Origin of the sequence: Tessaracoccus lacteus (assembly GCF_029917005.1) — a bacterium.
GTDB lineage: Bacteria > Actinomycetota > Actinomycetes > Propionibacteriales > Propionibacteriaceae > Arachnia > Arachnia lactea.
The window spans coordinates 2,001,444-2,059,114 of the sequence record NZ_CP123967.1; the positions used below are offsets into that span (position 1 = coordinate 2,001,444).

45 protein-coding genes and 3 tRNA genes (2 of these 48 cut by a window edge) are annotated in these 57,671 nt (G+C 70.0%); 20 read left to right on the top strand and 28 right to left on the bottom strand.

Going from position 1 to position 57,671, the window contains the following annotated elements:
• Positions 1–450: the 5' end (the start) of a LacI family DNA-binding transcriptional regulator gene (locus tag QH948_RS09270; RefSeq protein ID WP_281144144.1), read on the bottom strand. The gene continues 579 nt to the left of window position 1, outside the view; the window shows 450 of its 1,029 coding nt (coding positions 1–450); it begins with the start codon at positions 448–450; its stop codon lies off the left edge, out of view.
• Positions 451–644: 194 nt separating this feature from the next.
• Between QH948_RS09270 and QH948_RS09275 the strand changes: the two genes are divergently transcribed.
• Both QH948_RS09275 and QH948_RS09280 read left to right on the top strand, forming a co-directional pair.
• A tRNA-Gly gene (locus tag QH948_RS09275) sits at positions 645–715 on the top strand.
• Positions 716–757: 42 nt separating this feature from the next.
• Positions 758–830 (top strand) — tRNA-Pro (locus QH948_RS09280).
• A 29-nt stretch (positions 831–859) separates the two neighbouring features.
• Here the strand turns inward: QH948_RS09280 and QH948_RS09285 are convergent.
• Together QH948_RS09285 and QH948_RS09290 are read right to left on the bottom strand one after the other, a co-directional pair.
• Positions 860–1,807, bottom strand: a complete 948-nt coding sequence (locus tag QH948_RS09285; RefSeq protein WP_281144145.1) for a DUF4349 domain-containing protein — start codon at positions 1,805–1,807, stop codon at positions 860–862.
• An 89-nt stretch (positions 1,808–1,896) separates the two neighbouring features.
• On the bottom strand, positions 1,897–2,253 hold the full coding sequence (locus QH948_RS09290) for a hypothetical protein (protein ID WP_281144146.1): 357 nt from the start codon (positions 2,251–2,253) through the stop codon (positions 1,897–1,899).
• Positions 2,254–2,481: 228 nt separating this feature from the next.
• Here QH948_RS09290 and QH948_RS09295 point away from each other — a divergent pair, with 228 nt between their 5' ends.
• The gene (locus QH948_RS09295; protein ID WP_281144147.1) at positions 2,482–3,921 is read left to right on the top strand and encodes a DUF222 domain-containing protein; all 1,440 of its coding nucleotides are present in this window, start codon (positions 2,482–2,484) and stop codon (positions 3,919–3,921) included.
• A 38-nt stretch (positions 3,922–3,959) separates the two neighbouring features.
• On the opposite strand, the gene QH948_RS09300 is transcribed toward QH948_RS09295, so the two are convergent.
• From QH948_RS09300 to ligA, 9 genes are all read right to left on the bottom strand, one after another.
• Positions 3,960–5,258, bottom strand: a complete 1,299-nt coding sequence (locus tag QH948_RS09300) for a hypothetical protein (protein ID WP_281144148.1) — start codon at positions 5,256–5,258, stop codon at positions 3,960–3,962.
• The gene (locus tag QH948_RS09305; protein WP_438874139.1) at positions 5,258–7,762 is read right to left on the bottom strand and encodes a glycoside hydrolase family 65 protein; all 2,505 of its coding nucleotides are present in this window, start codon (positions 7,760–7,762) and stop codon (positions 5,258–5,260) included. The genes QH948_RS09300 and QH948_RS09305 overlap by 1 nt, the downstream gene beginning before the upstream one ends.
• Positions 7,762–8,475 carry a beta-phosphoglucomutase family hydrolase gene (locus tag QH948_RS09310; RefSeq protein ID WP_281144150.1) on the bottom strand — a complete coding sequence of 238 codons (714 nt, stop codon included), beginning with the start codon at positions 8,473–8,475 and terminating at the stop codon, positions 7,762–7,764. The genes QH948_RS09305 and QH948_RS09310 overlap by 1 nt, the downstream gene beginning before the upstream one ends.
• A 4-nt stretch (positions 8,476–8,479) precedes the next feature.
• Positions 8,480–9,304 carry an Fpg/Nei family DNA glycosylase gene (locus QH948_RS09315; RefSeq protein WP_281144151.1) on the bottom strand — a complete coding sequence of 275 codons (825 nt, stop codon included), beginning with the start codon at positions 9,302–9,304 and terminating at the stop codon, positions 8,480–8,482.
• A 9-nt stretch (positions 9,305–9,313) separates the two neighbouring features.
• Positions 9,314–10,228: a hypothetical protein gene (locus QH948_RS09320; RefSeq protein ID WP_281144152.1), complete on the bottom strand. Its 915-nt coding sequence runs from the start codon at positions 10,226–10,228 to the stop codon at positions 9,314–9,316.
• A 95-nt stretch (positions 10,229–10,323) separates the two neighbouring features.
• Positions 10,324–11,277 (bottom strand): Ltp family lipoprotein, encoded by a 954-nt coding sequence (locus QH948_RS09325; protein ID WP_281144153.1) that lies wholly within the window; start codon positions 11,275–11,277, stop codon positions 10,324–10,326.
• A gap of 92 nt (positions 11,278–11,369) precedes the next feature.
• Positions 11,370–11,921: a sunset domain-containing protein gene (locus QH948_RS09330; protein WP_281144154.1), complete on the bottom strand. Its 552-nt coding sequence runs from the start codon at positions 11,919–11,921 to the stop codon at positions 11,370–11,372.
• 53 nt (positions 11,922–11,974) lie between these two features.
• Entirely contained in the window at positions 11,975–12,433 is a 459-nt protein-coding gene (locus QH948_RS09335) for a ribose-5-phosphate isomerase (RefSeq protein WP_281144155.1), read from the bottom strand.
• 7 nt (positions 12,434–12,440) lie between these two features.
• Entirely contained in the window at positions 12,441–14,540 is a 2,100-nt protein-coding gene (gene ligA, locus QH948_RS09340; RefSeq protein WP_281144156.1) for an NAD-dependent DNA ligase LigA, read from the bottom strand.
• A 129-nt stretch (positions 14,541–14,669) separates the two neighbouring features.
• On the opposite strand from ligA, the gene pepN reads away from it, so the two are divergent.
• Positions 14,670–17,261 (top strand): aminopeptidase N, encoded by a 2,592-nt coding sequence (gene pepN / locus QH948_RS09345; protein ID WP_281144157.1) that lies wholly within the window; start codon positions 14,670–14,672, stop codon positions 17,259–17,261.
• 265 nt (positions 17,262–17,526) lie between these two features.
• Here pepN and QH948_RS09350 read toward each other — a convergent pair whose 3' ends face one another.
• The gene (locus QH948_RS09350) at positions 17,527–17,730 is read right to left on the bottom strand and encodes a hypothetical protein (RefSeq protein ID WP_281144158.1); all 204 of its coding nucleotides are present in this window, start codon (positions 17,728–17,730) and stop codon (positions 17,527–17,529) included.
• An 82-nt stretch (positions 17,731–17,812) separates the two neighbouring features.
• Between QH948_RS09350 and pyrR the strand changes: the two genes are divergently transcribed.
• From pyrR to QH948_RS09365, 3 genes are read left to right on the top strand one after another with little or no spacing between them, the layout of a single operon-like run.
• On the top strand, positions 17,813–18,343 hold the full coding sequence (gene pyrR, locus QH948_RS09355) for a bifunctional pyr operon transcriptional regulator/uracil phosphoribosyltransferase PyrR (protein WP_281144159.1): 531 nt from the start codon (positions 17,813–17,815) through the stop codon (positions 18,341–18,343).
• On the top strand, positions 18,340–19,275 hold the full coding sequence (locus tag QH948_RS09360) for an aspartate carbamoyltransferase catalytic subunit (RefSeq protein ID WP_281144160.1): 936 nt from the start codon (positions 18,340–18,342) through the stop codon (positions 19,273–19,275). The genes pyrR and QH948_RS09360 overlap by 4 nt, the downstream gene beginning before the upstream one ends.
• Positions 19,276–19,286: 11 nt before the next feature.
• Positions 19,287–20,549 carry a dihydroorotase gene (locus QH948_RS09365; protein WP_281144161.1) on the top strand — a complete coding sequence of 421 codons (1,263 nt, stop codon included), beginning with the start codon at positions 19,287–19,289 and terminating at the stop codon, positions 20,547–20,549.
• Positions 20,550–21,142: 593 nt separating this feature from the next.
• Here QH948_RS09365 and gnd read toward each other — a convergent pair.
• Positions 21,143–22,582, bottom strand: coding sequence for an NADP-dependent phosphogluconate dehydrogenase (gnd, locus tag QH948_RS09370; RefSeq protein ID WP_281144162.1), 1,440 nt, complete (start codon positions 22,580–22,582; stop codon positions 21,143–21,145).
• Positions 22,583–22,652: 70 nt separating this feature from the next.
• Between gnd and QH948_RS09375 the strand changes: the two genes are divergently transcribed.
• Together QH948_RS09375 and QH948_RS09380 are read left to right on the top strand one after the other, a co-directional pair.
• Entirely contained in the window at positions 22,653–27,218 is a 4,566-nt protein-coding gene (locus QH948_RS09375; RefSeq protein ID WP_281144163.1) for a DEAD/DEAH box helicase, read from the top strand.
• Positions 27,211–28,017: a DNA-formamidopyrimidine glycosylase family protein gene (locus QH948_RS09380; protein ID WP_281144164.1), complete on the top strand. Its 807-nt coding sequence runs from the start codon at positions 27,211–27,213 to the stop codon at positions 28,015–28,017. Before QH948_RS09375 ends, QH948_RS09380 begins: the two co-directional genes overlap by 8 nt.
• Before the next feature lie 4 nt (positions 28,018–28,021).
• Here the strand turns inward: QH948_RS09380 and QH948_RS09385 are convergent, their stop codons facing one another.
• Genes QH948_RS09385 through QH948_RS09400 form a run of 4 tightly spaced genes read right to left on the bottom strand, consistent with a single transcriptional unit; the run spans position 28,022 to position 35,220 of the window.
• A complete protein-coding gene (locus QH948_RS09385; protein WP_281144165.1) occupies positions 28,022–29,803 on the bottom strand; it encodes a PTS transporter subunit EIIB in 1,782 nt (593 codons plus the stop codon).
• Positions 29,804–29,811: 8 nt separating this feature from the next.
• Positions 29,812–32,403: a phosphoenolpyruvate--protein phosphotransferase gene (gene ptsP, locus QH948_RS09390; protein WP_281144166.1), complete on the bottom strand. Its 2,592-nt coding sequence runs from the start codon at positions 32,401–32,403 to the stop codon at positions 29,812–29,814.
• Between the two features lie 54 nt (positions 32,404–32,457).
• Positions 32,458–33,354 (bottom strand): acyl-CoA thioesterase, encoded by an 897-nt coding sequence (locus QH948_RS09395; RefSeq protein ID WP_281144167.1) that lies wholly within the window; start codon positions 33,352–33,354, stop codon positions 32,458–32,460.
• A gap of 36 nt (positions 33,355–33,390) precedes the next feature.
• Positions 33,391–35,220 (bottom strand): AMP-dependent synthetase/ligase, encoded by a 1,830-nt coding sequence (locus QH948_RS09400; RefSeq protein WP_281144168.1) that lies wholly within the window; start codon positions 35,218–35,220, stop codon positions 33,391–33,393.
• Positions 35,221–35,351: 131 nt separating this feature from the next.
• Here QH948_RS09400 and QH948_RS09405 point away from each other — a divergent pair, with 131 nt between their 5' ends.
• Together QH948_RS09405 and QH948_RS09410 are read left to right on the top strand one after the other, a co-directional pair.
• Positions 35,352–35,837: a MarR family winged helix-turn-helix transcriptional regulator gene (locus QH948_RS09405; protein ID WP_281144169.1), complete on the top strand. Its 486-nt coding sequence runs from the start codon at positions 35,352–35,354 to the stop codon at positions 35,835–35,837.
• Positions 35,834–38,617: an FAD-binding and (Fe-S)-binding domain-containing protein gene (locus tag QH948_RS09410; RefSeq protein ID WP_281144170.1), complete on the top strand. Its 2,784-nt coding sequence runs from the start codon at positions 35,834–35,836 to the stop codon at positions 38,615–38,617. Before QH948_RS09405 ends, QH948_RS09410 begins: the two co-directional genes overlap by 4 nt.
• On the opposite strand, the gene QH948_RS09415 is transcribed toward QH948_RS09410, so the two are convergent.
• Positions 38,588–39,103, bottom strand: coding sequence for a hypothetical protein (locus QH948_RS09415; RefSeq protein WP_281144171.1), 516 nt, complete (start codon positions 39,101–39,103; stop codon positions 38,588–38,590). The two genes, QH948_RS09410 and QH948_RS09415, sit on opposite strands and share 30 nt — an antisense overlap.
• Before the next feature lie 76 nt (positions 39,104–39,179).
• Between QH948_RS09415 and QH948_RS09420 the strand changes: the two genes are divergently transcribed.
• Positions 39,180–40,712 (top strand): hypothetical protein, encoded by a 1,533-nt coding sequence (locus QH948_RS09420; RefSeq protein WP_281144172.1) that lies wholly within the window; start codon positions 39,180–39,182, stop codon positions 40,710–40,712.
• A gap of 13 nt (positions 40,713–40,725) precedes the next feature.
• On the opposite strand, the gene ettA is transcribed toward QH948_RS09420, so the two are convergent.
• From ettA to QH948_RS09440, 4 genes are all read right to left on the bottom strand, one after another.
• Positions 40,726–42,405, bottom strand: coding sequence for an energy-dependent translational throttle protein EttA (gene ettA, locus QH948_RS09425; protein WP_281144173.1), 1,680 nt, complete (start codon positions 42,403–42,405; stop codon positions 40,726–40,728).
• Between the two features lie 67 nt (positions 42,406–42,472).
• Positions 42,473–44,074: a GTPase gene (locus QH948_RS09430; RefSeq protein WP_281144174.1), complete on the bottom strand. Its 1,602-nt coding sequence runs from the start codon at positions 44,072–44,074 to the stop codon at positions 42,473–42,475.
• Positions 44,074–45,798, bottom strand: coding sequence for a P-loop NTPase family protein (locus tag QH948_RS09435; protein ID WP_281144175.1), 1,725 nt, complete (start codon positions 45,796–45,798; stop codon positions 44,074–44,076). The genes QH948_RS09430 and QH948_RS09435 overlap by 1 nt, the downstream gene beginning before the upstream one ends.
• Positions 45,795–47,186: a PrsW family intramembrane metalloprotease gene (locus tag QH948_RS09440; RefSeq protein ID WP_281144176.1), complete on the bottom strand. Its 1,392-nt coding sequence runs from the start codon at positions 47,184–47,186 to the stop codon at positions 45,795–45,797. Before QH948_RS09440 ends, QH948_RS09435 begins: the two co-directional genes overlap by 4 nt.
• A gap of 54 nt (positions 47,187–47,240) precedes the next feature.
• Here QH948_RS09440 and QH948_RS09445 point away from each other — a divergent pair, with 54 nt between their 5' ends.
• Positions 47,241–47,840 carry a 2'-5' RNA ligase family protein gene (locus QH948_RS09445; protein WP_281144177.1) on the top strand — a complete coding sequence of 200 codons (600 nt, stop codon included), beginning with the start codon at positions 47,241–47,243 and terminating at the stop codon, positions 47,838–47,840.
• Between the two features lie 131 nt (positions 47,841–47,971).
• Here the strand turns inward: QH948_RS09445 and QH948_RS09450 are convergent.
• The 3 genes from QH948_RS09450 to QH948_RS14160 form a co-directional block, all read right to left on the bottom strand.
• Positions 47,972–48,044, bottom strand: a tRNA-Lys gene (locus QH948_RS09450).
• Positions 48,045–48,121: 77 nt separating this feature from the next.
• Positions 48,122–48,574, bottom strand: coding sequence for an iron chaperone (locus QH948_RS09455; protein WP_281144178.1), 453 nt, complete (start codon positions 48,572–48,574; stop codon positions 48,122–48,124).
• A gap of 149 nt (positions 48,575–48,723) precedes the next feature.
• On the bottom strand, positions 48,724–49,182 hold the full coding sequence (locus QH948_RS14160) for an FCD domain-containing protein (RefSeq protein ID WP_369076708.1): 459 nt from the start codon (positions 49,180–49,182) through the stop codon (positions 48,724–48,726).
• Between the two features lie 120 nt (positions 49,183–49,302).
• Here QH948_RS14160 and QH948_RS09460 point away from each other — a divergent pair, with 120 nt between their 5' ends.
• From QH948_RS09460 to QH948_RS09485, 6 genes are read left to right on the top strand one after another with little or no spacing between them, the layout of a single operon-like run.
• A complete protein-coding gene (locus QH948_RS09460; protein WP_281144179.1) occupies positions 49,303–51,387 on the top strand; it encodes an MMPL family transporter in 2,085 nt (694 codons plus the stop codon).
• Between the two features lie 40 nt (positions 51,388–51,427).
• A complete protein-coding gene (locus tag QH948_RS09465) occupies positions 51,428–52,636 on the top strand; it encodes a sensor histidine kinase (protein ID WP_281144180.1) in 1,209 nt (402 codons plus the stop codon).
• Positions 52,633–53,253, top strand: a complete 621-nt coding sequence (locus QH948_RS09470) for a response regulator (RefSeq protein ID WP_281144181.1) — start codon at positions 52,633–52,635, stop codon at positions 53,251–53,253. The genes QH948_RS09465 and QH948_RS09470 overlap by 4 nt, the downstream gene beginning before the upstream one ends.
• 41 nt (positions 53,254–53,294) lie before the next feature.
• On the top strand, positions 53,295–53,738 hold the full coding sequence (locus tag QH948_RS09475; RefSeq protein ID WP_281144182.1) for a DUF2871 domain-containing protein: 444 nt from the start codon (positions 53,295–53,297) through the stop codon (positions 53,736–53,738).
• 2 nt (positions 53,739–53,740) lie between these two features.
• Positions 53,741–55,408 carry a DHA2 family efflux MFS transporter permease subunit gene (locus tag QH948_RS09480; RefSeq protein ID WP_281144183.1) on the top strand — a complete coding sequence of 556 codons (1,668 nt, stop codon included), beginning with the start codon at positions 53,741–53,743 and terminating at the stop codon, positions 55,406–55,408.
• Positions 55,405–55,884, top strand: a complete 480-nt coding sequence (locus QH948_RS09485) for a DUF3817 domain-containing protein (protein WP_281144184.1) — start codon at positions 55,405–55,407, stop codon at positions 55,882–55,884. Before QH948_RS09480 ends, QH948_RS09485 begins: the two co-directional genes overlap by 4 nt.
• Positions 55,885–55,927: 43 nt before the next feature.
• Here QH948_RS09485 and QH948_RS09490 read toward each other — a convergent pair whose 3' ends face one another.
• Both QH948_RS09490 and QH948_RS09495 read right to left on the bottom strand, forming a co-directional pair.
• The gene (locus tag QH948_RS09490) at positions 55,928–56,386 is read right to left on the bottom strand and encodes a chromate transporter (RefSeq protein WP_281144185.1); all 459 of its coding nucleotides are present in this window, start codon (positions 56,384–56,386) and stop codon (positions 55,928–55,930) included.
• 106 nt (positions 56,387–56,492) lie between these two features.
• Positions 56,493–57,041, bottom strand: coding sequence for a TetR/AcrR family transcriptional regulator (locus QH948_RS09495; protein ID WP_281144186.1), 549 nt, complete (start codon positions 57,039–57,041; stop codon positions 56,493–56,495).
• A gap of 461 nt (positions 57,042–57,502) precedes the next feature.
• On the opposite strand from QH948_RS09495, the gene QH948_RS09500 reads away from it, so the two are divergent.
• Positions 57,503–57,671, top strand: the start of a protein-coding gene (locus QH948_RS09500) for a Crp/Fnr family transcriptional regulator (protein WP_281144187.1). The gene runs 362 nt beyond the window's last position; the window shows 169 of its 531 coding nt (coding positions 1–169); it begins with the start codon at positions 57,503–57,505; its stop codon lies beyond the right edge, outside the window.

The following is a 57,671-nucleotide window of genomic DNA, read 5'->3' on the forward strand; positions in this document are numbered from 1 at the left end:
ACGGCCGATCATGACGAGCGGCGTGCGCGAGGCGAAGTCTTCCAGCCAGTCGGTCGCCACCAGCGGGGAGAACGCGGCCAGCCCTGCCACGTGTCGGTCGGCGAGCCGCTGGATCGCCTCGTGATGAGCGGCGCCACGCTTGCCCACGGGGGCGAGGATCAGTTCGTAGGGAGTCCCGGACAGCGCGGTGGTCATGTGGGAGGTGACGTCGAAGAAGAAGAGGTTGGTGATGTTCGGCAGCTCGATGCCCAGCGTGTAGCTCGTGCCGCGCATCGCGCGGGCGGCAACGCTGGGGCGGTAGTCGAGCTCGGTGATGGCCGCCTGGACCTTCACGCGCATCGCGTCGCTGACTCCGTAGGCGTTCCGGATCACCTTGGACACCGCCGCGCGGGAAACGCCGGCGGCGCGGGCGACATCGTCGATCGTGACGGTGCTGCGTGTAGAGCTCACGGCTGCCTCCCTCAACGTTGAGTGTGTAGAACCATCTACGAACGAGCGTAGATGGTTCTACGAAGCACTGGCAAGAGCTCGCTTGTAACGATTCAATAACGGAGGAGCCGGGCCGGGCCGCTGTGGCGACAGGGGGCCAGACAGGACGAAAGTGCGCGGGCCAGAGCAGCGCTGCTAGACTGGCCGACGGTTCTGCGGATGTAGCTCAATGGTAGAGCCCTAGTCTTCCAAACTAGCTACGCGGGTTCGATTCCCGTCATCCGCTCGAGTCGTCGGGCCCGGTCATTTCGGCCGGGCCCGACGCACACGGGGCGTAGCGTAGTGGCTAGCGCGCCTGCTTTGGGAGCAGGAGACCGCAGGTTCGAGTCCTGTCGCCCCGACGAACCTCGGCTTTCGCGGAGGGAGTCCGCTACGAGGCCTGCAGCGGCTCCTCCTCCGACGATTCTGGCGCGGGCGAGGCCGCGCGTCGGCGGCGGCGAACGGACCGGACGACGAGGAACACCGCAAGTCCGGCCAGCCAGACAGGTGCGCTGGCGATGACCACCGTGAGCGCCCCGGTCAGCACCGCCGCCGCGCCGCGGATGCCGGAGGTGATCGCATCGGCGAAACCCCACGACTCCCCCGCCGGGGTGACGATGTCGTCGGGCTCCACCAGCTCGACGGAGACGGTCGCCATGGCGGCCTGGCGCTCGAGATAGGTGATCTGGGCGTCGAGAGACTCGATCTCGCCGCGGACCCTGCCGAGCTCCTCCTCGATCGCGAGCATGTCGTCGACGTCCTTGGCAGCGTCGAAGAACTCGCGAAGCCGCGTCTCCTGGGCCTTGAGGTTCGCTAGCCGCGCTGACATGTCGACGTGCTCCTGGGTGACGTCGTCGGTGGACTCGCTCTGGTATCTGATGGTGCCCAGATCCCCGACCTCGGCCACGAAGTCCTCGTAGGAGTCCGTGGGCACCCGCACTGTCACCCAGCCGCGCACCGCTGTGCCGTCGCCGACGATGTTGCCTGTCTCGTCGTAGTGGTAGATCCACTCGTCGCCGGAGGCCACCTGCATGCTGGAGACCGTGCCCTCGTGGCTGCGGGTGATCTCGCGGACCCGGTCGACGGCGTCGGCGGTGCTCGAGACCTCCAGCCGCATCGTCTTGGTCCGGATGACCATTGCCCCGGACTCCTCTTCTCCTCCCCCGGAGTCGCCCGTGTCGTCAGCCGGCATGTTGAGCGCCCCGTCGCGGGCGGGCTCGACCGCTGCTGAGTCGGACCCGGAGCCGGCGCCGGAGCCGGAGCAGGCCACGAGGGCGAGGGAACCGAGGACGGCCAGCACGGCCGCCAACGCCCTCCGTATCGGTAGTGAACGCATCATCGCGCCTCCTCGGGTCGGCACCAGGCAGACTGGATGGGTTCCTGACAGCCTACCCACAATATTCCCCTGGGGTTTCGTATCGCGGCTTGTCAGGCGTCCAGGCGTAGCAGGTCGGCCGCAGCCTTGCGGTGCCCGCCGGCCTCGTAACCGACGACCAGCACGAGCGGGGCGAGCGACGTGATCAGCAGCGTCACGCCGACCCCGACCCCGGACAGCGACACGACGACGGCCAGCGCCATCACCACGACCGCGACGACGAACATCAGCAGGTGCAGGCCGTGGACGCGGCGGACAAGCGCGTCGTAGAGCACCGCCAGCATCCCGAAGGCCAGCAACGTTCCCGCGGCTGCGACCGCGACCGCCTCCAAGGTCCAGCCGTGTTCCTCGACCGCGGCGGAGACGGCCGTGACCGTCCCGACGATCACTTCGCCGAGCGTGATGATCATCAGGAGGGAGTAGCGCTCAGCGATGTGATGCGCGTGCCACGGAGATCCATGCCCAGGTGACCGCACACAGCGCTGGAGAAGCCGATCAGAGGCGTCCAGACGTGGCCGAGCTCACATCCGCTTCACGCGATGCGTCAACTCCATGGGCCAGAACCTAGTGCACGTAGGGTTATCCACAGGATTCGTGCACCAGTTCTTTTTGTCGGTGGGGCCGCCTAGCCTTGGAGCATGGGGAAGCAGGAGATCGCTAGGCAGGCGGCCGAGGGGCTGCGCGCGTCCCTACACGCCCGTCGGCAGGCGGACGCCAACCGGATCGGTTTCCTCTGCACGCTGGCCGAGGCCTATGAGGTCGAGTTCGACGAGGTCGTCGAGGCCCTCGCCTCGCAGCTGACGACGATCGGCGGTGCAGGGACGCCGCTGGTCTCCGAGTTCATAGGGCTGGAGCTCGGGCCCCTCCTCGGCTGCTCCGAACAGGCCGCGAACGGCCAGCTCGCCGACGCCCTTGATCTCAAGCACCGGCACCGCTCCCTGTACGACGCGGTGCAGGCGCTCGAGGTCGACGCGCACCGCGCACTGGCCGTCGCGCACCGCTGCCACGGCCTGTGCGAGGAGTCGGCCGCCGAGGTCTCGAGGCGCTGGCTGCGCCTCCAGCACCGCCTGACCTACTCAGGGTCGCTCAAGCTGGCGGAGCAGCTGATCATCGAGGTGGACGCCGAGGCCGCGGCCCGGGCAGAGGCCAAGGCCAGGGAGGGTCGCGGCGTGTGGCTGTGGCCGGCACAGGACGGCGTCTCCGCTCTGTCGGGCAAGCTGGACTCCCTCGACGGCCTGTACTTCGACGCCCAGCTCGACCGGATGGCGGAGCTGCTCGGGGAAGCCCACCCAGACCTGGATCGGGATCAGCTGCGGGCCAAGGCCGTCGGCGCACTCGCCCACCCGGCCTACGCGCTGAGACTCCTCCAGGGGGCGGCACAGCCCGCCCTGATCGACGAGGCGTCTCCCCACGAGACCCGTCTCCTGCCGACCGACGGCACCAGCGTGCCCGCCGACAACCGACCGCCTGCCGGCGCCGAGCCCACCCCTGAGGCGGACAAGGAGCAGGACGTGCCCGTGTGCCACGGAGAGCTGTGCGGCACCATCACGGTCGACCCGGCCGACCTGCGGCCGCAGGTCGACGTCGTCGTGCATATCCACAGCGATGCCGTCGGCACCCTGACGGGGGCCGCCCGCATCGAGCGCGCCGGGCACATCACCACTGCACTGCTGACCGAACTGCTCGGAGAGGGCATCGGCGGCGACGGTGTCGGGATCGCCGTCCGCCCAGTCATCGACCTTCCCGAGCTGCCGCCCCAAGACGGCTACCGGCCCAGCCCACGCATGCGCGAGGCCGTCCGGCTGGCCTTCCCCACCGAGATGTTCCCGTTCTCCGACCGCGACAGCCGTTCCCTCGACATCGACCACACCGTCACTTTCGAACACGGTGCCCACTGGACGAAGGGTCAGACGCGGATCGGGAACCTGTTCCCGGTGCGTCGCCGCCCGCACCGCGCCAAGACCGCCGGGTCGTGGAAGCTGTATCAGCCGTCGCCGGGTGTGGCGTACTGGATCAGCCCGCTCGGCTACCGCTACCGGGTCACCCACTGGGGGACCGAGTCCGAGAACGGGCCCTGACCGGGCAGGTCGTTCGACTTCGCGGGTCGGCGGCGTGCCTACGCACCCACCGACAGCCAGGCCAGGTCAAGGGGATCCGGTCTGGTGGTCAGCAGGCACATCAGCCGTCCCTCCGCGCCCTGGGCGCAGGCGGCGGCATGCAGGCCGCGCTCCGTCTCCCCCAGCCCCGCCGCATACAGCCGCGCCACGGCGACGTCGCGGCCACGCTCGCGGCGTCCGTCCGTGTGGATCCGCCCGTAGCTCAACCGGGCGAGGGCCTCGAGACCACGCTGGCCGAAGTCCCCGATAGGCCACCCGCCCGTGAGCAGTTCCGCGGGCGCGAGACCGTGCAGGGCGAGCAGGAGTGCGTCGTCCACTCCCCCACGCGACAGCACCTCCGCCGCTCCGCGCTGCGCCTGCTCCGTCAAGGGCAGGCCGACGTGGCTGGCGAGCAGGGAGGCGCACACGGACCAGGCCGTCGGCTCGTCCTCGTAGGCGCCGAGGGCCCAGTCGATCCGATCCAGCACGCCGTCGCTGAACGGGCCCTCGGCGAGCGATCGGGCGGCGACGTACGCCCACACGTCATCCGATCCCTGTTCCTCAACGAGCCGTCGGCGCAGCACAGCGAGGTCCTCGTAGGCGCCGACCTCCACGAGCGTGCGGCCGCTCGGGCCCCACACCTCCATTGCGGTCAGCCCCTCCGGCGGGTAGACCTCGAACTCGCCGTCGACGTCCTCGACGGTGCCGTCGCCGACGAGCTGCACCAGCCCGTCAGGGGCGCTGATCTCGACGGCGCGGCCGGTGGGCACGTGACGCACGAGGGGCAGCCAGCCCGGCTCGGCAGGCACGTCCAGCAGCCCGCCGGGGAACGCCTCGTAGGTCCACGCGGCGCTCATGGCCTGGCGCGGCCTGAGGCTCAGCTCCTCATCCAACGGGTAGGACATGCCGGGCTCGCCGCCGGGCGTCGAGATCCCGCGCCGCTGGGTCAGCAGGCCGGGGCCGTGCTCCGACGGCAGCACGATCTCGGCTGTCGCCCCCGCATGCCAGCTGATCGGCTCGTTCTCGCCTCTCACCCACATGACGGGACCATGGACCGTGATGACGTCCTCGACGATGGACTCGACCGTCAGCTCGATGCGCACGCGACGCCCGGGGCGGATCCGGACGCTGGCCCTCGCCCCAACCTCGTGCTCGACGTCGATGCCGACGCCGTCGGACGACTCGCGGGGCGTCAGCCACCCCTGCCCGAACTCGATCCCCAGGCGCCGCAGCCGGCCCGAGCCGACGAGCTCCACGACGTCGGTGGTGATGCGGGAGTCGAAGACCTCGGGGGCGGCGCCGGATAGTTCGACAGTCATCAGCCCTCGTCCACCACGATCTCCTGGGGGTGCGACTCCGGCACGACCGCCTGGATCACCGACCCGTCCGGGCGACGACCTCCGATGAGCGGGTGACTGCCCTGCAGCGACTGCAGCCTTCCACCCTGGCCGTGCAGTTCAACCGACACAGGCAGGTCGGCCCCTACGACGACGGCCTCACCGCGCACCGACACCTCGACAGGATCACCCTTCTCGAGCGTGAAGGTGATCTGCTCGGCCTCCAGCCGGACGCGGACGCGCGAGCCGCGGATGGCCAGCGGGAACGTCATGGACGGCCAGTCGTCCGGGAGCCGCGGATCGAAGGTGACCTGCCCGTTGTGGTCACGCATGCCGGCGAAGCCGTAGATCAGCGCGTTCCACACGCCACCCGTCGAGGCGATGTGAACTCCGTCGCGGGCGTTGGAGTGCAGGTCGGCGAGGTCCACGTAGAGCCCGGACAGGAAGTACTGCACGGCCATGTCGTGATACCCGACCTCGGCCGCCATCACCGACTGGACGACGCCGGACAGCGTCGAGTCGCCCGTCGTGATCGGGTCGTAGTACTCGAAGTCGGCCTTCTTCTCCTCGCGGGTGAACTGGTCCCCCTGCAGGAACAGGGCCAGCACGACGTCGGCCTGTTTCAGCACCTGGAACCGGTAGATCACCAGCGGGTGGTAGTTGAGCAGTAGCGGACGCTTGTCGTCGGGCGTGTTCTCGAGGTCCCACAGCTCGGAGGTGAGGAACTTCTCGTCCTGGGGGTGGATGCCGAACGTCTCGTCGAACAGCACCACCATGCTCTCGGCGCACTGCTCCCACTCCTCGATCTCGTCCTCGGTGAGCAGCAGTGAGTGGCAGACCCGTTCGTAGGCTGCGGGGTCGGCGATCTGCATCTCCCGCATCAGCATCGCGGCGCTGCGGAGGTTCGCGCGCGCCATCACGTTGGTGAACATGTTGTTGTTGACCACGGCGGTGTACTCGTCGGGGCCGGTGACGCCGTGGATGTGGAACGACCTTGAGCCGTCCTTGTCCGAGCGCCAGAACCCCAGGTCGGCCCACAGCCGCGCCGTCTCCACCATCACCGGGGCACCGTCGCGGTACATGAACCCGACATCACCGGTGAGGTCCCGGTACTTCGCGAAGGCGAAGGCCACGTCGGCGTCGATGTGGTACTGCGCGGTGCCGGCCGCGTAGTAGGCGGACGCCTCCTCTCCGTTGATGGTCCGCCATGGGAACAACGCGCCGCGCTGCGACATCACCTGGGCCCTCTCCCGGGCCTGCGGCAGCAGGCCGACGCGGAACCGCAGCACGTTGCGTGCCACGCGAGGGGACGTGTAGATCAGGAAGGGCACCAGGTAGATCTCGGTGTCCCAGAAGTAGTGGCCCTCGTAGCCGGAGCCGCTCAGCCCCTTGGCGGGGATGCCGAGCTGGTCGCTGCGGGCGGTCGCCTGCGCGAGCTGGAACAGGCACCACCGGACGGCCTGCTGGATGGCGGGCTGGCCCTCGATCTCCACGTCGCTCTCGCGCCAGAACTCGTCGAGCCACTGCTGCTGCTGGATGTAGAAGTGCTCGAAGCCGTGCTCCTGCACGCGGTCGAGCGTGCGGCGGCAGCGGTCGTTGAGCTCGTTGCAGGGCACGCCGCGCGACGTGTGGTAGGCCACGGCCTTGCTGACCGTGATCGGCACCCCCTCGCGGGCGTTGACGCGGAAGACCACCTTGCCGAGGTCGTCCTCGACGGAGCTGACGGTCTCGAACTCGCTGTCGGTGTCGATGTAGTGGTCGGCACCGACCGCGAGCGTCATGCCGGAGCGGGCCACCTGATAACCCATCACCGTCCGCTTGCCGTGCTGCCACTTCATCTGTGGGATCAGCACCCGCTCGGCCAGCTTGCCGGCGGCGCGCCGCGGGTCCCAGCCCTCGACGGAGCTGTCGGGGCGCCGGTAATCGGTGTACCCGTCCTGCCGGTTGACGATCTGCGACGCGATGACGACGGGCGCGTCGCCCTCGAGCAGCGTCACCTCGATCTGCATCAGCGCGAGGTGACGGTCGGTGAAGGAGACCATGCGCGACGTGCGGATCTGGACGCGCTTGCCGGCTGGGGTGCGCCAGACGATGTCGCGGGTGAGCCTGCCCTCGCGGAAGTCGAGGGCGCGCTCGTAGGAGTCGAGGTCGGCGACGTTGATGATGAGAGGCTCGTCGTCGACGTAGACCTTCATCAGCATGGTGTCGGGGACATGCACGATGGTCTGCCCGGTGTGGGCGAAACCGAAGGCCTCCTCGGCGTGCTTGATGGGCCACGTCTCGTGGAAGCCGTTGATGAACGTGCCGTGCGCGTAGCTGGTGCGGCCCTCCTCCGGGTTGCCGCGCATGCCGAGATAGCCGTTGCCGACCGAGAACAGCGTCTCCGTGGTGCCGACGTCGCCCTCGTTCGGCTCGATCTCGACCAGGCGCCACTCGTCGGCCGGGAACCGGAGGCGGTCCATCGGGTCGGACGAGACCTCGCGGATCATCGCACCAGCTCCCCGAGATCCGCGACCACGATGTCGGCACCCGCATCGAGCAGCTCCTGCCTGCCGACGCCGCGGTCGACGCCGACGACGTGGGCGAAGCCGCCGGCGGCGCCGGCGGCGACGCCGGAGACCGCGTCCTCCACGACGATCGCGTCGTCGGGGTCGACCCCGAACAGCTGCGCCGCGCGGAGGTAGGTGTCGGGCGCCGGCTTGCCGGCGATGTTCTCGGCGTGCGCGACGTTCCCGTCGACGATCACGGGGAAGAAGTCCGTCAGATCCGCCGCCTCGAGCACCGCGGGGGCGTTCTTCGACGAGGACACGACCGCCATCGGCACCGCGGCCGCGGCGAGCTGCTCGATCAGCGCCAGCGAGCCGGGGTACGGCGCGATGCCGTCGCGCTCGAGCACCGCGTTGAAGGCGTCATTCTTGCGGTTGCCAAGCCCGCAGATGGTCTCGAGCTCCGGCTCATCCCCCGGGGTTCCGAACGGCAACTCGATCCCGCGCGACGCGAGGAAGTCGCGAACGCCGTCGTATCGGGGCTTGCCGTCGACGTGGCGGAAGTAGTCCTCGTCCGTGTAGTCGGCCTCGACCCCCCTGGAGGCGAGGAAGGCGTTGAACATGTCGCTCCACGCCTGCATGTGCACCTCGGCCGTGGGTGTCAGCACCCCGTCGAGATCGAACAGCACGGCACCGTATTCACGCATTTCCATGAAGTCAGCCTATAGGCGTGGGGCCAGCGGTCCGGCGACGCTGGCACCGTGGACACCAGTAGAGGTGCCTCCCCTCGAGCATTGCGGTGCGGATCTCGGTGCCGCAGACCAGGCACGGCTGCCCGGCCCGGCGGTAGACGTAGACCTCGCCGCCGTGACGGTCGACGCGCGGGTCGCGCCCCATCGCCTCGGGCGTGTGATCCACCGCGACGGTGTCGATCCGGCCGGCGAGTACCGCGCGATGCATCAGGTCCACCAGGTCCGCCCACAGCAGGTCCCAGGAGCGTCGTGACAGCTCCCTCCCCGGGACCATGGGGTCGAGCCGGTGCCGGAACAGCACCTCGGCGCGGAAGATGTTGCCGACGCCCGCCGCGACCTTCTGATCCATCAGCAGAGCCGCCACAGACTTGCCCGACCGGTGCAGGCGCGTGAACCCCCGCGAGGGTTCCGCGTCGTCGCGCAGTGGGTCGGGTCCGCTCGCGGCGACGACGGCGTCGCGCTCGTCGGGGGTGATGCGGCGGCACCACTGAGGACCTCGGAGGTCGGCGGCGGTGTGCAGGTCGGAGACCCTCAGCCGCACCTCGCCCTTCGGCGGCGCGAGCGGGGCGAACGCGAGCTTGCCGATCAGGCCGAGGTGAATGTGGATGATCCGGTCGGCTTCGAAGTCGAGGAACAGGTGTTTCCCGACCGCCTCGCCGCGCTTGAACAGCGCACCGTCGAGGTCTCCGGCGTCGAAGCGCCCCTGCGGCGACGTGACGCGGACCTGCTCCCCACCGAAGGTGTCGCTGAACTGGTTGGCGAGGCGGTGGATGACGTGTCCCTCAGGCATCCCCCCACCCTAGTGAAGGGCGGCGGGTCGGAGGTGCGCGAGCGCCCAGTCGGTCTGGGCCGTGGTGAACCGCCGGTCGACGTCGATGATGGTGCGGAGCCTGGCCGTCGAGACCTTTCCCGTGGCGAGCGTCGCCCGTGCCACGCCGAGTGCCTGGCGCGCCCAGCTGACGCCGATCGAGTCGACGGCGGCCGTCGCGTCGGCGGAGCTGTACCCGTCCGCCCTGAGCCTGCCGATCAGTTCGGCCCTGGAGTACAGCGCGCTCGAGAGGTAGGTGTACTCGGCAACCTCCATGGCCGCGCGCTGCCTGGCGGTCAGCGCCGTGACGGTCGCGGCGGGCGCGGACGTGCGCGACGTGGTTGCATACCCCGTCCTGCGGCCGGTCACCCGCACCGAGATCCGATGCCCCTTGTCCTCGACGGTGAGGGTCCGCTTCGCGCTGATGGAGCCGGCCACAGGCTTCCCGTCGCGGTACCACTGGTAGCTGAACGTGGTCCCCGCGGTCCAAGTGCCCCGCGTCGCACTGACCGTGACGTCGACGGTGGGCGACCCCGCGACCGACGGTGTGCCCACCGTCAGCTTCTTCAGCGCGGGGACGGTGGTCTGCTTCGACGTCAGGCACCTCGTCGTGACGCCCGACCTCTTGTAGCAGACCGTCAGTGACAGCCGCTGGCCCGCGTCCGTGGTCACGACCCGATAGCTGGGGCCGGTGGCGCCGTCGATCTCCCTGGTGTCGCGCCGCCACTGGTAGGTGACTTTGGTCGCCGTCGGCGTGGTGTGCAGGTCACGCTTGGAGGTGAGCGTCTTCCCGATGCCCGCCGTCCCCACGACCTTCGGAGCACCGACGCCCACGAACGACTGGGCGGCCGCCGCGGGTGCCGCCCCGAAGGCAGGCAGAGCAACCAGGCCGATGACGACGCTCACCGCACCTCGGACCCGTCGACTGAGCATGAATCCACCTCCCGGGAGACCATTCACCCTATCCCCCGGGAGGTGGACCAGCCACCTGGCGGCAACGCTCAGAGGCCGACCGCGTTGACCCCGTAGGTGGCCTGCGACGCGGTGAACCCCTCCCAGCGGAGCTGGTCATACAGCTCGTCCCACGTGAAGTAGTCGTACCCGAAGGTGTCGACATAGGACTGGGCCGACCCCGCTGCCTGCTTGTTCCAACTCGGGTTCACGTAGTCGACGGCGACCTTGGACGTCGAGGTGCTGAACCCCTCGTACTCGAGCTGGTCGATGAGCCCCGTGCGGGAGAAGTACAGCACCTCGAGGTAGGACTTCGCCTCGGAGACCGCCTGCCTCTGCGTCGACGAGAGCGACGTGACCTTCGCCGTCTTCGCGGAGCTCTTGGCCCGTGTGGTGTAACCGGACTTCTTCCCCGTCACCTTCACCTGGATGGTCCGACCCTTGTCGGCCGAGGTCGGCTTGTAGGTGGACTTGGTGGCGCCCGGGATGGTCTTGCCGTTGCGGAGCCACTTGTAGGTGAAGGTCGTGCCGGAGGTCCAGCTGCCGGTCGAGGCCCTGAGCGTCGCCCCGACCTTGGCCACGCCGGAGACCTTCGGGGTCGAGACGGACAGCGTCTTGAGTACCTTCGCCTCGATGGCTCCGGTCTTTGCAGAGGTGACGCAGCGCGTGTTGGTGTCGAAGGCGAGGTAGCAGACCTTGACGGAGATCTTCCTGCCCTTGTCCGCGGACTTCAGCGTGTAGGTCTTCGCCGTGGCACCGGAGATCTTCGACCCCGACCGCAGCCACTGGTAGGTCATCTTGGCCGCCGTCGGCTTCGTCGCCGTGTCGGCCTTGGCCGTGAGCTTGCTGGCGACCGCGCGCGTCCCCGAGATCGTGGGCTTGGAGACCCCGGTGAAGTTCCCTGCCGCTGCCGCCGGCGTCGCGGTCAGCACTCCGGCCGACATGGTCGCCAGGGCGACCAACCCGACGAGGCCCGCCCGTACCCGCTTCATATTCATCTGCATCTCCCCTTGTGAATCAGCAATTCATCGAATGGCTGAGATGCTAGCGGAGCCCACCGACAGTCACAGAGAAGCCACAGAATCGGGTTCGGGACTCACACCTTGGACTTGCGCCAGCCGGCCTTCCTGGCCGCCGACTCGGAGCAGAACCAGCGCTCGCCCTTCGTCAGGTCGATCTGCGTGACGTTGTAGAACCGCTGGCCCTTGACGTGGTAGATCTTCTCGCCGGAGCTGGAGATGTTGCCCTTGATGGTGCACGAGGAGGACACGGCGGCGGCCGCGATCTTCGCGGTTCTGCCCGAGGTCACGCACCTGGTGGTGTACTTCGCCTTGGCGTAGCAGACCTTGACGGAGATCTTCTTGCCCTGGTCGGCCGACCTGAGCTTGTAGGTGCTGCTCTTCGCGCCGGAGATCTTCGACCCGTTGCGCAACCACTGGTAGCTGACGCGCTGGGCCTTCGGCGTGGTCGCCTTGTCGCGCTTCGCGGTCAGGGTCTTTCCGACGGTGCGGGTGCCTGACATGGTGGGCTTCGAGACCCCGGTGAAGGTGGACGCGGCCTCGGCCGGCGCGGCGGTCACCGCCCCCGCCGACATCGTCGCCAAGGCGACCAGCGCCACGAATCCGGCGCGGACGCGCTTCCAGCCCATTGTCCATCTCCCCTTGTGGATCGGTGTTCGAGCCAGATGCTAGCCCGGCAGTCTCAAGGTCGACGCACAGACCCCTCGTAAGCCGATATCTGGCCGATGCGACGCCGGTGCCGCTCCTCCCCGGAGAAGGGGGTGCCGAGGAACGCCGCGACGATCGCGTAGCCCTCCTCCAGAGACTGCATGCGCCCGCCGAGGGCGACGACGTTGGCGTCGTTGTGCTGGCGTGCCAGGGTGGCGAGCTCGACGTTGTACGCCAAGGCCGCGCGGATGCCGGGTACCTTGTTGGCGGCGATCTGCTCGCCGTTGCCGGAGCCGCCGAGCACGACGCCCAGGCTGCCCGCGTCGGCGACGACCGCCTCCGCGGCCGGGATGATCAGCTGCGGGTAGTCGTCCAGCGACTCGTAGGTCGAGGCGCCGTGGTCGACGACCTCGTGTCCGTCGGCGGTGAGCCGCTCGACGAGGTACTGCTTCAGCTCGAAGGCCGCATGGTCGGTGGCGATGTGGACGCGCATGACCCCACTATTCCAGCCCCGCGGGGCCCTCGGCCAGCAGCCGGACGAAGCCGGCCTCGTCGAGGATCGGCAGGCCGAGCTGCTCGGCCTTCGCCGCCTTGGACCCCGCGTTGGCCCCGATCACCACGTAGTCGGTGTTCTTGCTCACCGACCCGGCGGCCTTGCCGCCGCGGGAGATGATCGCCTCCTTCGCGCCGTCGCGGGTGAAGCCGTCGAGCGACCCAGTGACGACGACGGTCAGGCCCTCGAGCGTGCGTGGCGTCGACTCGTCGACCTCGTCGGCCATCCGCACACCGGCCTCGGCCCAGGCCGCGACGATCGCGTCGTGCCAGTCGACGTCGAACCAGCCCTTCACCGATTCGGCGATGACCCCGCCGACGCCCTCGGCCGAGGCGAGCTGCTCGAGCGAGGCCTCCCGGATCGCGTCGACCGACCCGAAACGGGCGGCCAGCGAGCGGGCCGCGGTCGGCCCGACGTGCCGGATGGACAGCGCGACCAGCACACGCCAGAGCGGCTGCGCCTTCGCCGCCTCCAGGTTTGTCAGCAGCTTCTCCCCCGCCGCGGCGAGCACTCGGCCGTCGCGCTTCGGCGTGGCCTCGTCTGCCAGCTCGGCGGGCTTGGCGGCACGCGTGTAGAAGTCGGTGGTCAGCAGGTCGGCGGCGGTCAGGGTGAACAGGCCGCCCTCGTCGGCCAGCAGCCTCCCGTCGAGCAGCGCCGCGGCCCCTTCCCAGCCCAGCGCCTCGATGTCGAGGGCGCCGCGGGACGCGAGCCCGAAAAGCCGCTCACGCAGCTGGCTCGGGCAGGACCTGGCGTTCGGGCAGCGGATGTCCTTGTCCCCCTCCTTCTCGGGGCGGAGCTCCGTCCCGCAGGATGGGCAGTGCGTCGGCATCACGAACGCCCGCTCGGTGCCGTCGCGCAGGGCCACGACGGGGGCGACGATCTCGGGGATCACGTCGCCAGCTTTCCGCAGGACGACGGTGTCGCCGATCAGCACGCCCTTGCGCTCCACCTCGAACGCGTTGTGCAGCGTGGCCATCTCGACGGTCGAGCCGCTGACGAACACGGGCTCCATCACGCCGAACGGCGTCACCCGGCCGGTGCGGCCGACGTTGACCTGGATGTCGAGGAGCTTCGTGTTGACCTCCTCCGGCGGGTACTTGTAGGCAATGGCCCAGCGCGGGGCCCGCGAGGTGGCACCGAGGCGGTCCTGCTCGGCGAGGTCGTCGACCTTCACGACGATGCCGTCGATCTCGTGGCTGAGGTCGTGGCGGTGCTCGCCGTGCCAGGCGACGAACTCCTGCACCTCGGCCCCCGTCCCGACGACCCGGCAGGTCTCCGCGGTCGGGAAGCCCCAGCCCTTCAGCGCCTCGTAGGCGCCGGACTGCGTCTCGAACTCCGCCCCCTCCACGGCGCCGATGCCGTGCACGAGCATCCTCAGCGGCCGCGACGCGGTGACCTCGGGGTTCTTCTGCCTCAGCGACCCCGCCGCGGCGTTGCGGGGGTTCGCGAACGGCGCCCGCCCCGCCTCGACCAGGTCCTCGTTCAGCTTCTCGAAGCCGGCGACGGGGAAGAACACCTCGCCGCGCACCTCCAGCACCGACGGCGCCCCCGCGGGCAGGCGGTGCGGGATGCCGGCGATGGTCGCGACGTTGGGCGTCACGTCCTCCCCGACGCGCCCGTCGCCGCGGGTGGCGGCCACCGCGAGGCGCCCGCCCAGGTACAGCAGGTTGATGGCCAGCCCGTCGATCTTCAGCTCGACCAGATACGACGACGCCGGCGTGCGGGCCAGCCAGCCGTCGAGTTCCTCGGCGCTGAACACGTTGTCGAGGCTCAGCATCCGCCTGCGGTGCTCCACGGGCTTGAACTCCGTGATCCGCGCCTGCCCCACACGCTGCGTGACGGAGTCGGGCGTGACCAGCGACGGGTGCGCGGCCTCCAGATCCTCCAACTCCCGCATCGCGGCGTCGTAGTCGGCGTCCGAGAGCGTCGGCTGGTCCGCCCCGTAGTAGGCCTCCTGAGCCTCGGTCAGCCGGGTGTTCAGCTCGGTCCAGGCGCGCCTCAGCTCGGGGGACGTGACGCCGGACTCTGCCTCGGTGTGGTCGGTCATTGTGCCATCGTTCCACACCGCCCTCACGGCTCGAACGAGCGCGATGCACACAAAACGTAGAAGAATGGGCCCAGAGCGCTCCCTCGGCACCCGCCGCGGGAGTCAGTCCATAAGGAGAAGATCTTCGCCATGGCGACGGCCAACATCACCCGGGACGAGGCGCAGCAGCGTTCCGAAGTCATTGCTACCGAGTCCTACCGGGTCACCGTCGACCTGACGGGGCGCAACGTGGCGGAGCCGGACCGGCAGTTCCTCTCCACCACCTCGGTGAACCTGAACTCCACCGGCGGCGACACGCACCTCGACATCATCGCCGACGAGATCCGCAGCGCCTCGCTGGACGGCGACGAGTTCGACGTCTCCGATTACGACGGCTACCGGCTTCCCCTGCCCCATCTCGAGCGCGGCGAGCACACCATCGACGTCGTCGCCGTGTTCCGCTACTCGCACACCGGCGAGGGCCTCCACCGGTTCGTCGACCCCGCCGACCAGCGCGTCTACCTCTACACGCAGTTCGAGACCGCCGACTCGCGTCGCATGTACGCCGTCGCGGAGCAGCCCGACCAGAAGGCGACGTTCCAGCTGACCGTGCTCGCCCCGATCGACTGGGTGGTCTTCAGCAACGCAACCGGCGTGCAGCCCACCGACATCGGCGACGGCTTCGGGAAGTGGAAGCACGCCGTCACGCCGCGGATCTCCAGCTACATCACGGCCCTTGTCGCCGGCGAGTTCCACGTCGTGCGCGGCACGATCCACTCGGTCAAGGGCGAGGTGCCGGCCTCGGTCGCGTGCCGCCGGTCGCTGACGCAGTTCCTGGACGACGACCGCATCCTGACCACCACGCAACGCGGCTTCGAGGTCTTCGAGCACGCCTTCGGCGTCGCGTATCCGTTCAAGACCTACGACCAGATCTTCGTGCCGGAGTTCAACGCCGGGGCCATGGAGAACGCCGGCTGCGTGACCTTCCGCGACGAGTACCTGTTCCGCTCCCGCGTCACCGCCCGCGAGCTGGACGCCCGCGACAACACGATCCTCCATGAGCTGGCGCACATGTGGTTCGGCGACCTCGTGACGATGCGCTGGTGGGACGACCTGTGGCTCAACGAGTCCTTCGCCGAATGGGCCTCACACTTCGCGGGCGACGAGATCGCGAAGAAGTACAACACCGGCGCGAACCCGTGGGCGTCGTTCAGCAACGAGCGCAAGGCCTGGGCCTACCTGCAGGACCAGCTCTCCACGACGCACCCGATTGCCGCGGACATGAGCGACCTGGAGAAGGTGGAGCAGAACTTCGACGGGATCACCTACGCTAAGGGCGCCTCCGTCCTGAAGCTGCTGGTTTCGTTCGTCGGCCTCGAGGACTTCCTCAAGGGCGTCGGCGCGTACTTCCGCAAGCACGAGTGGCACAACACCGAGCTCGAGGACCTGCTCCTGGAGCTCGCGTCGGCCTCCGGCCGCGACCTGTCCTGGTTCTCCAGCCAGTGGCTCGAGACGGCCGGCGTCAACACGCTGAGCGCCCACTTCTCCATCGACGACGAGGACAGGTTCTCCAGCTTCGAGGTCGTGCAGACGGCCCACGCCGACTACCCGACGCTGCGCACGCACTGCCTCGGCATCGGGATCTACGACCTGGGCGCCGACGGAACCCTGACCCGTCGCGAGTACCTCGTGGTTGACGTCAACGCCACGGAGCGGACGCCGATCGACGCCCTGGTGGGCAAGGACAAGGGCGACGTCGTGCTGCTGAACGACGGCGACCTCACGTATGCCCGGGTACACCTGGACAGGCACAGCCGGGCGACGCTGGCCGCGCATTTCGGCGGTCTGACGGACCCGCTCGCCCGCTCCGTCGCCTGGACGTCGTTCTGGGAGGCGACCCGCGACGCGGACCTGTCCTCGCAGGAGTTCGTGACGCTCGTGCTGGCCGGTCTGCCGAGCGAGGAGGACATGGCCGCCGTGTCGACGCTGCTCGCGCAAGCCGCCACCGCGGCCACCGCGTTCACGGCGCCCGAGCTGCGCCCCGCCGTCAACGGGACCCTCGTCAAGGGCCTCGCCGGACTGCTCAAGCACGCCGAACCAGGCTCCGACAAGCAGGTGCTCGTCGCCAAGGCACTGATCGGCGCAGCGCGCGGGGAGAGCGGCACCGCGCTGCTGAAGGGCTGGCTCGTCGGCGAGGAGGTCCCCGAGGGCCTGGTGATCGACACCGCGATGCGCTGGGCCATCACGTCGGCGCTCGCGAAGCTCGGCGCGATCGGCCACGAGGAGATCGCGGCCGAGTTGGAGCTCGACAAGACCTCGGCCGGCGCCGAGGAGGCGGCCGGCGCGGGCGCCGCGCTGAAGGACGACGCGTCCAAGGCACAGGCCTGGGGCCTAGTCACCGGCGACGACGAGCTGCCCAACGAGACCTACCGGGCCATCTGCATGGGCTTCTGGCGCTACGGGCAGGACGAGATCCTCGAACCCTACCCGGCCGCCTACCTGGACCTGCTCGGCCGCATCTCGCGCCGCGAGGGGGCCTGGGCGGACCGCGGCTACGCGGCCATCGGCACGGCCCTGCGGTGGCTGTTCCCGCAGCCGCTGGTCACCGACACGCTGGTGGCGACCATCGCGGAGTGGCTCGACTCCAACTCCCCGTCGGACCAGGTGCGCCGCGCGGTGACGGAGCGCCTCGACGAGGCGCGGCGCGCGCTGCAGGCCCAGGAACGGAGCCGTCAGGCGTAGCGGGCGTGGGCAACGAGGTCATCGAAGGCCGCGTCCAGCGCGACGTCGACGACCTGCTTCTCGGGATGGGCGTCGTACCAGGCAATGGTCTGGGCGGCCCAGTAGGGCATGGTGGTCCGTCGCCGTGCGCCACGACCGGCGGGCCTGCCCTCATCCTCGCCACATCGGTCCAGCCGCCAAGCGTCGGAAGCGCCGCCTCGTCGTAGGTGTGCGAGGGGCGCACGATCGTGACGGGCAGACCGAGCTCGCGGCAACGCTAGCCCGGTCAGGCGTCGTCGCGGGTGGTGGCGACCTCGGTGCTGGTGGACGTGCCGGTCGCCTCCCGGCGCAGCTTGGGGGCGAACGCCAGCAGAGCCAGCACCGCGCCGAAGGCCAGCGGCCCGACGATGGTCAGCAGCACCATGAAGAGGCTGGACGTGGGCTCGGGCGTGGGCCAGCCGGGGAAGACCTCGAGGGGCAGCATGCTCATGCGCGGCACCCTACCTGACCTGGGGCGCCACCGGGCCCCGTGACTGCGGTAGATTGCCCTGCGGACCCAAGAGAGGGACGCGATGGATCGTACGATTCTGACCGCTGATGACATGGCCTGGGCGCTGACCCGCATGACACACGAGATCCTCGAGAGGAACCGCGGGGCGACAGACGTCGTGCTGCTGGGGATTCTCACCCGCGGGGCGCCGCTGGCGACCCGCCTCTCCGCCGTTGCCGAGGCACAGGGCCACACCCTCCCCGTCGGGCAGCTCGACATCACGATGTACCGCGACGACCTGCGCGTCAACCCGACGCGTACCGTCGGCCGCACGATCCTGCCCGGCCCCATCGACGACAAGGTCGTCGTGCTGGTCGACGACGTGCTGTTCTCGGGTCGCACCATCCAGGCGGCCCTGCACGCGCTGGCCGACCTCGGCCGCCCCCGCTCGATCCAGCTCGTGACACTGATCGACCGCGGCCACCGCGAACTGCCCATCCAGGCCGACATCGTCGGCAAGGTGCTGCCCACCTCCCGCGACGAGCGCGTCCGCGTCCGGCTCGCCGAGACCGACGGCGAGGACCTCGTCACCATTGAACGGAGCGCCTCGTGAAGCACCTCCTCAGCATCGCCGACCTCAGCCGATCGGAGATCGACTCGATCCTGACCACCGCCGAGGAGATGCACGACGTGCAGAACCGGCAGGTGAAGAAGCTGCCCGCGCTGCGCGGCCGCACCGTCGTGAATCTGTTCTTCGAGGACTCCACCCGCACCCGCTCGTCGTTCGAGCTCGCCGCCAAGTGGCTGTCCGCCGACGCCGTCAACGTGTCCGCCAGGGGGTCGAGCGTCAGCAAGGGCGAATCCATGCGCGACACCCTCATGACGCTGGATGCGATGGGCGTCGACGCCATCGTGATGCGGCACGCCGGCTCCGGCTCGGTCGCCCAAGCGGCCGGCTGGGTCCGCGCCTCCATGGTCAACGCCGGCGACGGCATGCACGAGCACCCCACCCAGGCGCTGCTCGACGCGCACGCCATGCGCCGCCACCTCGCCCGCCACGACCTCGGCGACCTCGAGGGCAAGCGGGTCGCGATCGTCGGCGACCTGCTGCACTCCCGCGTGGTGCGCTCCAACGTCCTCCTGCTGAACAAGCTCGGCGCCTCCGTCGTGCTGGTCGCTCCCCCGACGCTGATGCCGCCCGGCGCGGAGGCGTGGGACGCCGACTCGACCGCAGTGTTCGACGACGTGCTGGACGACATCGACGTCGCGATGATGCTGCGCGTGCAGCGCGAGCGGATGTCCGGCGGTTTCTTCCCCTCGGAGCGCGAATACGTCGACGCGTACGGGCTCACCCCCCGCCGGCTCACCCGCTTGAGGGACGGCGCGTGCGTCATGCACCCCGGCCCGATGAACCGCGGTCTGGAGATCTCGTCGCTGGCCGCCGACTCCCCCCGCTCGATCGTCCTCGACCAGGTCAGCTCCGGCGTCGCTGTGCGCATGAGCGTGCTGTACCACGTCCTCGCCGGCGACGGCTCCACCAACTGAAAGGCCACGCCATGAGCACCCTCCTGCAAGGCGTCACGCTCCCCGACGGCACCCGCACCGACCTCGCTATCTCCGACGGCGTCTTCGTCGACGACGCGGGCTCCGGGGCGGAGGTCGTCGACTGCGACGGGCTGGTCGCGCTGCCCGGCCTCGTCGACGTCCACACGCACCTGCGCGAGCCCGGCCGCGAGGATACCGAGACCGTCCTGACCGGCTCCCGCGCCGCAGCCCGCGGCGGCTTCACCGCCGTCTGCGCCATGGCGAACACCAACCCCGTCACCGACACTGCGGAGAAGGCCGAGCACATCCTGGATCTCGGCTGGCAGGCCGCGCTGGCCGAGGTCGTGGTCATCGGCGCCATCTCGAAGGGCCTGAACGGCGCCGAGCTGGCCGAGCTCGGCCTGATGAACCGGTCGCGCGCCCGCGTGACGATGTTCTCCGACGACGGCCACTGCCTGATGAACGCCCAGCTGATGCGCCGCGCCCTGGAGTGGGTGAAACCCTTCGACGGCGTCATCGCGCAGCACTCGCAGGACTCCAACCTCGCCGGCCCCGGCGCCTGCTGCCACGAGGGCGAGATCTCCGGGCGGCTCGGGCTGGGCGGCTGGCCGCCCGTCGCGGAGTCGGCCATCATCGCCCGCGACGTCCAGCTGGCGGAGGCCACCGGCTCCCGGCTGCACGTCTGCCACGTCAGCACGGCGGAGGGCGTCGACGTCATCCGCTGGGCCAAGGCCCGCGGCATCCGCGTCACGGCCGAGGTCACCCCGCACCACCTGCTGCTCGGCACCGCCGAGCTGACGAGCTACGACACGACCTTCAAGGTCAACCCGCCGCTGCGCACCGACGAGCACATCGAGGCCGTCCGCGCCGCGCTGGCCGACGGGACCATCGACGCCGTCGCCACCGACCACGCCCCGCACGCCGCGCAGGACAAGGACCACGCCTTCGTCGACGCCCGCCCCGGCATGATCGGCCTGGAGCAGGCACTGTCGGTGGTCATCGAGACGATGGTGCGGCCCGGTCGCCTCGACTGGGCCGGAGTCGCGGACCGCATGAGCCACACCCCGGCCCGCATCGCCAGCCTGCAGACGCAGGGTCGCCCGCTGGCCGTCGGCGAGCCGGCCAACGTCGTGCTGGTCAACCCGGCCCGCACCGCGGTGGTGGACAAGACGCAGTCCGTGTCGCTGAGCCGCAACAACCCGTACGACGGCCGCACCCTCCCCGACCCCGTCGAGGCCACCTTCTGGAAGGGCCGCCGTACGCACTCGCGCTGATCCGCCTCGCTCCGCTCGGCTCCCTTCGACAGGCTCAGGGAACCGGAGACAAGCTCAGGGAACCGGAGACAAGCTCAGGGAACATGAGACAACCTCAGGGAACCAACCGGGTCGTTGAGCACTCCGACAGGCTCAGCACAGGCCCTGTCGAAACGCCCTGAACTCCCCGGGTCGTTGAGCCTGTCGAAACGCCCTGAGCGAAGCGAAGGGACACACCCGGCCCCGAGGCCACTCACCTGCCCAGGGTTCACCGCCTCGCTCCGCTCGGCGCCCTTCGACAAGCTCAGGGAACCGGAGACAACCTCAGGGAACCAACCGGGTCGTTGAGCACTCCGACAGGCTCAGCACAGGCCCTGTCGAAACGCCCTGAACTCCCCGGGTCGTTGAGCCTGTCGAAACGCCCTGAGCGAAGCGAAGGGACACACCCGACCCCGAGGCCACTCACCTGCCCGGGTTCACCGCCTCGCTCCGCTCGGCGCCCTTCGACAAGCTCAGGGAACCGAGGGAGACAAGCTCAGGGAACCGAGGGAGACAAGCTCAGGGAACCGAGGGAGACAAGCTCAGGGAACCGGAGGCAAGCTCAGGGAACCGCCTCAGTCCTCCCGGACCTCGGCGCCGTCGGTGGACCAGTTCGTGTGGAACGTGCCCTCCTTGTCGACGCGGCGGTAGGTGTGGGCACCGAAGTAGTCGCGCAGGCCCTGGGTCAGGGCGGCGTTGAGGCGCGGGGCGCGGGCCTGGTCGTAGTGCGCCAGCGCGGAGCTGAAGCCGGGGACCGGGACGCCGGCGGTGACGGCCGCCGCGACGACGGCGCGCCACGCGTCCTGCGAAGCGGCAAGCTCCTTGGCGACCGACGGGGCCTCGAGCAGCGTCGTCAGCGACCCGGCCGCGTACTCGGAGCGGATGCGCTCCAGCAGCTTGGCCCGGATGATGCAGCCGCCGCGCCAGATCTTGGCGACCTCGCCGACATTGATGTCCCAGCCGTAATCGGCCGCGCCCATCCGGATCTCGTCGAGGCCCTGGGCGTAGGCGACGACCTTGCTCGCCCACAGGGCCTGGCGGATCTGGTCGATGAAGGCGGCGCGGTCGTCGACGGCGATGGCCCCCGACGGGCCCGCCAGCGCGGCCTGTGAGGCGGCGCGCAGGTCGGGCGAGCTGGAGATGGCGCGCGCGAAGACGGCCTCCGCGATGGCGCTGACGGGGGTGCCGAGGTTGAGGGCGGACTGGACGGTCCAGGTTCCGGTGCCCTTCATGCCGGCCGCGTCGACGATGACCTCGACGAGCGGCTTCCCGGTGGCGGCGTCGACCTTGCGGAGCACCTCGGAGGTGATCTCGATCAGGTAGGAGTCGAGGTCGCCGGTGTTCCAGGTGGCGAACACGTCGGCCATCTCGGTGTGGCTCAGCCCGAGCCCCTTCAGGAGTTCGTAGGCCTCGCCGATGAACTGCATGTCGGCGTACTCGATGCCGTTGTGGACCATCTTGACGAAGTGGCCGGCGCCGTCGGTGCCGATGTAAGTGCAGCAGGGCTCCCCGTCGACCTGGGCCGCGATCGACTCGAGGATCGGGCCGAGGGCCGCGTAGGACTCCTTCGAGCCGCCGGGCATGATCGAGGGGCCCTCGAGCGCGCCGACCTCGCCGCCGGAAATGCCGGCGCCGACGAAGTGCAGCCCGGCCCCGCGGAGCTTCTCCTCGCGGCGGCGGGTGTCCTCGAAGAACGCGTTGCCGCCGTCGACGACGATGTCGCCGGGCTCCAGCAGGGGGATGAGCGCGTCGATGGTGGCGTCGGTGGGGCCGCCGGCCTTGACCATGATGATGATGCGACGCGGCCGCTCGAGCGACGCGACGAAGTCGGCCAGCTCGGCGGCGGGGCGGAAGTCGCCCTCGGACCCGTGGGCGGCGATCATCTCGTCGGTGCGTGCGGTCGTGCGGTTGAACACGGCGACGCGGTGACCGTGATGTGCGAGGTTCCGGGCAAGGTTCGAGCCCATCACCGCCATCCCGATCACACCGATGTTCGCGAGCTGGTCAGTCGACATTCGTGCTTCCTCCATGGGACGTCAGGTGTGCATCGCCACCCTATCCCTGTGCGCTGGCAGACTGGGCGCCATGACCGACCCGCTGGCGCGCTTCACCGCCCCGACGCGCGAGTGGTTCGCGGGTGTCTTCCACGAGCCGACGGCCGTGCAGGTCGACGCCTGGGACGCCATCTCCGCGGGCCGGCACGCGCTGGTGGTGGCACCGACGGGGTCAGGCAAGACGCTGGCGGCCTTCCTGTGGGCGCTGGACCGGCTCGCCACCGGTCGCGACGACGGCCGACGCGGCGTGCGCGTGCTCTACGTCTCGCCGCTGAAGGCGCTCGGCGTCGACGTGGAGCGTAACCTCCGCGCGCCGCTGACGGGCATCCGGCTCGCCGCAGCCCGCCTTGGGCTGCCCGAGCCCGACATCACGGTCGGCGTCCGCTCCGGCGACACGACGCCGCGGGAGCGTGCGGCGCTGAGCAGGCGACCCCCGGACGTGCTGATCACGACGCCCGAGTCGCTGTACCTGATGCTGACCAGCTCAGCGCGCGAGACCCTCACGGACGTGGAGACGGTCATCGTCGACGAGATCCACGCCGTGGCCGGCACCAAGCGCGGCACGCACCTCGCGCTCAGCCTTGAGCGCCTCGACGCACTGGTCGGGCGCGACGTGCAGCGCGTGGCCCTGTCCGCGACCGTGCGGCCCATCGAGCGAGTCGCGGCCTTCCTCGGCGGCGACCGCGCCGTCGAGATCGTCGCCCCGGCGACCCGCAAGCTGTGGGACGTCTCGGTCCGGCTGCCCGTCGCCGACCTGGCGAACCCCGGCCCCGCCCCCGGCGCCCCGACCGACCCGCTGCTCGTGGGCCCTGGCACCGACACGGTCACCGTCGGCGCGCCCGCCGGGAACTCAGTGTGGCCGCACGTCGAGGAGGCCGTCTACGAGTCGATCCTGCAGGGCCGCTCCACGCTGGTGTTCACCAACGGCCGACGGACCGCCGAGCGACTGACGGGCAGGCTCAACGAGATCTGGGCCGAGCGCCACGACCCGGACGCCCTGCCGGACTGGCCCGCCCGGCCGCCCGCGCAGGTGATGGCCTCCGCGGACCACGTCCGCGGAGCCCCGCTCGTGATCGCGCGGGCCCACCACGGGTCCGTGAGCAAGGAGCAGCGCGCCGAGATCGAGGGGGCGCTCAAGTCGGGCGAACTCCGCTGCGTGGTGGCGACCAGCTCGCTGGAGCTGGGCATCGACATGGGCGCGGTGGACCGCGTGATCCAGATCGGGGCCGCGCCGTCGGTGGCCAGCGCCCTGCAGCGCGTCGGCCGCGCCGGTCACGTGGTCGGCGCCGTCTCCGTCGGCGACGTCTACCCGCTGTTCCGCGGCGACCTGGCCGCCGCCGTCGTCACGACCGAGCGCATGCTGGACGGGCGGATCGAGGAGCTGAAGGTCCCCCGCGCGCCGCTGGACGTGCTGGCCCAGCAGACCGTGGCCGCCGCCGCGGCGGCCGGCGACGCCGGGCTCGACGTCGCCGAGTGGCTCGCCTCCGTCCGCCGCTCGCTCCCATACGCCTCCCTCGACGCGTCGCTGCTCGACGCGGTCGTCGAACTGCTCACCGGCGCCTATCCGTCGGCCGACTTCGCGAGCCTGCGGGCCCGGCTGACCCTGCTGGACGGCCGCCTGTACCCACGCCCCGGGGCGCTGCGGCTGGCCGCCACCTCCGGGGGCACCATCCCGGACCGGGGCCTGTTCGGCGTCTTCCTGGCCGGCGAGGAACAGGGCCCCCGGCGCGTCGGCGAGCTGGACGAGGAGATGGTGCACGAGTCTCGGGTGGGCGACGTGTTCGCGCTGGGAGCGTCCTCCTGGCGGATCGAGGAGATCACCCGCGACCGCGTGCTGGTGACGCCCGCGCCGGGCAACACGGGCCGTCTCCCGTTCTGGCGGGGCGAGGACGACGGCCGTCCCGCCGAGCTCGGCCGCCACATCGGGGAGTTGCAGCGCGAGGCGGCCCGCGACCCGGGGCGGCTGGACCGCGACTTCGTCGACGCCAACACGTCGGCGAACCTGGCGACCTACCTCGCGGAGCAGCGCGGGGCCACCGGTGCGGTCCCCGACGACCGCACGGTCGTGATCGAGAGGTTCCGCGATGAGCTCGGCGACTGGCGCGTCGTCGTGCACTCACCGCTCGGTAGACGGCTGCTCGGCGCCTGGTCGCTGATCATGGCCGACGCGCTCTCCCGCGAGACCGGCGTCGACGTCACGCCGCTGGCCGCGGACGACGGCGTCGTCCTGAGGCTGCCGGACTCCGACGTCGTCGAGCGTCTCGGCTCCCTCCTGGTCCCAGACCCCGCCGAGGTCGAGCGCATCGTCACCGAGCAGGTCGGCGGCACGGCGCTGTTCGCCGGCCGGTTCCGGGAGTGCGCGGCGCGCGCGCTGCTCCTGCCGCGGCCGAATCCCGGCAGGCGGGCGCCGCTGTGGCAGCAGCGACAGCGCGCCGCGCAGCTGCTCGAGGTCGCGCGACACCACCCCCGGTTCCCGATCGTGCTGGAGACGGTCCGCGAGGTGACGCAGGACGTCTACGACGTGCCGGGGCTGGTCGAGCTCGCACGCCAGCTCCGCGCCGGATCGGTCCGGCTGATCGAGGTGGTCACCGAGGCGCCCAGCCCGTTCGCCGCCAGCATCCTGTTCCGGTATCCCGGGGCCTTCATCTACGACGGCGACGTGCCGCTGGCGGAGAAGCGCGCAGCCCTGCTGTCGATGGATCCGCAGCTCCTGGCCGCGGCTCTCGGCACGCTCGACCTTCGCGAGGTGCTCGATGCGGATGTGGTCGCCGAGGTGGTGGCCGAGCTGCAGCACACGGCACCCGGCCGTCTCGCCCGGAACCCCGAGGAGTTGGCGGACCTCACGCGCCTGCTCGGCCCGATCCGCCTCGCGGACCTGCCCCGCCTTGTGGCCGGCGACCTGGATATTTCGACAGCCATCGAAGCTCTGGGGAGGCGGGTGGCTGTCCTGCCCGTCGCCGGCGCCGACCGGCTCGTCGCGGCCCCCGACCTGGGGCTGCTGCGCGACGCGCTGGGTATCCCCGTCCCGGCCGGGTTCGCGGCGCAGCCCGATCCCGTCGGCCGCGACCCGCTGACCCAGCTGGTTGCCCGCTTCGCCCGCGTCAACGGGCCGTTCACCGCGGCCCTGGTCTCCGCCGAGTTCGGACTGGGCCCGGCCACCGCACAGCTGGTGCTGGACCGCGAGGTCGCCGCCCGCCGGCTGGTCGCGGGCCGCTTCACCCCCGGTGCGTCCGACGCGGAGTACGTCGACCCGGAGGTGCTCCGGCGCATCCGCAGCCGCTCGCTGGCCCGCGCCCGCGCCGAACTGCAGCCCGTCTCGGGCTCCGGCTACGCCCGGTTCCTGCTGGCCTCGCACCAGCTGGCCGACCCGCCGCCGTCGAGCCCCGACGAGGTGCTGCTCGCGCTCCAGCGGCTGGCCGGGGCCGCCCTGCCCGCCTCCGCGTGGGAGACGCACGTGCTGCCCGGACGCGTCGCCGGGTACCGTCCCGAGCACCTCGACGCGCTGCTGGCCGAGGGCGAGGTCGCGATACGCGTGCGCGGCTCGGCCGGCCCGAACGACCCCCTGATCGCACTGGTCCCAGTCGACGACCTCGACCTGCTGCCCCCGCTGGACGAGGTCGACGAGGAGTCCGCCGCCGTCGCATCCGCCGTCGCCGCCGGCGAGGGAACGTGGCAGGCCTTCGCCCCCGGGCTGCCCGGCGAGGCCTGCGCCGCGCGGCTCGACGCGCTGTGGCGCGCCGCCGAGCAGGGCGCGGTCGCGCCGTCGTCGATGGCCCCCGTCCGGGCCCGCGTCGGGGGCGCGACCCGCGGCGCCCACAAGGCCGCCCGACCCTCCCCCCGGCGCCGCGCGCGCATCCCCCGGCTCGGCCGCCCCCTCGGCACCCCGAGCGTCGACACCCCGCCCGCCGGCACCGGCCGCTGGCACCGCGTGGCCGACCAACAGGGAACCGCGGCCGACCGGGCGCTCGCCCTGGCCTCGTCGTGGCTCGAGCGGTTCGGCGTCATCACCCGCGGCGGCGTCACCGCGGACGGCACCCCTGGCGGCTTCGCGGCCGCGTACCGGCTGCTCGCCCAGCTGGAGGCCGCCGGCAAGGTGCTGCGCGGCTACCTCATCGAGGGCCTCGGGGGCGCGCAGTTCTCCACCCCGGACGTCATCGAGGAGCTCCGTCGACACGCGGACGCGCCGGACGTGGACGCCTGGCCGTCGGGTGCGACGCACCCGGTACCCGTCGTGCTCGCCGCGCTCGACCCGGCCAACCCGTACGGCTCCGTGCTCCCCTGGCCCGAGCACCCCGTCGCGCACCCCGCGCGGGCCGCGGGCGCCCTCGTCGTCGTCGCCGACGGGCTCTGCCTGGCGCACCTGACAAGGGGCGGCCGCGTCCTGACGCTGTTCGCGCAGGGGCCGGAGCGTGAGGAGCACGCCCGGCTGGTCGTCGCCGCCCTGCGCGCCGCCGTGGGCGCCGGGCGCATGGCGCGGGTCCGGATCGAGGAGGTCGACGGCACGCGCATCGGGGCCAGCGGCCTCGAGCAGGCGATGCTGGAGGCCGGCGCCAGGATCACGCCCAAGGGCATCGCGATCGAGGCGGACCGTGCCTGAGGGCGACTCCGTCTGGCGTCTCGCCCACCGGCTCCAACCGCTCGAGGGCAGAGAGATCACCTACAGCCAGTTCCGCGTCCCCCAGCTCGCCACCGCGACGCTCACCGGCCACACCATCGACCGGGTCTTCCCGCGCGGCAAGCACCTCCTGTGGGACTGCTCCGGCCTGATGCTCCACACGCATCTGCGGATGGAGGGCACCTGGCGCATCCACCCCGTCGGCCAGCGGTGGTCGCTGCCCGCGCACACCGCACGCGTCGTCGTGCGGGTGACGGGCGACGTGGAACTCGTCGGGCACGACCTCGGCCTTGTCGAGCTGTGGCCATCGGCCCAGCTCGACCGGAGGCTCGGCTGGCTCGGCCCGGACCTGCTCGCCGACGCCTGGCCGCGAGAGCGCGACGAGGCCGTCCGACGCGTGCTCGCCGACCCCGGCCGGAGCATCGGCGAGGCCCTGCTCGACCAGCGCAACCTCGCGGGCATCGGCAACGAATACCGCGCCGAGGTCTGCTTCCTGAGCGGGGTCCACCCCGCTCGCCCGGTCAGCGACGCGCCCGCCGAGGCGATGATCGACCTGTCGGCGAAGCTGATGCGCGGCAACCTCGACTCCCCCGTCAGGACGTTCACCGGCGACCACCGGCGCGGCCACACGACCTTCGTGTTCGGCCGCAACCACCGCCCCTGCCTGCGCTGCGGCACCACGATCGTGTCCGCGACGCTCGGGGGCGGGTCGAGCATCGCGGACAGCGACGCCGGTCAGGAACGCATCATCTGGTGGTGCCCCACCTGCCAGCCGTCCTGAGTGCTCAGGCGGGCTGTGCCGAGGCGACCCGGCGACGCATACCCTCCGCGTACTGGGCCGCCTCCAGGCCCGCGACCAGGTGCCAGACCCCCGGCGACGCCTCGACGACGCCCTGCAGCCCGGCCCGGCGCAGGGCCTCGACGTCCACGGCGGCCGAGTCGCTGACCTCGACCCGCACCCGCGTCTCCGCGATGGGCTCGAGCGAGACGATGTTGGCCTCCCCGCCGAGCGCCGCCACCCACTGCTTGGCCTGGTTCGACTCCACGTCACCGACGACGATGACGCGGGGCTCGGCGGTGACGATCTCGTCGTCGGCCGCGGAACGCTTCGCGGCCGCCTTCTGCTCCGGGGTGCGGTAGTCGAAGATGATCACCAGGATCATGGAAGTGACGAAGGCCGTGACCACCGAGATCGCGTAGAGCCCGATGTTCGAGAAGGCCGGGATGGTCAGCAGCGAGGTGAACACGAAGGCGTTGGTGGTCACCTGCGAGGTCAGGGTCCCGCCGATGCCGATGATCAGGCCGCCGACCAGACAGCCGATCAGCATGCGCGGATAGATGCGCTTGAACCGCAGGTGGATGCCGTAGAGGGACGGCTCGGAGATGCCGCCGAGGAGTCCGGCTGCCAGTGCTCCGGTGGCGGTCTGCCGCATCTGCACATCCTTGCCGCGCCACGAGATGTAGAGCACTCCCGCGGTCGCACCGAAGCAGGCGAAGTTCCACACGCCCATGGGCCCCTGGATGAAGTCGTAGCCGAGGTTCTGGATGTTCAGCAGCATCACCGCGTTCAACGGCCAGTGCAGGCCGAGCGGCACCATGAACGGGTAGGCGAGCGGGATGATGATGGCGAAGATCAGCGGACTGAACGCGTTGATCGCGCCGAGTCCGCCCGCGACCCAGGCGCCTAGGAAGACGCCGATCGGGCCGATGAGGAAGGCGGTGAGCGGGAGCATGATCAGCATCGCCAGGAACGGTACGAAGATCAGTTGCAGGTTCTCGGGGATGATCTTCTTCAGCAGCTTGTACAGCGGGCCGAGGATGCCCGCCATCAGGAGCGGCGGGAACACCTGCGAGTTGTAGGAGAAGATCGTCAGCGGGACCCCGAAGATGTCGATGAGGGTCACGTCCGATCCAGCGATCGTCGCGGTGTACGCGGCGTCGGACGTGCCGAGTGCCGAGAATCCCGGCAACATGACGAGCGCCATGACCGCGAAACCCACCCAGGGGTCCGCGCCCACCTTCTTGCTGGCGTTGTAGGCGACCATCAGCGGCAGGAAGATGAACACCGACTGCCACAGCAGGTTGACGAACTGCCAGCCCACGGGCAGCTCCACGCGCGGGTCGGCCCAGTTCCCGATCACCCCGAGCGTCGACATCAGGGACATGAACGTGATGAACAGTGACGCCCCGAGCAGAGCGCCGAGGATGGGGCGGAAGGAGTCGGAGAGGAACTCGAAGAACGAGTCCACCCAGGCGAACCTCCCGCGGACCCCGCCCGCGCGGGCGGCTGCCTTGAGCTCGGCGTCGGTGGGTTCGCGCCGGGTCTGCATCTCCGGCAGCGCGTTGATGTCGTTGTAGGCATTCTGGACGGCGCCGCCCATGATGATCTGGTACCGCTCCCCCGCCTGGGGAACGGCGCCCATCACGCCCTTGATCGACTCGACCTCGGTCTGATTGATGGCGGAGGCGTCGACGAGTTGGAAGCGCAGCCGCGTCGCGCAGTGCGTGAGGCTCACGATGTTGTCGGGCCCGCCTACGGCCTTCAGGATGTCTTGTGCGGTGCTCATGACTGACCTCAGTCCTCCGTGGCCGGGACAAGTGCCCGGACATCTTCAGGTGTGGCGCAGGTGACCGCGCGCGCGGCGATCTCCCTGCAGTGGGCGATGGAGACGGCCCTGACGGCTGCCTTGACGGCGGGGATGGCGGGGATCGAGCAGCTGAGCTCATCCACCCCGAGCCCCAGGAGGATCGGCACGGCCTGCACGTCGGAGGCCACGCCCCCGCAGATGCCGAGCCACTTGCCATGGCGGTGCAGCGCCTCGGCCGCGTCGCCGATCAACTTGAGGACAGCCGGGTTGCAGGGGTCGACCTGCGAGGCCAGCTTGGGGTGGCCGCGGTCCATGGCGAGCGTGTAGCTGGTCAGGTCGTTGGTGCCGACCGAGAAGAAGTCACAGCCATCCTCGGCGGCGAACTGCTCCGCCATCACCGCCACGGACGGGACCTCCATCATGATGCCGACGCTGACGTGGGCCGAGGTCGGGTGGTCCTCGGCGACCTCGTCGTAGATGGCCTTGGCGGCGCGCCAGTCTGCAATGGTCGCGATCATCGGGAACATGATGTGCAGCTCCGCCCCCGCCTCGGCGGCGGCCAGGATGGCGCGCAACTGCGTGCGCAGCAGCTCCGGCTGCTCCAGGCCCACACGCACCCCGCGGATGCCGAGGAACGGGTTCTCCTCCACCGGTATCGGCACATAGGCCAGCGGCTTGTCTCCGCCGACGTCGAGCGTGCGGATGACCAGCGGGTCGCCGGGCCGCAGCGCCTTCGCGCAGGCGGCGTAGACATCCGCCTGCTCCGCCTCGGTCGGTGCCGTCGTCCGGCCGAGGAACACGAACTCGGAACGCAGCAGCCCGACGCCCTCACCGCCCATCGTGACGGACTGGGCCGCGTCGTCGGCGCCGCCGATGTTGGCGACCACCTGCACGGCGTGGCCGTCGGTCGTGACGGCCGGCTGGTCCTTGGCTGCCAGCTCGCGCTCCCTGCGCTCGGCCATCCGACGCTGGCGGGCCAGGATCTCGTCGATCTCGGTGTCGCTGAGGTTCTGCCGCAGCGTGCCGGCCGTGCCGTCGAGCACCACCCGGCTCCCTTCGGCGATGTCGAGCGCCCCCGGCTCGATGCCGGCGACGGCGGGGATCCCGAAGGAGCGGGCGATGATCGCCACGTGCGACGACGCCCCGCCGCCGGTCGTCGCGAAGCCGACGACCCGGCTGCGGTCCAGCTGCGCGGTGTCCGACGGGGTCAGCTCCTCCGCGACGAGGATCGCGGCCTCGGGCAGCTCCGCCTTCTCGGACCGCTGTCCGGTCAGCTCCTCGAGCACCCGCTGGCCGACGTCACGCACGTCGGCGGCGCGCCCGGCGAGCACCTCGTTGTCGAGGCCTGCGAGCTGGTCGGCGAAGGAGTTGTACGCGGCCCGCCAGGCGAAGGGCGCGCTCTTACCCTTGTCGATGGCGCTCACCGCGATGTCGAGGAGCTCGGGGTCCTGCAGGATCTCGCCGTGGGCGGCGAAGATCGCCGCCTTGTCGGCTGACCCGTCCCGTTCGAGCTTCAGCTCCAGGGCCGACAGGTCGAGGGCCGCGCGATCGATGGCGCTGTTGAGCTTGCGGCGCTCCTTGTGGTGGTCCTCCCCGGTCTCGGAGACCGCGATGTCGTCGTGGCGCACCTGCACGACGGTGCCGACCCCCAGGCCGGGCGACGCGGCCACGCCGAGCAGGAGGTCCGGGTCGCCGGATCGCGGTTCGGGCGCCGCCCTGAGCGGCGCTGGAGCGGGGGCTGCCTCCGCGGGGACGGCCGGCATCGCCACCGTGTCGTCGGTGCCCGAGGCCGGGATGGCCTCGCCCAGCCCCTCCCTGATGGCCGCCACGATGGCATCGACGGCCTCCGCCGCGTCGGACCCGTGCGCCGTGACGGTGACCTTGTCGCCGCGCGCGACGGCCATGCCCATGATCGCCACGATCGACTTCGCGTTGGCCGTGTCGTCGCCGCGCCGGATCCGCACGTCGGACGAGTATTGCTTGGCCAGGTTCACCAACGTCGCGGTGGGCCGGGCATGCAGTCCGGTCGGATTCGGGATGATGAGCGCCTGCGAGGTGACCGCCGCGCCCTGCTTCGGCTGACCGTCGGCCTCGTCCTGTGCCTTCAGCTGCACGAAGGCGGCCACCGAGCTGCCCGCTTCCACCATCCCTGCGCTGGGTGCGATGGAGTCGACGATCTCCATGTTCGTGATCACGACCTGCGTGAGCAGGCTCTTGGCGGCGCGGCCGACGCCGTCTAGGTCGAACTCGATCAGCGGGTCGCCGGGCGCGACCGAGGCCCCCTCGGCGACTCTGGGCGTGAACCCCTCACCGCCGAGCGCGACCGTGTCCAGCCCGATGTGCATCAGGATCTCGAGCCCCTCGGCCGTGCGGAGCGTGATGGCGTGGTGCGAGGGTTGCAGATCGACGACCTCGCCGGCGACCGGCGCCACGAGGAGGCCGTAGAGGGGGTCTATCGAGAAACCGTCACCCACCATCTTCTTCGCGAACACCGGGTCGGGCACCTGATCGAGCGGAACGAGGACCCCTGTCAGGGGCGCCATGAGCTCGACGGTCGCCGTGGTCAGCGGCTGCGACATGATCGTCTTCTCCTTTGCCCCGGGGGCACCAGCGCCCGCCGGGTGGCAAGGATGTTACGACCTCAGGGGAGCATCCCCTCCGTTGCCGGAGGCCCTTTCGTGCCCCAATGTGTGGCGTTCGAGACCCAGCGTCAGTTCCGGCCCGAGCGGCGTCGGACGACCATGGGCGTCAGCGGACACCAGCACCGTGACTCCGCGCGCGAAAACGGTGCCGTCGGCCGGGTCCGTCACCTCCGCCTCGACCGTCAGGGAGGTGGTGCCGACCGCGACCGGTGCGACGCGGACCTCGAACGGCTCCATGCGGTGGGGCAGCTGGACGAGGTAGTCCACGTCCTGGCGGGCCACGAGCCACATCCGCTCGGACCTTGGTGCCCCGGCACGCGCCATGGCCGGCACCCACGCGGTCGTCGCCGTGACACGGGCCTGCTGGAGGAAGTCAAACACCTTCGCGTTGTTGACGTGCCCGTAGGAGTCGAGGTCGGTCCAGCGGACCGCCAGCGGCACGGGGGTGCCCGCCCCGCCCAGCGGCGGGAACGCCAGCGGCCGCAGCGCCTCCGCCTCGATGCGATGCGCGTCGAAGAACGCGCGATGCTCGGGACTGAGTCGCTGGGGCCGCTGCTCGTTGAAGTTGAACGGGGTCAGGACGGTGCGGGCGTTGACGCACGGCTTCCCGTCCTGCAGCACCCGGTAGGCGAGTTCGATGCGCGCCCCTCCGAGCGCGCTCACGCCGAGCTCGACCCGCACGGGCACGTCGGCGTAGGCGATGGGGCTGCGGTACTCGACCCGGTGGCCGACGACGACCACGCCGCTGTCGAGGAGCGGCGACGCGACCCCGCTCCGGAGGAACGCGACGCGCGCCTCCTGGAGGTAGTCGACGACCAGGGCGTTGTTGACATGGCCCTGCGCGTCCAGGTCGGACCAGCGCAGCGGGATCTCAGCGGTGAATGTCACGAGCCGACCCTAGCCCCGTAGCGCCGGGGCCGCAGGTCAGTCCTCCTGCGGGTACATCGCGTCGACGAGGTCCTGGTACTTGCCCGTCACGATGGAGCGGCGGATCTTCATGTTGGCCGTCACACCCTCATTCTCGACCGTCAGCTCGTGGTCGAGGATCGTGAACTTCTTCACGGTCTCCCAGCGCTCGAGCTTCGCGTTGGCCTTCTCCATCTGCTTCTCCACCGAGGCGTGGATCTCGGAGCGCTGCGTCAGGTCGGCGTAGCTCAGCCCCTCCAAGCCACGCTTCTGGGCCCACTTCGCGAGCAGCTGCGGGTCGAGAACGACCAGCGCGGAACAGTACTTCCGTCCGTCGCCCACCGCGATTGCCTGCGAGATGTACGGGATGTTGGCGGTGATGGCCGCCTCGACCTTCTGCGGCGCGACGTACTTGCCTCCGGAGGTCTTGAAGAGGTCCTTCTTGCGCTCGGTGATGACTAGCTTGCCCTCGTCGGTGAGGTGACCGATGTCGCCGGTGGCGTACCAGCCGTCGTGCAGGACCTCGGCGGTCCGCTCCGGGAGGTTGTGGTAGCCGGGTGTGATGATGGGTCCGTTGATCAACACCTCGCCGTCGTCGGCTATCTTGAACTCGATGCCGGGCAGCGGCGGGCCGACGGTGCCGAGCGTGGGATTGGGCAGATCGAAGCACGCGATGGCGGAGGTCTCGGTGGAGCCGTAGCCCTCGACGATCACGATGCCGGCGCCGAAGAACCACGCCTGGATCTGCGGGGACAGCTTCGCGGAGCCGGAGATCATGAACTTGATCCGGCCGCCGAGCTTCTCCTTGAGCTTCGAGTAGACCAGCCTGTCGGCGAGCCGGTGCTGGATCGCGAGCCGGCTGGGCAGTTCCTGGCCCTTGGAGAGGTAGGGGACGGCGTCGCGACCGACGGCGAACGCCCAGCGCGCGATGCGGGCCTTGACGCCCTTGGAGCCGGTCATCACGGCGCCGCGGACCTTCTCGAAGATCCGCGGGGCGCCGCACATGAACGTGGGGCGGACCTCGCCGAGGCCATCGACGATGCGGTCGATGCGGCCGTCGACGGCCGAGGTGAAGCCGTACTCGAGCTGACAGGCGATCAGGGCCTTGCCGAAGACGTGGCTCAGCGGGAGCCAGAGGTACTGCAGGTCGGTGTGTTCGATGACGTCGAGGTGCTTGGTGGCGATGCCCTCGTAGACCCAGGAGATGTGGTTGAGCCGCACGCCCTTGGGCGTGCCGGTGGTACCGGAGGTGTAGATGAGGGTGGACAGCGTGTCGCGGGTGGTGGAGGCGATCGCGTCGTCCACCGCCGTGGGGTGCGCGGCGAGATGGGCCTCCCCGGCGTCGAGCAGCTGCTGATAGGAGATGACGCGGTCATTCAGCTCGACACCGTCGGCGTCGATGAGCACGATGGTGTGCAGCTGGCTGTCCAGCACATCGTGTCCGAGAGCCTTCTCCAGCTGCCCCCTGTCCTCCGCGAAGAGCACGACGGAGCCGGAGTCGGTGAGGATGTAGTCGAACTCCTCGCGCGCCGTGTTGGGGTAGATCGTGGTGGTCGCCCCGGCGGCGCAGGCGATCGCCAGGTCTACGAAGATCCACTCGAGGCGCGTCGACGAGGCGATCGCGACGCGCTCCTCGTACTTCAGCCCGCGCGACAGCAGTCCGGCGGCCAGGCGGTCGACGACGACCTGCGACTGGCGCCACGTATAGGGCTGCCAGGTGTTCGGGCCCTCCGCCGCACGGTCGGGATCGAGGAAGGCCTCGTGGTCAGGGGTTGCCTCCACGCGACGGCGGAACATGTGTCCGACGTTGTCGGCGGCCTTTTCCAGCAGTTCTTCTCGAATCGACACCTTCGACTCTTCTCCTAGGGCGGTGGTTTGCGGGACAGGCTATCGCGTCAGGTCGCCATGCATCGGGACAACCCGCAGGGGATACCCATCCCCAGCTACTTGAAATCTCAACCATGTGCTACACTCCCCGCATGTCCGAACCAACAGCAGGGTGGCTGACGGAGGATCAGCAGCGCGTCTGGCGCAACTACCTCCTCGCCCAGACCCACATCGCCGAATACCTCGAGGACGCGCTCGACCAGTTCGGCCTCAGCCTGGCCGAGTATGAGCTGCTCGTCCGCCTCAGCGAGTCCCCGGACCACACCGTACGGATGGGAGAGCTCGCCGCGTCCGTCGGCCACTCCCGCTCGCGCCTGACCCACACCGTCAAGCGGATGGAGCAGGCTGGCTGGATCTCGCGCAGCACCTGCGAGGTCGACGGGCGGGGCGTGCAGGCGCACCTGACGGACGAGGGCTTCGCCCTCCTCAAGCGGGCGGCCCCGGCGCACGTCGACTCCGTGCGCCGCGTCTTCGTCGACGCGATCGACCCCGACGACTACGCGGCCCTCGGCCGTGCGGTCCAGGCAACCCTGGCGGTGGCCGACCAGCAGGGCCACGGTGGCAGACTAGGGCCGTGACTCTCTCGGCAACGGCACCCCACGAACTGCTGCTCGACCGGCTCGGCGACCTTGCGGAGATCATCGACACCTCCACGCTGACCCGCGCGCTCTACTCGAGTGACGCGTCCCTCTACCGCGTCGCACCGCAGGCCGTGGCACGCCCGCGGACCAGCGACGAGCTGGTCGCGGTCGTCCGCGCGGCCCTCGAGATCGGGATGCCCATCACGGCGCGCGGCGCCGGGACCTCCTGCGCCGGCAACGCCGTCGGCCCCGGCCTGGTGATCGACGTGGCCCGGCACCTGACCACGATCCACTCGATCGACGAGACCAGCCGCACCGCCGTCATCGACCCCGGCGTCGTGCAGGAACAGCTGCAGGTCGCGGCGCGGAGTTTCGGACTCAGGCTGGGACCCGACCCGTCGACCTCGACGCGCTGCACCGTCGGCGGCATGATCGGCAACAACGCGTGCGGCCCCCGCGCCCTGGGCTACGGCCGGATGGCCGACAACGTGGTGAGCCTCGACATCATCACCGGCACCGGGGAACTGGTCACGCTCGGCACCGACGACCTGCCCGAGCTGCGGAACCTCGTGGCCTCCAACCTCGGGCTGATCCGCACGGAGTTCGGCACGTTCAGCCGCCAGGTCTCCGGCTACTCGCTCGAGCACCTGCTGCCCGAGAATCGCTTCAACGTGCCACGGTTCTTCTCCGGCACCGAAGGCACCCTCGGCGTGATCGTCCGCGCGACGGTGCGGCTGGTCGCCGACGCCCCCGAGCGGCTGATGGTCGCGCTCGGCTACCCGACCATGCCGGACGCCGGCGACGACATCTCCCGCCTGCTGCAGTTCTCCCCCACGGCCTGCGAGGGCCTCGACCGCCGCATCGTCGACGTCGTCGTCGCCAAGAACGGCCCCGACAGCGTCGGCGTGCTGCCCGCCGGCGACGGCTGGATGTTCCTCGAGCTGGTCGGCGACGACGCCGCCGAGGTCCGCTCCCGTGCCGACGCGCTGCTCGCTCACGCAGCAGCCACCGAGGGGTGGATCGTCGACGACCCGGTCCGCGCAGCCGAGCTGTGGAAGATCCGCGCCGACGGCGCCGGCCTCGCTGGCGTCTCGCTGGACCGCCCCGCCTACGGGGGCTGGGAGGACGCCGCCGTCCCGCCGCAGCACCTCGGCACCTACCTGCGCGAGTTCGATGCACTCCTGACGCGCCACGGCCTGCAGGGCCTCCCGTACGGCCACTTCGGCGACGGCTGCGTGCACTGCCGCATCGACTTCCCCCTGACCGCCGACGGCGGCGCCGAGGGCTACAAGGCCTTCGTCGAGGAGGCCGCGCAGCTGGTGGCACGCTTCGGCGGCTCCATGTCCGGCGAGCACGGCGACGGCCGCGCCCGCTCGGCGCTGCTGCCGCACATGTACACGCCCGAGGCCATCGAGCTGTTCGGCCAGGTCAAGCGGATCTTCGACCCCGAGGGCCTGCTCAACCCCGGCGTGCTCGTCGACCCGGCCCCTGTTGAAGCGGACCTGCGCATGGTGGCCGTCAGCCGCTCCCCGCTGTCGTCGACGGACGCCGAGTTCGTGGAGGCCGTCCACCAGTGCTCGGGCGTCGGCAAGTGCCTGGCCAACTCCACCGCCGGCGGCGGAGTGATGTGCCCCAGCTTCCAGGCCACCCGCGACGAGAAGGACTCGACCCGCGGCCGGGCGCGCGCGCTGCAGGAGATGGTCAACGGGTCGCTGATCTCGCAGGGCTGGCGCTCGCCCGAGGTCGCCGCCGCGCTCGACCTGTGCCTCAGCTGCAAGGGCTGCGCCCGCGACTGCCCCACCGGCATCGACATGGCCGCCTACAAGGCCCGCGTCACGCACGAGCGACTGAAGGGTCGGCTGCGTCCACGCAACCACTACGCGCTCGGCTGGCTGCCCCGCTGGGGCCGCCTGATCACGGCGATCCCCGGCATCGGCCCCCTGATCAACGCCGTCGGCAAGGCCCCCGTGCTCGGCGCGGCCCTCAAGTTCGGCGCCGGCGTCGACGGGCGGCGCCAGATCCCACGCTTCGCATCGCGGACCGCCCGATCACAGCTCGGCGAGATCCCCGTCGGCTCGAAGGGCAGGGTGCTCATCTGGGTCGACTCCTTCTCGGACTGCTTCGAGTCGACATCTTTCGCCGCCATGGTGAAGGTGCTGGTCGGCCTCGGCTACGAGCCCGAGGTGCTGAACGAGACGGCCTGCTGCGGCCTGACCTGGATCTCGACCGGCCAGCTCGACGGCGCCCGCCGCCAGCTCGCCAACGCCGCGAAGGTGCTGGCCCCGTACGTGGCGCAGGGCGTGCCGATCGTCGGCGTGGAGCCGAGCTGCACCGCCGTGTGGCGCAGCGACGCTCCCGAGCTGCTGCCCGACGACGCCAACGTGGCTGCGCTGAACGGCAAGGTGCTCACGCTCGCGGAGTTCCTGGCGACCGACGAGGACTTCGTCGCCCCCGATCTGAGCGGGCACACTATCGTCGCCCAGCCGCACTGCCACCACGCCTCCGTGATCGGGTGGAACGTCGACCGTCAGCTCCTGGAGGCGACCGGGGCGACGCTCATCGTGGTGGGTGGCTGCTGCGGCCTGGCCGGAAACTTCGGCGTCGAACGAGGCCACCATGAGGTGAGCGTGAAGGTGTTCGAGCACGACCTCGGCCCGGCCATCGAGGCCAACCCCGACGCCATCGTGCTGGCCGACGGGTTCTCCTGCCAGACGCAGCTGACCTCCCTGGCCGGCCGCGCCTCCATGTCACTTTCCGAGCTGCTCGCCACCCACTGACACGTCCCAGGCCTCGCCCCAGCGGGCGATGGCGCGCTCCCCCTCGACGCGGATCGCGACGAGCAGGGTCAGGTAGGCAAGGCCGATGGCGATCAGGAGGACCGTCACCGCGGCCTCCGCCGCCGGTACGCCGAAGATCCGGGAGAAGACGGACTGGATCGGGTCTCCCGGGTCGCCGTCGGGGATCGTGAGGACCAGGAGGATCCAGAGCCCGTAGTAGGCGAACGAGGTCCAGGCGCCGACGGGGCCGAGCCAGTGCCGCCACTGGCGGCGGCGGTACGTGGAGGCCAGCATGGCGGCCATGGCCTGCATCGCGACCGTCGCGGGGATCCCCACCAGCGCGTACAGCGCGAACACGACGTCGCCGGGGGTGGTCAGTGCCCTCAGGCCTCCCGCCACCAGCGGGAGCAGCACGATGCCTGCCCACAGCAGCTGGTAGCCGACCTCGCCGAGGGGATATCGGGGCACGGGAACCGGGGAAGACATGATCTGGCAGCCTAGCGGGGTCCGACGATCACGCCGTCCCGGGCGCGCTCTGGTCATGAAGGCTAGTGTGGCAGGTGTGAGTGACGACACGCGCGGTCGACGACTCGCCGGCCTGCTCACCGGCGCCCTGTGCTTCGGCGCAGCGCTGCTCGTCTTCCTCTGGCGCATCGGCGAACCCTTCGCGTGGACCGACGAGGGCGTCACGTACGAGACGCTGCGGACCCGATCCTGGGACCAACTGCTGCTCCTGTGGGACGGGACCGACGCGCCGCTCCTGCCCTACTACCTGGTCGCGAAGCTGTGGGTTGACCTTCTCCCCGGGGAGGTCACGATCGGTGCGATCCGGTCGCTGTCGGCCGTGCTCGCCGCCGTCGCGGTCCTGTTCGTCCACCTCCTGGTGTCGCGCCACCACGGCCGGGTCGCCGGCGTGGTGGCCGCCGGGATGCTGGTGGCGCTGCCGGGTATGTCCCGGTACGCGCAGGAGGCCCGCCCGGCGGCGCTCCTGCTCGCCGTCACGGCCGTCGCCTGGTGGTCGTTCGACAGGTGGAACTCCCCCGCCGACGAGCGGAGGCCCTCGCCCGTCTACGCCGTCGTGCTGTGCATGTCCCTGCTCGCCATCCCCGCCGCGTCGCTCTTCGGGCTGCTGCAGTGGGGCGCCATGGGCATCGCCGCCCTGTGGTGTGTCGCCCTGCCGTCGAGGCACGGCTGGTTCGTGGCGCGCGTGCGGCTGCTGGCCCCGCTGGCCGCGGCGGCCGCCGTCGCCGTGCTGCCGGTGATCCACATCGCGTCGCACGGCACCGGGCCCGTGCAGGCCCAGAGCCCCACCGCCGAACTGATCGTCGACGCCGCGCAGCGCGTCGCCTCCGGAGCGAGAGAGGCGGACGCGACCACCTGGCTGCTGCTTGCCCTGATCGCCGCCTCGCTCATCTCGCTGTTCACGCCGGCGATGCGCCGGTTCCTCGGCACAGCATGGATCTGGCTGCTCGTGCCTCTGGTCGGCGGCGTCGTGGCCGGTATCGTGCACGCCCAGTTCATCCGGGTGCGCTACTGGATGCCCCTGATCCTCCCGGCGGCTGCCCTCGCCGCGGTGGGCGCGACGCAGCTCGGGCTGCTGGTGGCCAGGGTGCTGCCCCGTGCCCTCCGCTCAGCGGTGCGGACGCTCGTCGCGGCGACGCTCGTCGTCGCGGTCGCATACCTCGGGGCGCCGACGCACGTCGCGATCCGCGATGTCGAGGGGCACGACAACCCCATCGTCGAGCTGCTGGCCTTCGTCGACGACCTCCGGGCGGAGCACCCCGAGGCGGTCGTGCTGATCGACGGCACGGGCGCGAGCTACTACTTCGCGCAGTCAGACCCCGAGCTCTTCGCGTCCAACATCCTGACGACCCCGGCTCCGGACAGCCCGAACGTCTGGCGGGACGTGAGACCCCAGAAGGAGCGCAGGGCCGAACTGGCCGACGCCACCTCCGCCATCTGGATCCACTTCGCACGGTCGAAGCCGCGCGCGACGTATGCACATCTCCGCGACCAGCTGCTGGCTGCGGGGCTCACCCGCACGGACGTCGGCTCCTTCCATGGCCGGTGGCGCGTCACGCTCTGGGAGCGGTGACGCGCCCGTCCGGTCAGCGGGTCAGGCGGCGGTGGGCCGACGACTTCGGGCGCGAGGCCTCCGGGCCGAGGCGCTCGATCTTGTTCTGCTCGTAGTCGGCGAAGTTGCCCTCGAACCAGAACCAGTTCGCCGGGTTCTCCTCGGTGCCCTCCCACGCGAGGATGTGGGTGGCGACGCGGTCGAGGAACCAGCGGTCGTGCGAGATGACGACGGCGCAGCCGGGGAACTCCAGCAGCGCGTCCTCCAGCGACTGGAGCGTCTCGACGTCGAGGTCGTTGGTGGGCTCGTCGAGCAGCAGCACGTTGCCGCCCTGCTTGAGGGTCAGCGCCAGGTTCAGACGGTTGCGCTCACCACCGGACAGGACGCCGGCCAGCTTCTGCTGGTCCGGGCCCTTGAACCCGAAGGACGCGACGTAGGCGCGCGACGGCATCTCGAAGTTCGCGACCTTGATGAAGTCCAGACCGTCGGAGACGACCTCCCAGACGTTCTTCTTGGCGTCGAGGCCGGTGCGGCCCTGGTCGACGTAGCTGAAGGAGACGGTCTCGCCGACCCTGACCTCGCCGGAGTCGGCGGCCTCGAGACCGGTGATGGTCTTGAACAGCGTGGTCTTGCCGACGCCGTTGGGGCCGATGATGCCGACGATGCCGGCGCGCGGCAGGGTGAAGGACAGGTTGTCGATGAGGACGCGGTCGCCGAAGCCCTTCTTGAGGTTCTTGACCTCGAGGACGACGGAGCCGAGGCGCGGGCCCGGCGGGATGTTGATCTCGGCCAGGTCGACGGCCTTGCGGCGCTCCGCCTCGGCGGCGAGCTCCTCGTAGCGGGCGAGGCGGGCCTTGTTCTTGGCCTGGCGGGCCTTGGGGTTGGCGCGGACCCACTCGAGTTCCTTCTCGAGGATCTTGGCGCGCTTGGCGTCCTTCTTGCCCTCGACGCTCAGGCGGGCGCGCTTGGTCTCCAGGTACTTGGAGTAGTTGCCCTCGTAGGGGTAGAGGCGGCCGCGGTCGATCTCGCAGATCCACTCGGCGACGTTGTCCAGGAAGTAGCGGTCGTGCGTGACGGCGAGCACGGCGCCGGGGTAGGTCTTGAGGTGCTTCTCGAGCCAGTCGACGCTCTCGGCGTCGAGGTGGTTGGTGGGCTCGTCGAGCAGCAGCAGGTCGGGGGCCTCGAGCAGCAGCTTGCAGAGCGCGACGCGGCGGCGCTCGCCACCGGAGAGGACCTTGACGTCGGCGTCGCCGGGCGGGCATTGGAGCGCGTCCATCGCCTGCTCGAGCATGGAGTCGATCTCCCACGCGTTGCGGTGCTCGAGCTCGGTCTGCAGGCTGCCCATCTCGTCCATCAGGGCGTCGAAGTCCGCGTCGGGCTCGGCCATGGCCATGCCGATCTCGTCGAAGCGCTTCAGCATCGCCTTGGTCTCGGCGACGGCCTCCTCGACGTTCTCGAGGACCGTCTTGTCCTCGTTCAGCGGCGGCTCCTGCAGCAGGATGCCGACGGTGGCGCCCTTGGCGAGGTTCGCCTCGCCGTTGTTGGGTCGGTCCATGCCGGCCATCAGCTTCAGCATGGTGGACTTGCCGGCGCCGTTCGGGCCGACGACACCGATCTTGGCGCCCGGGAAGAACGACAGTGTGACGTTGTCGAGAATGACCTTGTCGCCGACCGTCTTCCGGACGTTGTGCATGGTGTAGATGAACTCGGCCACCAGGGCTCCCTTCGCGTTGACCGCAGGCAAGTATGCCAGCTTGCCCCGAACGGGGCGCATCGGCTCCTCAGAGGAGCCTGTCGATGGCGGCGCGGGCGGCCGCGTAATCCTGCACCTGGCTCATGGCCGGGCCGACGAGGCTCCGCTGGGCGACGGCCTCGACCGACGACCGCAGCGCCTTCTGCGCCCGGCGTGCCGAGGAACCCGCCGCCGCGTTGATCGCCAGCTGGGACAGGCCGGAGGTGAGGATGCCGCCGAGAATGCCGCCGAGCAGCAGCACGGTCGGGACGGGAACCTGCAGGCCGCCCTCGGGCCCGAGCGGGTAGTTGGCGAACGGCGGGAGCCCGAGGTAGCCGAGCACCGCGTTCAGGGTCAGCCAGCCCAGCCCGACGACCACGGCCGCGATCAGCACCCACTGCAGGGCGCGGATGACCTGCCACCAGGCGGGGTTCCTGGCCACCCGCAGGTCGGTGGTCACCACGGCGCGGTCGAGCTCGTCCGGGAGGCCAGGCTCCGCGGCGCGCAGCGCGTCGACGACCCCCTGGCGCCAGGGTCCGGGCAGCGGGTCCCCGACGGCGCCGACGAGGGTCCGCAGCGCGGCGGACTGGTGGGCGGACGAGGCGGCCGACCGGGTCGGCAGGGAGCTGCGCTCCACGACCGGCGCGGACTCCAGCTCGGGCTGCGTCTTCGCCTCGCCGAGCCGCAGGCGACGCAGCGGGTCGGGCTTCAAGCGGCCGATCCACTTCACCAGCGGCCAGCCGGTGGCGAGCTGCCCGCGATGGCGCACGGAGTCGCGCACCGCGTCGACCACGACGGGGACCCCCGCGGCCGACGACAGTTCGACGGTGACGCGGTCGAGGACCTCGCGCCCCGCTGCGGGAACGTCGATCCGGCCCAGCGCATGGTCGAGCTCGCGGGCGGCCTCGTCGACGTCGGCGGCGAGCCGCTGCGCGGCGGCCTTCTTGGACTGGGCGAGCAGGCCGAGCCTGGCCCGGAGTTCCTCGAGCCCCATGCCGGTCAGGGCGCTGGTCGCGATGAGCGGGACGCCGGTCAGGCCGTCGGAGTCGAGCAGGCGGCGGACGTCGGCCAGGCACTGGGCCCTGGCCTCGGGGTTCAGGAGGTCGGCGTGATTGAGCACCACGGTGATGACCTCGCGGTGCCCGGCCAGCGGCTGGAGGTAGCGCTTGTGGATGGCCGCGTCGGCATACTTCTGCGGGTCGAGGACCCAGACGAACTGGTCGACCAGGCCGACCATCCGGTCGACCTCGTCGCGGTGCACCCGGCTGGTCGAATCGTGGTCGGGCAGGTCCAGCAGCACGACGTCGGCGAAGGCGGGCGTAGGCGGCTCCGCCTCGTGGCGGCGCTCGACGCCCAGCAGGTCCAGCAGCGGCGGGTTGGTCGCGGAGAAGCTGACGGCCAACGTCTTCGAGGTCGTCGGACGGCGGGCGCCCTGCTCGGCGAGCCGGGTGCCGCTGATGGCGTTGAAGAGGCTGGACTTGCCCGACCCGGTGGCCCCGCCGAGCGCGACGACCGTCTGGGGACCGGCCGCCAGGCGGCGGCCGGCGTGCGCGAGGACGTGGCGGGCGTGGGCCTCGGTCTCGGCCGGGACGCGCCCGGAGACGTGCTCGACGGCCTGGTTCAGGTACGCGAGCTGGTCGTTCAGGTTCATCAGGTGAGCTCCGGGGCTGTCAGGTCGTCGAAGGCGGCGCGGGCGGCCTCGCGCAGGTCTGCCGCCGCGGCCTGGAGTTCACCGGTCGCGTCGCTGTCGACCGACAACGTCTCCAGGATCTGGATATAGCGCGCGGCCTCGTCGGCGAGCGCGTCGTCGACGCGGTCGTGCAGCTGGCGGCGGGCGTGCTCGGCGAGGCGCCGCACGGCGTCCTCCCCGAAGACGGCCTCGAGCAGCCGCTGCGCCAGCAGCGACGTGCCGCCCGCGATGCCGATCTCGGCGGTGGTCAGCCCGCCCGTCGACGCGAACACGACAATGATCAGGGCGGCGCCGACGACGTTGGTGCCGATGGCCAGGAACCGGGCCTTCATCCGCTTGCCGCGGCCCTGCTGCTCGACAAGGCTCAGCACGTCGGTCTGCCAGGCGCGGATCGCGGCGGCCGCGGCCTCGGGGAACTGGTCGGAGGCGCGCTGCAGGTGCGGGGCGGCCGACAGGATGTCGCGGCCCCAGCGGGTCAGGGACCACGACGCGGCCGTCTCCTCAGCGGCCCGCTCCCCCGCCTCCAGCAGGACGGCGGTCAGGGAGTCGGCGATCGCGACCTCCATGGCCTCGACCTTCGGCTCCCCCTTGAACCAGCCGGAGATCCGGTCGCGGATCGCGCTGATGCGCTCCTCGATCGAGCGCATGAACTCGCCGGTGCCGACGAGGTCCTGCCAGCGGCTGAGGATCTCGCCGCGCAGGAGCGAGCCGTCTCCCGCCGCCTCCGCGACAGCCGCGGCGGCGCGCTGGTAGGGAGCCACGGTCTCGCGGCGCAGCTCGGCCAGCGCGTCACGCTGGCGCTGCACTCCGGCGGTCAGCTCGGTGAGCTGCGCGTCGAGGGATCGGACGGAGCCCGCGAGGCTCTGGACCGCGACCTGGGCGCGGGCGCCCGACTCGGAGGTCAGCTGGCCCAGCCACTGGCGGATGCCGGAGACGTCGCCGGGGGGCACCATGCCGTCGGACGGCAGCGCCCGCTCGGCGACGGCGAACAGCTTCGCCTGCGGCAGGCCCCGCTCGGAGAGCAGCTGCGACAGATGGCCGCCGATGTCGGTGATCGCGCCGGGTGGGCAGCGGTTCACGATGACGGCGACGACGGTGTTGCGCTCGGCGGCGGTGGCGAGGTACTCCCACGGCACGGCGTCGGCGTAGCGCGCGGCGGAGGTGACGAACAGCCACAGGTCGGCGGCGAAGAGCAGCTGCCGCGCGAGGCTGCGGTTGGCGTCGTCGATCGAGTCGATGTCGGGGGCATCTAGCAGCGCCAGGCCGGGCGGGAGTGCCTCGGTGGCGACGATGTGCAGAGCGCGGGAGTCGTGCAGCTGCGTGTCGGTGCGGACGAGGTCGGGCAGGACGTGTTCGGTGCGGAACCACGCCTCGTCGCTCGGGTGGCACACCAGCACCGGCGACTTCGTGGTCGGGCGCAGCACGCCGGGTCTGGTCACCTGGGCGCGCAGGATCGAGTTGACGAGCGTCGATTTGCCGGCGCCGGTCGAGCCGCCGACGACGGCCAGCAGCGGGGCGTCAAGGCGCGCTGCGCGGGGCAGGAGGTAGTCGCGGACCTGGTGGGCCATCGAGCCCGCGAGCGAACGCAGCGCCTCGGCCCCCTCGATCGGCAGCGGGAACTGCGCGAGCGGCAGCGTCGCGTCGAGGCGGCGGAAGGCAGCGGTCAGCTGCTCGGCGCCGCTCATCGAGGTGCCGGCCAGTTGCCGCCGACGCCGGCCGGGCCGGGTGCGACGGGGGGCGGGTAGGCGTCGGTCAGCTGTCCCTGCGGGAGGTGCCCGCCCGTCGGGGGCGGCACAGCGCGGCGGCGGCGTCGGGGCGGGAGGACCTTGAGTCCGCGGTAGTCGCTCAGCGCCTTCCCCCCGACGGCCAGCTGGTTGATCTCGGTGATCAGCTCGTGCGCGCGGTCGTCGCCCGGGCCGGCGACCGTGCCGCGGGCCATGGAGTTGCGCAGGTAGGCCAGCTCGGTGGCCCTGCGCAGCAGCCTGGTGGTCTGCCACCACACGCGGGGGCCGCGGAAGATGGAGAACCAGATCAGCTTGATGCGGCGCAGCGGGCCGCCGTAGAGCTCGACCTGGCGCGGCGTGAGCCAGCCGGCGCGCTGGTAGTCACCCAGCCGGGCCTTGAGGATCTGGCCGTTGCCCACCACGCTGACGATCAGCGAGATGACGATGACCGCCACCAGCGCCAGTGCCAGGTAGTACGGGAACATCAGCGCCGAGGTCGAGTTCGTCGACGACAGGCCGTTGAAGAGCATGTGGCCAGCGCAGGCGAGCATGAATCCGCCCAGCGGGGCGAGCACGCGGACGATCTTGCTGCGGGCGCCCAGCCCGATGACCAGCCCGGAGGCGGTCAGGATCGTGAACAGCGGGTGACCGAAGGACGTGTAGACCCCGCGCAGCATCACCAGCTGCACCATCGTCGCCTCGGGGTCGGCGATGGTGATGTCGTGCGTGGCCTGCATCCACACACGCGAGTAGTAGATGATGTTCTCGGTGAAGGCGAAGCCGACGGCCGAGAGCCCGGCGAGCGCGACCATCGACAGGCGCGAGACCACCTTGTTGCGCCACAGCACCACGAGCAGGATCAGGATGGTCGCCTTGGCGAACTCTTCGACGAACGGCGCGGAGAACACCGCGGCGCGCGAGCCCGAGTCCGAGTTGGCCTCGGTCGTCGCCATCATCTCGCCGGCCCACGAGTTGACGTAGATCGAGAACCAGGTGGCGGCGCAGGCGCCCCAGCCGAATGTGAGCAGCCATACCAGCGGGTTCGACGTGCGGAACCGGTCGAGCCAGATGAACAGGGCCGAGTAGGCCATGGCCGTCCACATCGCGTAGAACGCGGCCCGGCGGAACGCCTCGTTGCTGATGCCCAGCGTCATCGAGCCGTCCTCGAAGGTCTCGGACGGGCTGAGCAGCCAGTACTGGTCGACGAGGCAGTAGGCGTAGAAGGGGATCAGCACCACAGCGAGCCAGAACAACGGGCTGCGCAGCAGCCGCGAGTACCACCGGCGCTTCACGGGCTCCTCGGGCAGGCCGTTCAGCCACCGGTCCCGGGAGGCATCAGCTGTAGTCATGATGCGGCCAAGACTAGCGGGCCCCCACCACCGTCCCCCGGATAGGCTTCCAGCATGCGAAGCTTCTTCGACGCCATGACTCCCTGGCCCCGCAAGGAGGGCGCGCTGCACGTTTACGCGCTGCCCGACGACGACACCCGCGACACCCTGGCCGCTCTCTCCGAGCGCCTCGACGGCATCGACGGCCTCCCCCGGATGCCGCTGCCCTGGCTGCACCTGACCGTGACCCGCTACGGCCAGTTCGACGGCATCGGGTCGATGCCGCTGCAGGACCTGGCCGAGGCGATCGACCAGGAACTCGTCGGCGTCGGCCCGTTCGACATCGAGCTGGGCGCGCCCACCGTGTCCGGGAACACTGTGACGTGTGAGGCCCCCTCGGTCCCCGAATGGGAGCGGCTGGTGTCCGGGGTCCGGCGCGCCGTCAGCGTGCTGGGCGACGACGAGGAGCTGCCGTCTGCGCCACACGGCCCGCACGTGACGCTGGCCTACGCCAACGGCGACGTCGACGACGCGCTGGTCGCCGAGCGCCTGGCCGACGCGCCCGCCGTCGGGACCCTGCGGATCGACCGGGTGTTCCTGGTCTCCGTCACCGTCCGCCCCGAGCTGGGGTCGTTCGACTGGATGGAGCTGGCCAACTGGTCCCTGAAGAGCTGACCAACGCCACCCGTCGAGCACAAGAATGCGTATATCGGACCCCGTGCGATATACGGACAGCAACCCCGCCCCAGGCATCCTTGTGAACACGAAAGAGCCCCGGTTCATATGAACCGGGGCTCTTCGTTTCGTACACCACCAGGGACTCGAACCCTGAACCCGCTGATTAAGAGTCAGCTGCTCTGCCAGTTGAGCTAGTGGTGCGCGGCGAGATGTAACTCTAGACCGCCTCGTGGCGGGATGTCCAATCGGGCGGTCCGCGGAGCCCGATCCGGACCTTCTCAGGCCGTGCCGACTGCGCGTCGGATCAACTCGGCGATCCTCACCTCGTCCGCCTGCTCCAGGTGATCGATGGCGAAGTAGACGGGCCACATGGGGCCGTCGTCGAGCGCGGCCGAGTCGTTGAATCCGAGAGTCGAGTACCGGGCGCCGAACTTCACGCGGGGCTGGAAGAACAGCACGACCTGACCGGCGTCGTCGGTGTAGGCGGGGAACCCGTACCAGGTCTTGGACCCCAGCTTTGGGGCGTTCTCCTTGACTAGGGCATGGAGCCGCTCGGCGATGGCGCGGTCGTCGTCGGGCATGGCCGCGATGGCGTCCAGGCACACCTGTTCCAGCGCGGCGGCCTTGTCGGCGGCCCTCTGCGCCGCCTTCTCCGCACGCAGTTCCGCGGCGCGCGACTTCATCGCGGCCTTCTCATCGGCGCTGAACTCGGCGCCCGCCTTCTCGGCCATGGGATCCTCCCTGTGATCGGCTGCGCCGATTCTGGCACGGCATCGGTCCGGAGAACTCGGCACGGCGCACCCACCGACACCAGGATGTCGGTACTCGAAGCCGTGCCCTGCCACGACCCTCGTTCCACGAGATCATCGAGACTGGTGAACTACCTGGAGTGAGTTGCGGGTCGTCCCCACCAACTACGCAGGCTGGTGCGGCAGCCGCTCGCCAAGTCAGCTGGCGCGGGCCCGCCAATCGGAGGACCATTGGTCCGCAGCGATATACATGTGGCGATAGATGAGAGACGTTTCCACGAGTCGACGAGCGTCTGGTTACCTGAGAGCCGACAGAGCTGCTCGTGCAAGGCGAGGTCGATGTCCAGCGCCCCGATGAATGTCCGGCCCGGCTCGTCTGTGGGGAGGGCCCGTCGCAGTCTCGAGGCGTAGTCGACACGATTGGGAGAGGACATGAGCTCTCGGAGAGCGAGGCGTTCGAGCCCCGCCCGCACACGGTAGACCTCAGCGATCTCCCAGTCGTCGGGAATGTGGACCTGCAGCGTGCCGCGGACGCCCCCCCGTGACCAGGCGGGTCCAGACCCCCGCCGAGCTCGCTGCCGCTGTGGCATCGACACCGAGTGAGTCACGTGAAGGCCGTATCAATCTTTTGGTTGATCTTTGTTTCAGCCTCTTCCGCGATGTTCAGGATCGCCGCCCCTGGTGGAGTTGATGGCATGTCAGGTTCTCTAGTGCGTTCGCGCATCTCTGATCGGTTGACCTCGCGTGGTGGCGCGTGGATCGCTCTCGGTGTCGCTGTCCTCGTGATGGTGATGCTGTTCGGTATTCTCGGCGGCGCGCAGGCACCGGCGCGCACCGGGCAGGCTCCGGTGGGTTCGGAGTCGATGCAGGTGAGCGAGCTGATGGAGCAGTTCCCGAACGCGGGTCGCCAGTCGGTGCTCGTGGTGGCCTCCCGCGAGGATGGCTCGGAGCTTTCAGACGCGGATGTTGATGCCCTCACGGTTCTGCTTCCGGTGCTGGATGCGCAGGCGGCAGGCGAGTCATCGGGGCCGATGGTGAGCGAGGATGGGCGGGCTGCGGTTCTCGTCACTCCGATCACCGTCGGTGCGGACAATTCCGAGACTGCGGAGGTCATCAAGGAACTGCGGGGCGAGGTCAGCGCGAACGCCCCGGTCGGGCTGGTGCTGCACGTCACGGGTGGCCCGGCGTTCGGCGCGGACGTTGCGGCGGCGTTCGAGGGCGCGGACTTCACGCTGCTGCTGGTGACGATCCTGATCGTGGCGATCCTGTTGATCGTCACCTACCGTTCGCCGGTGCTATGGCTGCTCCCGCTGATCGTGGTCGCCCTGGCCGACGGGCTCGCCGGACGGGTCGCCGCGGCGGCGGGGTCGATCTGGAATCTGGAGTTTGATGCGGGCATCGTGAGCGTGCTCGTGTTCGGTGCGGGCACGAACTACGCCCTGCTGCTGATCTCCCGGTATCGGGAGGAGCTGCAGCGCACCGCGGACGATCGCGCAGCGCTCAGCACGGCGTGGCGCAAGACGGCGCCCGCGATCCTCGCCTCGAACTTCACGGTGGTGCTCGCACTGCTCACCCTGTTGTTCGCAACAATCCCGATGACGCGCGGCCTCGGCGTTCCGGCCGCGCTCGGGCTTCTGATCGCGCTGGCCGCGGTGCTGTTCCTGCTGCCGCCGTTCCTCGCGGTGTGCGGGCGCCGAGTGTTCTGGCCGTTCATCCCGCGCCCGGGACAAGAAGGCAATCAGGGGCGGGCCTGGCGCGCGGTCGCCTCTCAGGTGTCGGAGCGTCCCGTGGTGAGCCTGCTGGCGGGGTTCGCGCTGCTCGCGGTCATGACGACCGGACTGTTTGGCACTTCGGTCGGCTTGGACCAGTTGGAGAAGTTCCGGGTGCAGTCGGAGTCCGCGACGGGTTTGGAGACGTTGTCGGCGCATTTTCCGCCGGGTGAGGCGCAGCCGATCTGGATCATCACTGACAGCGAGGCTGCGGGCGAGGTCGCAGCAGCCGCAAGCGAGGTCGAGGGTGTCGTGCGCGCCCATCCCGCCGGCACCACAGATGACGGCTCGTTGACGAAGGTGATGGTGACCAGCGAGTACTCGCCCGGCACGGAACTGAGCCTGGCCCAGATCAACTCTCTGCGCGAGGCTGTGCACCCGGTCGAGGGAGCGGATGCATTGGTGGGCGGCGCGGTCGCCACTGAACTGGATGCGCGGGCTGGCAACGAGCATGACCTGCTGCTGATCGCGCCGCTGGTGCTCGCGGTGAGCTTCCTCGTGCTGCTGTTCCTGCTGCGCTCGTTGGTCGCGCCCGTGCTGTTGCTCTTGGTGAACCTCGCCAGCGCGGTCGCTGCGATCGGGGCGGGGGCATGGCTGAGCCGGGTGCTGTTCGGCCAACAGGCCCTTGACCTCCAGGTGCCGATCCTTGCGTTCCTGTTCCTGGTCGCCCTCGGCATCGACTACACGATCTTCCTGGTCCATCGGGCACGAACCGAGGCCACGCGGTTGGGGACGCGTGCGGGCATGGTCGAGGCGGTCGCGCACACCGGCAGCGTCATCACGAGCGCAGGCATCGTGCTCGCCGCCGTGTTCGCCGCGCTCGGCGTGCTGCCGCTGGTCACCCTCGGACAGCTCGGCCTCATCGTCGGCATTGGCGTGCTGGTGGACACCCTCGTGGTGCGCACCGCGATCGTGCCCGCGATCTTCAGCCTCATCGGGGATCGCATCTGGTGGCCAGGACAGCTGCATGCCCGCCAGGGAGAATCGACTCATGAGTCTCGTACACCTTCCATTGACGTCCACTGACCCGCCCAGCCCGGCCGTCGCGGGGACGACGGTACGGGCGATGACGATCGGTCAGCACCTCATGGCGGTCGTGCTGACCGCCATCGGGGTCATCCGCGCTATCGGCGACGGGGTCGGGATGCCTGCGGCGATCATCTCGGGCATCGCGATCCTCGCCTGGCACACCGCCGGCACGATCCTGCCGTCGAAGACCCGGTCACGCAGCGTGGCGGTGTGGTGGCTGCTCGGGTTCGCCGCAATCTGGATCGCCGCGGTCGCGGTCTCCGCCGAGTTCGTCTGGCTCGCGTTCCTGCTCTGGCTGCTCGCCGGGCACCTGCTGCCGCTCCGCTGGGGGCTGCTGTTCTCGGGCTTCGTGCTCGCTGTCGTGATCGTCGCCCCGATCCTGCACCACGGCACTACAAGCTATGCCAACATCTTCGGGCCGCTCATCGGCGGCATCTTCGCCTTCGGCATCTCACGCGGCTACCTGCAACTGCTCCGTGACGCCGCGGAGAGGGAACGTCTCGTCGCCTCGCTTACCCGACTCCAGGCCGAGACCGCCGAGCTGCAGGACGAACTCGCGCTCGCCCAACGCCACTCGGGTGCCATCGCCGAACGCGCCCGCATCTCCCGCGACATCCACGACACCATCGCTCAGGCGCTCTCCTCGATCCGGCTCCTCGCCCACGCCGGAGCCGGCCGCACTGACGACCCAGACGCAGCGCGCACCCTCGCACAGGTTGAGACCCTTGCCGGTGACAGCCTCGCCGATGTGCGCCGCATCGTCGCCGCGCTCGCCCCTGTGGAACTCGACGACGACGCCCTCGCCTCCGCACTACAACGGATGCTCGACCGTGTCCGCGACGAGACCGGGCTCCAAGGTGAGCTGCATGTGGACGACTCGATGCCGATCCTGCCGACCGAGGTCGAAGTCGCACTCCTGCGCACCGCACAGTCGGCCCTCGCGAACGTGCGCCTCCACGCCAGAGCATCCCGTGTCATCATGAGCCTCATCGACGCCGACGACACCGTGCGGCTCGATATCATCGACGACGGCACAGGCTTCGACCAGCCCGCCTGGGAACAGGACGCCGATGCCGGATCGAGCTACGGCCTGCGTTTCATGCGAGCCCGCCTCCGCGAACTCGGCGGCGGCCTCGACCTCGAGAGCACGCCTGGTGAGGGCACCGCGCTCTCCATCCATCTCCCGATCCGTCCGGGCCCAGTCTCGGTCACCGTTGCCGACACCACCACAGAGGAGATGCCATGACCACCACCGTTCTCCTGGTCGATGACCACCCGGTCGTGCGCAGCGGGCTCCGTGCCGTACTCGATGCGGCGGAGACTCTGAAGGTCGTCGGGGAAGCCGCCACCGGCGAAGAAGCCATCACCCTGGCAGCGCACCTACAACCCGATGTGGTGCTCTGCGACTTACGCCTCGGCAACGGCATCGACGGCATCCAGACCACGACCGCACTCCGCGCCCTCGACCCCGCCCCTGCGGTGCTCATCCTGACCACCTTCGATCGCGACGCCGAAATCCTCGGGGCAATCGAAGCAGGAGCAGCGGGCTACCTCCTCAAGGAGGTCGATCCTGAGGTCATCATCGACGGCATCCACCGCGCCGCCGCCGGCGACACGGTGCTCGCCCCCGATCTCGCCTCCCGGGTACTCAAGGGCATGCGCAGTCCGCTCCCGAAACTCACCGACCGCGAGATCGACGTGCTCCGTCTCCTCGCAACCGGATCGGCGAACAAGGAGATCGCCCGCACCCTCTTCGTCACCGAGGCCACCGTCAAGAGTCACCTCGTCCACATCTTCACCAAGCTCGGCGTCGACAGCCGCTCCCGCGCGATCCATGTTGCGCAGGAGACCGGCCTGATCTGACCGCGACCAGACATCCGCCCATCGAAAGGAATCCCTGACCCGTGAAGAGACTTCTCAACGCCTCGTTCATCTACATGCTCGCCGGTGTCGCCTCCGGCCTGTTCTACCGCGAGTTCACCAAGCTCAACGACTTCCCCGAGGGCCAGTTCACGCAGCTCGGCCTCGCCCACACGCACCTGCTGACCCTCGGGTTCATCGTGTTGCTGATCGTGCTCGCCCTCGAAAAGGTCTTCACGATCTCCCGCAGCCCCAAGCTATTCGCCTGGTTCTTCTGGCTCTACAACGCCGGATTGATCCTCACCTCCGCGATGCTCATCTGGCACGGCACCCTAACCGTCCTCGGTAAGGAATCGAACGCGATGATCGCGGGGATCGCAGGGCTGGGGCACATCGCGATCACGGCAGGCATGATCGTCTTCTTCGTCGCGCTCCGCCGCGCCGTTACCGGCCGCACGCCGGTGCCCGCCGAAGCCGCGGCGGCCTGACCATGACTGCAGCACCAACCACCCAGGAGAGCGCGCCGACCCGGCGGGAATGGCTCGGCCTCACCGTCCTCTCCATCGGGCTCGGCCTCATCGTGCTCGACGGAACGATCGTCGGTGTCGCGCTGCCCGCCATCATCGGCGACCTGCATCTCGACATCACCGACGCGCAATGGGTGAACAGCCTCTACGCCGTGCTGCTCGCCGCCTTGCTTCTCTCCACTGGAAACCTCGCGGATCGGTGGGGGCGCAAGCGGCTCTTCCTCGCAGGCCTCATCGTGTTCGTCGCCGGCAGTCTGCTCGCCGCCGCCGCGTCCACCGCGGGGGTGCTGATCGGGGCGCGTGCGGTGCAGGCGATCGGGGCGGCGTTCATCATGCCCTCCACCCTCTCCACCGTGAACGCCGTGTTCCGGGGCAAATACCGTGCCGCGGCGTTCGGGGTATGGGGCGCCGTGATCTCCGGCGCTGCCGCCGTCGGCCCACTCGCCGGCGGTGCGCTCACCCAGTGGGCCTCGTGGCACTGGATCTTCCTGGTGAACCTCCCACTTGGCGTCCTCGTGTTCATCGCCGCGCTCTTCACCGTGCCCGAGACGCGCGGTGAGAAGGAGCGTCCCGGTATCGATGTCGACGGCGCGCTGCTCAGCGCCATCGGATTCGGGGCGCTCGTGTTCGCCGTCATCGAAGGCCCCGACCTTGGCTGGTGGACCCCGAAGAGCGACCTCACCGTCTTCGAATGGGTATGGCCGAAAGATGCAGCAATCTCCGCCGTGCCCGTCGCGTTCGCCCTTGCCGCGATCGCGCTGGTCCTGTTCGTGATCTGGGAACGACACCGCGAGAAGGTACAGCGCGCAGCGCTCCTCGACCTCGACCTGTTCAAGTTCTCCACGTTCTCGTGGGGGAACCTCACCGCCGCGATGGTCGCCGTCGGTGAGTTCGCGATCATCTTCGTCCTCCCGCTCTACCTCATCAACGCCCTTGGTCTCGACGTCATGGGCGCCGGCCTCGTGCTCGCCGCGATGGCCGTCGGCGCGTTCCTCTCCGGTGCCGCGGCCCGGCATCTCGCCGCGAGGTTCGGCGCGCCCGGAACCGTACTCATCGGGCTGGGCCTCGAAGTCGCAGGGGTCCTCATCCTCGCACAGCTCCTCGGGCCTGCGACCCCGGGCTGGCTCATCGCGATCCCTCTGGTCGTCTACGGCCTCGGCCTCGGTCTCGCCTCCGCACAGCTCACCGGCACAGTCCTCCAAGACATCCCAGTCGAAGTCTCCGGCCAGGGATCGGCCACCCAGAGCACCGTCCGGCAGATCGGCTCCGCCCTCGGCACCGCATTCGCCGGGGCGACGCTCTCGATCTCCCTCGCGCTCACTCTCCCCACCGCCCTCGGCGACGCGGGACTCACCGGCGCGGAGGCGGACTCGCTTGCCGACGCCGCCCGCCAGTCCGCGGGCACCACGATCATGCAGCTCCGAGAACAGGGAAGCAGTAGCAGTCTCGGCGATCAGACCGCGACGGCTGTCGACGCGCTCACGAGCGGATTCGCCGATGCGACCCGCTGGGCGCTCCTGATCGCGACCGTGTTCCTCGCGCTCGGATTCATCGGTGCCCTGCGCCTGCGCCGTGCATCGGTTGCGACTCCCATCAACCCGTCAGCACAGCAAGAAGCTCATCCTTCATGACCACGACAAACAAACCCCAGACCATCAGCCCGCGCATACTCTTCCGGAGCTTCGCCATCGCCGAGATGTTCACCTGGGCCGGCCTCATCACCGCGCTCGTTCTCCGCGCGTTCGATATCGCCAACCTCGTCCCAATCGCCGGAGGCATCCACGGATTCATCTTCCTCTGCTACTCCGCGACCACGATCTTCGTGTGGGTGAACCAGAAATGGCACGCCTCCGTCGGTCTCACCGGGCTGCTGCTCGCGATCATGCCATTCGCCACGGGGCCATTCGAGATCATCGTCGATCGCAAAGGATTGCTGACCGGCGACTGGCGACTCGCTCCCGGCGGCGAGGCACCGCACGGTTTCATCGAGCATGTCCAGGCCTGGGTGCTGCGGCACGTGCTTCTCTCGGTCGTGCTGCTGGTCCTTCTCGTCACGACGCTCTTCATGACCCTGGTCTGGCTGGGGCCACCCCTACCCCGCAACTAAAAGCAGCCGACGAAGCGCTGATTCAGTGACCCCGTGAAGCGTGCTACTGGCGGGAGTTGTCAGCTGGCCCTGGTACGGCCTGCGCGGCACCGTATCCGGCGAGGAATGCATCGTGTCCGACGAGGCCGGTCTGCACCGTCTCCGCTTCCAGCAGCGGCAGGACGACATGCCCGCCGCCGAACACGAGAGACCCAGCCCGATAGAACACATCCACCAGCCCGACCGCACCATTCCCGGTCACCGTGGCCAGGATCGGCAGGATCGCCAGCAGCAGTGCGAACACGATCAGACTCCCGATCGCCACCGTTCGCGGCACTCTGGCCGAAAACGCATCTGCCCCCTGCGCCGGCGCGATGGAAGGACGCGGCCATGCCCATCCGGCGATCGCGGCGGCGATGATCGCAGCGACCTGTGCCAGACCCCCCGGGATCAGCAGCACCAGGGTCAGCGCGCCGACCGCGATCGTCGCCCGCCGCGCGTCCGGGGTGAGGGTCTTCGCCATCCCAAAGACCCTGAGCCCGCAAGTATCCACTAACTGAGCGCCTAGTGGCGGGAGCGACCGACACAAGGCACAGATCTCAATCCGGGACTTCCCCATTCAGCCCTGACTAGCCCGGCGTGGGGTTCACGCATGGACGACGGCCGGGGATCACTCCTGACTCTCCGAGTCGCTGCTCGGCTGTCCCATATGCCACGGCGCTGAGCGTGGCGTGCACCAGATCGGTGCCGACCTCGCCTGGAGCGAAGTAGCGCTGCAGGGTCAGCCCTTCTCGCACCGCATCCAGGGCCCGGCCGTTGAGGCCGGGGAGCTGGCGCTCGATAGCCGCTTGGGATCGCTGCATCCATCGGCGCATCAGCGCCGCATACCGCTCATCGCGGAACGCCAGCACATACATCTCGGCAAGTAGAATGCGTTCCCGCGGTTGATCGTTGAACTCTGAGACCACCATCTGCGCCAATCGCTCCACCGGATCGCCCACCCCGGCAGAGGTGGCCGAGTCCAGATGGGAGAAGGACTCCTCGGCGAACCTCTCGAACGCCGCCAGCGCCAGCTCGTCCCGGCTCGTGAAGTGATGCGTCATCGACCCCAGCGCCACATCTGCGGCCTCGGCGATCAGCCGGTAGGTCGCACCGGCCACACCACGCTCGACGATCACCTCCAACGCCACCTGCAGCAACCGGTCACGCCGACCCGGCTCCGAACGCCTCTGACGCACCCTCACACCCGCCTTCGAACCGACGTCCTGAGGACTATCAGAACGTTTGGATATAGTGCTTGGACGACGTGAGGGTCGACCTTCCAGTGACGACTTCCTGCACGTGCTTGCGGGGACCCGCGCCGCGTGGCGTCCCGCTTGTCTGGGGCCTGCTCTAGCCTTGAGACAGACGAAAGGGGGCCGAGGTGGCACAGAGACGAAGCACACCCTTGGTGGTCCCCACCGCCGACCCTCATGTCTGCACACCGGGCGTGCGGTTGCGGATGCTGGCACGTGTGCCGTTGTTCGCGGACCTGGACGATCACGATATCGCCCAGGTCGATCAGCGCTGTCAGGCTCATGCCTTTGCGGCTGGAGCGGTCGTGTATCACGCCGGAGCATCGGCGACAAGGATGTATGTCGTGGCCACGGGGGCCGTCAAGGCGGTACGCCCAGCCCTCGATGGCCGCGAGACGATCCTCGACCTGTGCGCTCCGGGCGACTTCCTCGGTGCTGTTCCCGCGTTGGGCGAGGACGTCTACTCAGACACCGCCTGGGCGGTCTCCGCCTCGTGCCTGTTGGGCCTAGAGG

Coding starts and splice junctions, on each gene's coding strand:
- QH948_RS09285 (WP_281144145.1), bottom strand. CDS start 1,807: ATGATGCGTTCACTACCGATACGGAGGGCGTTGGCGGCCGTGCTGGCC.
- QH948_RS09290 (WP_281144146.1), bottom strand. CDS start 2,253: ATGATCATCACGCTCGGCGAAGTGATCGTCGGGACGGTCACGGCCGTC.
- QH948_RS09295 (WP_281144147.1), top strand. CDS start 2,482: ATGGGGAAGCAGGAGATCGCTAGGCAGGCGGCCGAGGGGCTGCGCGCG.
- QH948_RS09300 (WP_281144148.1), bottom strand. CDS start 5,258: ATGACTGTCGAACTATCCGGCGCCGCCCCCGAGGTCTTCGACTCCCGC.
- QH948_RS09310 (WP_281144150.1), bottom strand. CDS start 8,475: ATGGAAATGCGTGAATACGGTGCCGTGCTGTTCGATCTCGACGGGGTG.
- QH948_RS09315 (WP_281144151.1), bottom strand. CDS start 9,304: ATGCCTGAGGGACACGTCATCCACCGCCTCGCCAACCAGTTCAGCGAC.
- QH948_RS09325 (WP_281144153.1), bottom strand. CDS start 11,277: ATGCAGATGAATATGAAGCGGGTACGGGCGGGCCTCGTCGGGTTGGTC.
- QH948_RS09330 (WP_281144154.1), bottom strand. CDS start 11,921: ATGGGCTGGAAGCGCGTCCGCGCCGGATTCGTGGCGCTGGTCGCCTTG.
- QH948_RS09335 (WP_281144155.1), bottom strand. CDS start 12,433: ATGCGCGTCCACATCGCCACCGACCATGCGGCCTTCGAGCTGAAGCAG.
- ligA (WP_281144156.1), bottom strand. CDS start 14,540: ATGACCGACCACACCGAGGCAGAGTCCGGCGTCACGTCCCCCGAGCTG.
- pepN (WP_281144157.1), top strand. CDS start 14,670: ATGGCGACGGCCAACATCACCCGGGACGAGGCGCAGCAGCGTTCCGAA.
- QH948_RS09350 (WP_281144158.1), bottom strand. CDS start 17,730: ATGAGCATGCTGCCCCTCGAGGTCTTCCCCGGCTGGCCCACGCCCGAG.
- pyrR (WP_281144159.1), top strand. CDS start 17,813: ATGGATCGTACGATTCTGACCGCTGATGACATGGCCTGGGCGCTGACC.
- QH948_RS09365 (WP_281144161.1), top strand. CDS start 19,287: ATGAGCACCCTCCTGCAAGGCGTCACGCTCCCCGACGGCACCCGCACC.
- gnd (WP_281144162.1), bottom strand. CDS start 22,582: ATGTCGACTGACCAGCTCGCGAACATCGGTGTGATCGGGATGGCGGTG.
- QH948_RS09375 (WP_281144163.1), top strand. CDS start 22,653: ATGACCGACCCGCTGGCGCGCTTCACCGCCCCGACGCGCGAGTGGTTC.
- QH948_RS09385 (WP_281144165.1), bottom strand. CDS start 29,803: ATGAGCACCGCACAAGACATCCTGAAGGCCGTAGGCGGGCCCGACAAC.
- ptsP (WP_281144166.1), bottom strand. CDS start 32,403: ATGTCGCAGCCGCTGACCACGGCGACCGTCGAGCTCATGGCGCCCCTG.
- QH948_RS09405 (WP_281144169.1), top strand. CDS start 35,352: ATGTCCGAACCAACAGCAGGGTGGCTGACGGAGGATCAGCAGCGCGTC.
- QH948_RS09415 (WP_281144171.1), bottom strand. CDS start 39,103: ATGTCTTCCCCGGTTCCCGTGCCCCGATATCCCCTCGGCGAGGTCGGC.
- QH948_RS09430 (WP_281144174.1), bottom strand. CDS start 44,074: ATGAACCTGAACGACCAGCTCGCGTACCTGAACCAGGCCGTCGAGCAC.
- QH948_RS09435 (WP_281144175.1), bottom strand. CDS start 45,798: ATGAGCGGCGCCGAGCAGCTGACCGCTGCCTTCCGCCGCCTCGACGCG.
- QH948_RS09440 (WP_281144176.1), bottom strand. CDS start 47,186: ATGACTACAGCTGATGCCTCCCGGGACCGGTGGCTGAACGGCCTGCCC.
- QH948_RS09445 (WP_281144177.1), top strand. CDS start 47,241: ATGCGAAGCTTCTTCGACGCCATGACTCCCTGGCCCCGCAAGGAGGGC.
- QH948_RS09455 (WP_281144178.1), bottom strand. CDS start 48,574: ATGGCCGAGAAGGCGGGCGCCGAGTTCAGCGCCGATGAGAAGGCCGCG.
- QH948_RS14160 (WP_369076708.1), bottom strand. CDS start 49,182: ATGCCACAGCGGCAGCGAGCTCGGCGGGGGTCTGGACCCGCCTGGTCA.
- QH948_RS09465 (WP_281144180.1), top strand. CDS start 51,428: ATGACGATCGGTCAGCACCTCATGGCGGTCGTGCTGACCGCCATCGGG.
- QH948_RS09470 (WP_281144181.1), top strand. CDS start 52,633: ATGACCACCACCGTTCTCCTGGTCGATGACCACCCGGTCGTGCGCAGC.
- QH948_RS09480 (WP_281144183.1), top strand. CDS start 53,741: ATGACTGCAGCACCAACCACCCAGGAGAGCGCGCCGACCCGGCGGGAA.
- QH948_RS09485 (WP_281144184.1), top strand. CDS start 55,405: ATGACCACGACAAACAAACCCCAGACCATCAGCCCGCGCATACTCTTC.
- QH948_RS09490 (WP_281144185.1), bottom strand. CDS start 56,386: ATGGCGAAGACCCTCACCCCGGACGCGCGGCGGGCGACGATCGCGGTC.